This window comes from Oerskovia sp. NPDC060338 (assembly GCF_042726295.1).
GTDB lineage: Bacteria > Actinomycetota > Actinomycetes > Actinomycetales > Cellulomonadaceae > Oerskovia > Oerskovia merdavium.
On sequence record NZ_JBHXCQ010000013.1, the window covers coordinates 112,445 to 155,910 of the forward strand.

32 protein-coding genes and 1 pseudogene (1 of these 33 cut by a window edge) are annotated in these 43,466 nt (G+C 73.3%); 25 read left to right on the plus strand and 8 right to left on the minus strand.

Features of this window, described 5'->3' with window-relative positions:
* On the plus strand, window positions 1-39 hold the end of the coding sequence (locus ACFWGN_RS16660; RefSeq protein WP_377618348.1) for an MFS transporter. It extends 1,479 nt beyond the left edge of the window; 39 of the gene's 1,518 nt are visible here — the last part of the coding sequence; its start codon lies beyond the left edge, outside the window; it ends in the stop codon at window positions 37-39.
* Entirely contained in the window at window positions 36-1,574 is a 1,539-nt protein-coding gene (locus ACFWGN_RS16665; RefSeq protein WP_377618349.1) for a M20/M25/M40 family metallo-hydrolase, read from the plus strand. The genes ACFWGN_RS16660 and ACFWGN_RS16665 overlap by 4 nt, the downstream gene beginning before the upstream one ends.
* 49 nt (window positions 1,575-1,623) lie before the next feature.
* Here the strand turns inward: ACFWGN_RS16665 and ACFWGN_RS16670 are convergent, their stop codons facing one another.
* Window positions 1,624-2,328, minus strand: coding sequence for a TetR/AcrR family transcriptional regulator (locus ACFWGN_RS16670; RefSeq protein WP_377618351.1), 705 nt, complete (start codon window positions 2,326-2,328; stop codon window positions 1,624-1,626).
* Between the two features lie 169 nt (window positions 2,329-2,497).
* On the opposite strand from ACFWGN_RS16670, the gene ACFWGN_RS16675 reads away from it, so the two are divergent.
* The 6 genes from ACFWGN_RS16675 (at window position 2,498) to ACFWGN_RS16700 (ending at window position 7,783) form a co-directional block, all read left to right on the plus strand.
* Window positions 2,498-3,076 (plus strand): hypothetical protein, encoded by a 579-nt coding sequence (locus tag ACFWGN_RS16675; RefSeq protein ID WP_377618353.1) that lies wholly within the window; start codon window positions 2,498-2,500, stop codon window positions 3,074-3,076.
* Between the two features lie 73 nt (window positions 3,077-3,149).
* Window positions 3,150-3,578: a hypothetical protein gene (locus ACFWGN_RS16680; protein ID WP_377618355.1), complete on the plus strand. Its 429-nt coding sequence runs from the start codon at window positions 3,150-3,152 to the stop codon at window positions 3,576-3,578.
* A 111-nt stretch (window positions 3,579-3,689) separates the two neighbouring features.
* Window positions 3,690-5,279: a methyltransferase gene (locus tag ACFWGN_RS16685; protein WP_377618357.1), complete on the plus strand. Its 1,590-nt coding sequence runs from the start codon at window positions 3,690-3,692 to the stop codon at window positions 5,277-5,279.
* 397 nt (window positions 5,280-5,676) lie between these two features.
* Window positions 5,677-6,093, plus strand: a complete 417-nt coding sequence (locus ACFWGN_RS16690) for a VOC family protein (RefSeq protein ID WP_377618359.1) — start codon at window positions 5,677-5,679, stop codon at window positions 6,091-6,093.
* A 254-nt stretch (window positions 6,094-6,347) separates the two neighbouring features.
* Complete coding sequence (locus ACFWGN_RS16695; RefSeq protein WP_377618361.1) at window positions 6,348-6,917, plus strand: AAA family ATPase; 570 nt, start codon at window positions 6,348-6,350, stop codon at window positions 6,915-6,917.
* 281 nt (window positions 6,918-7,198) lie between these two features.
* Window positions 7,199-7,783, plus strand: coding sequence for a hypothetical protein (locus ACFWGN_RS16700; protein WP_377618363.1), 585 nt, complete (start codon window positions 7,199-7,201; stop codon window positions 7,781-7,783).
* A 105-nt stretch (window positions 7,784-7,888) separates the two neighbouring features.
* On the opposite strand, the gene ACFWGN_RS16705 is transcribed toward ACFWGN_RS16700, so the two are convergent.
* Complete coding sequence (locus tag ACFWGN_RS16705; RefSeq protein WP_377618365.1) at window positions 7,889-8,533, minus strand: hypothetical protein; 645 nt, start codon at window positions 8,531-8,533, stop codon at window positions 7,889-7,891.
* Window positions 8,534-8,901: 368 nt separating this feature from the next.
* Here ACFWGN_RS16705 and ACFWGN_RS16710 point away from each other — a divergent pair, with 368 nt between their 5' ends.
* Genes ACFWGN_RS16710 through ACFWGN_RS16720 form a run of 3 tightly spaced genes read left to right on the plus strand, consistent with a single transcriptional unit; the run spans window position 8,902 to window position 15,022 of the window.
* Window positions 8,902-10,731: a DUF3375 domain-containing protein gene (locus ACFWGN_RS16710; RefSeq protein WP_377618367.1), complete on the plus strand. Its 1,830-nt coding sequence runs from the start codon at window positions 8,902-8,904 to the stop codon at window positions 10,729-10,731.
* Window positions 10,728-11,534, plus strand: coding sequence for a DUF4194 domain-containing protein (locus ACFWGN_RS16715; RefSeq protein ID WP_191800773.1), 807 nt, complete (start codon window positions 10,728-10,730; stop codon window positions 11,532-11,534). The genes ACFWGN_RS16710 and ACFWGN_RS16715 overlap by 4 nt, the downstream gene beginning before the upstream one ends.
* Window positions 11,534-15,022 (plus strand): ATP-binding protein, encoded by a 3,489-nt coding sequence (locus tag ACFWGN_RS16720; protein WP_377618369.1) that lies wholly within the window; start codon window positions 11,534-11,536, stop codon window positions 15,020-15,022. Before ACFWGN_RS16715 ends, ACFWGN_RS16720 begins: the two co-directional genes overlap by 1 nt.
* Window positions 15,023-15,187: 165 nt before the next feature.
* On the opposite strand, the gene ACFWGN_RS16725 is transcribed toward ACFWGN_RS16720, so the two are convergent.
* The 3 genes and pseudogenes from ACFWGN_RS16725 to ACFWGN_RS16735 all read right to left on the minus strand — a co-directional run bounded on the left by ACFWGN_RS16725 (window position 15,188) and on the right by ACFWGN_RS16735 (window position 18,743).
* Window positions 15,188-17,005 carry a sensor histidine kinase gene (locus ACFWGN_RS16725; RefSeq protein ID WP_377618491.1) on the minus strand — a complete coding sequence of 606 codons (1,818 nt, stop codon included), beginning with the start codon at window positions 17,003-17,005 and terminating at the stop codon, window positions 15,188-15,190.
* A gap of 144 nt (window positions 17,006-17,149) precedes the next feature.
* Window positions 17,150-17,908 (minus strand): annotated as a pseudogene (locus tag ACFWGN_RS16730) (response regulator transcription factor); the annotation flags it as partial.
* Window positions 17,909-18,062: 154 nt separating this feature from the next.
* Window positions 18,063-18,743 carry a TetR/AcrR family transcriptional regulator gene (locus tag ACFWGN_RS16735; protein ID WP_139107917.1) on the minus strand — a complete coding sequence of 227 codons (681 nt, stop codon included), beginning with the start codon at window positions 18,741-18,743 and terminating at the stop codon, window positions 18,063-18,065.
* A gap of 98 nt (window positions 18,744-18,841) precedes the next feature.
* Here ACFWGN_RS16735 and ACFWGN_RS16740 point away from each other — a divergent pair, with 98 nt between their 5' ends.
* The 8 genes from ACFWGN_RS16740 (at window position 18,842) to topA (ending at window position 32,136) form a co-directional block, all read left to right on the plus strand.
* Complete coding sequence (locus ACFWGN_RS16740; RefSeq protein WP_377618371.1) at window positions 18,842-21,583, plus strand: beta-glucosidase; 2,742 nt, start codon at window positions 18,842-18,844, stop codon at window positions 21,581-21,583.
* A 164-nt stretch (window positions 21,584-21,747) separates the two neighbouring features.
* Window positions 21,748-23,415, plus strand: coding sequence for an ABC transporter substrate-binding protein (locus tag ACFWGN_RS16745; RefSeq protein ID WP_377618373.1), 1,668 nt, complete (start codon window positions 21,748-21,750; stop codon window positions 23,413-23,415).
* Window positions 23,416-23,585: 170 nt separating this feature from the next.
* A complete protein-coding gene (locus ACFWGN_RS16750) occupies window positions 23,586-24,656 on the plus strand; it encodes an ABC transporter ATP-binding protein (protein ID WP_377618375.1) in 1,071 nt (356 codons plus the stop codon).
* Complete coding sequence (locus tag ACFWGN_RS16755) at window positions 24,653-25,633, plus strand: ABC transporter permease (protein ID WP_377618377.1); 981 nt, start codon at window positions 24,653-24,655, stop codon at window positions 25,631-25,633. Before ACFWGN_RS16750 ends, ACFWGN_RS16755 begins: the two co-directional genes overlap by 4 nt.
* Window positions 25,634-25,637: 4 nt before the next feature.
* Complete coding sequence (locus tag ACFWGN_RS16760) at window positions 25,638-26,846, plus strand: ABC transporter permease subunit (protein ID WP_377618378.1); 1,209 nt, start codon at window positions 25,638-25,640, stop codon at window positions 26,844-26,846.
* Complete coding sequence (locus ACFWGN_RS16765; RefSeq protein ID WP_377618380.1) at window positions 26,843-27,931, plus strand: ABC transporter ATP-binding protein; 1,089 nt, start codon at window positions 26,843-26,845, stop codon at window positions 27,929-27,931. Before ACFWGN_RS16760 ends, ACFWGN_RS16765 begins: the two co-directional genes overlap by 4 nt.
* A 206-nt stretch (window positions 27,932-28,137) precedes the next feature.
* Window positions 28,138-29,115, plus strand: a complete 978-nt coding sequence (locus ACFWGN_RS16770) for a phosphatase PAP2 family protein (protein ID WP_377618382.1) — start codon at window positions 28,138-28,140, stop codon at window positions 29,113-29,115.
* 216 nt (window positions 29,116-29,331) lie between these two features.
* Window positions 29,332-32,136: a type I DNA topoisomerase gene (topA, locus tag ACFWGN_RS16775; protein WP_377618384.1), complete on the plus strand. Its 2,805-nt coding sequence runs from the start codon at window positions 29,332-29,334 to the stop codon at window positions 32,134-32,136.
* 256 nt (window positions 32,137-32,392) lie between these two features.
* On the opposite strand, the gene ACFWGN_RS16780 is transcribed toward topA, so the two are convergent.
* On the minus strand, window positions 32,393-33,538 hold the full coding sequence (locus ACFWGN_RS16780) for a glycerol dehydrogenase (protein ID WP_377618385.1): 1,146 nt from the start codon (window positions 33,536-33,538) through the stop codon (window positions 32,393-32,395).
* Between the two features lie 156 nt (window positions 33,539-33,694).
* On the opposite strand from ACFWGN_RS16780, the gene ACFWGN_RS16785 reads away from it, so the two are divergent.
* Window positions 33,695-34,222 carry a MarR family winged helix-turn-helix transcriptional regulator gene (locus ACFWGN_RS16785; protein ID WP_377618387.1) on the plus strand — a complete coding sequence of 176 codons (528 nt, stop codon included), beginning with the start codon at window positions 33,695-33,697 and terminating at the stop codon, window positions 34,220-34,222.
* 1 nt (window position 34,223) lies between these two features.
* Window positions 34,224-35,570 (plus strand): MFS transporter, encoded by a 1,347-nt coding sequence (locus ACFWGN_RS16790; RefSeq protein WP_377618389.1) that lies wholly within the window; start codon window positions 34,224-34,226, stop codon window positions 35,568-35,570.
* Window positions 35,571-35,670: 100 nt separating this feature from the next.
* Here ACFWGN_RS16790 and ACFWGN_RS16795 read toward each other — a convergent pair whose 3' ends face one another.
* Together ACFWGN_RS16795 and ACFWGN_RS16800 are read right to left on the minus strand one after the other, a co-directional pair.
* The gene (locus tag ACFWGN_RS16795; protein WP_377618391.1) at window positions 35,671-38,253 is read right to left on the minus strand and encodes an ABC transporter permease; all 2,583 of its coding nucleotides are present in this window, start codon (window positions 38,251-38,253) and stop codon (window positions 35,671-35,673) included.
* Complete coding sequence (locus ACFWGN_RS16800) at window positions 38,253-39,083, minus strand: ABC transporter ATP-binding protein (RefSeq protein ID WP_377618393.1); 831 nt, start codon at window positions 39,081-39,083, stop codon at window positions 38,253-38,255. Before ACFWGN_RS16800 ends, ACFWGN_RS16795 begins: the two co-directional genes overlap by 1 nt.
* A gap of 178 nt (window positions 39,084-39,261) precedes the next feature.
* Between ACFWGN_RS16800 and ACFWGN_RS16805 the strand changes: the two genes are divergently transcribed.
* The 4 genes from ACFWGN_RS16805 to ACFWGN_RS16820 all read left to right on the plus strand — a co-directional run bounded on the left by ACFWGN_RS16805 (window position 39,262) and on the right by ACFWGN_RS16820 (window position 43,270).
* The gene (locus ACFWGN_RS16805) at window positions 39,262-40,482 is read left to right on the plus strand and encodes an Ig-like domain-containing protein (RefSeq protein ID WP_377618395.1); all 1,221 of its coding nucleotides are present in this window, start codon (window positions 39,262-39,264) and stop codon (window positions 40,480-40,482) included.
* The gene (locus tag ACFWGN_RS16810) at window positions 40,470-40,856 is read left to right on the plus strand and encodes a hypothetical protein (protein WP_377618397.1); all 387 of its coding nucleotides are present in this window, start codon (window positions 40,470-40,472) and stop codon (window positions 40,854-40,856) included. The genes ACFWGN_RS16805 and ACFWGN_RS16810 overlap by 13 nt, the downstream gene beginning before the upstream one ends.
* A 78-nt stretch (window positions 40,857-40,934) precedes the next feature.
* Window positions 40,935-41,969, plus strand: coding sequence for a Gfo/Idh/MocA family protein (locus ACFWGN_RS16815; RefSeq protein WP_377618399.1), 1,035 nt, complete (start codon window positions 40,935-40,937; stop codon window positions 41,967-41,969).
* A gap of 203 nt (window positions 41,970-42,172) precedes the next feature.
* Complete coding sequence (locus tag ACFWGN_RS16820) at window positions 42,173-43,270, plus strand: Gfo/Idh/MocA family protein (RefSeq protein WP_377618401.1); 1,098 nt, start codon at window positions 42,173-42,175, stop codon at window positions 43,268-43,270.
* The last annotated feature ends 196 nt before the right edge of the window (window positions 43,271-43,466 follow it).

A 43,466-nucleotide genomic window follows, 5' to 3' on the forward strand; every position in this document is an offset into this window, starting at 1 on the left:
CAGCAAGCACCCGTCGTCGTCAAGGAGGCGCAGCAGTGAGCAGCAGGAGCACAGGACAGGGCCCGACGGCGGCACGCGCCGTCGCGGGCGCCCTCACCGCCGGGGTCCTCGCCCTGGTCGGCGCCGGGGTCGCCCGGGCCGCGCGGTTCACGCCCCAGGGTGCGGACGTGCGGACGGGCCGGTTCGCGGGCAGCGGGACGCGCGCGACCCGACCCCAGGACGAGGCGGTGCGCGACGACCCGGCGAGCTACGCCGTCGGGACGGCCGAGCGGCTCAGCGCGCTGGTGCGCATCCCGACCGTGTCCTCGCGCGTGCCCGGCGAGGAGGACCCCGCGGTCTTCGAGGCGTTCGTCGAACGGCTCGCCGAGCTGTACCCGCGCGTGCACGAGCGGCTCACGCTCGAGCGCGTCGCGGGCCACGGCCTGCTCTTCCGGTGGCGCGGCCGGCAGGGCGCGGCACCGGCGGCGCCCGCGGTGCTCATGGCGCACTACGACGTCGTGCCCGTCGAGGCCGAGGACTGGTCGGGCGACCCGTTCTCCGGCGCGATCCGGGACGGCGCGGTGTGGGGGCGCGGCACGCTCGACGACAAGGGGTCGCTCGTGGTGCTCCTGGAGGCGGTCGAGTCGCTGCTCGCCCAGCGCTTCACGCCCGACCGTGACGTCTACCTGTCGTTCGGGCACAACGAGGAGACCGCGGGGGACGCCGCACGCTCGGCCGTGGCCGTGCTGCGCGAGCGCAAGATCAGCCCGTGGCTCGTGGTCGACGAGGGCGGGGCGGTGGTCGAGGGGGCGTTCCCGGGCGTGACCGCGCCCACGGCCGTCGTGGGCGTCGCGGAGAAGGGCATCCTCGACCTCGAGATCAGCACGCAGTCGCTCGGTGGGCACGCCTCGACGCCCGTGCGCGGAGGGGCCACGGCTCGGCTGGCGCGCGCGATCACGCGCATCGACGACCACCCGTTCCCCCCGCACCTGCCCGAGCCGACGCTCGAGATGATCGACACGCTCGGGCGCCACTCGCCGTTCGGGCTGCGGCTGCTGTTCGCGAGCGCCCGCCAGCTCCGCCCCGCGCTCGCCCGGGTCCTGGGGACGGTGAGCCCCGAGACGAACGCCATGGTCCGCACGACCGTCGCGATCACCCAGCTCCAGGGCAGCCCCGGGGCCAACGTCCTCGCGGCGTCCGCGAAGGCCAACGCGAACGTCCGGATCGCGACGGGCGAGACGGTCGCGACGGTCGTCGAGCGGCTCCGCCGCGTCGTCGACGACCCCACGATCGAGCTGCACGTGGTCTCGGGCGAGGACCCCTCGCCCGTGTCGCCGACCGACGGAGACCAGTTCGCGCTGGTCCGCGAGTCGATCGGCGCGGCGTACCCCGACGCGGTCGTGACGCCCTACGTCATGCTCGGCGCGTCCGACTCGCGCCACTTCTGCGAGATCTCCGAGCACGTCTACCGGTTCAGCCCGTTCGCGATGACGCGCGAGCAGCGCGAGTCGATCCACGGCGTCGACGAGCACGTGACGATCGACGCGCTGGGGCGCGGGGTCGTGTTCTACCGGGCGCTGCTGCGGGGGCTGTGAGGCGTCGCGCGGGGGCGGGCCACGGCCGGCGCCGGGCCCGAGCGGCGCTTCAGCGCCAGTGCTCGAGCAGCCGTGCCGTGGTCTCGGTCGCCCGGTCGAGGACCTGCTCGGCGCCGTCGGAGGCCGCGGACATGAGCGAGGCGTCGACGAAGTGGCCCAGGAGGTCGACGTCGGTCACGTGCTGGTACCCGCTCGCGTCCAGGACGGTCCGCAGCGCGGCCAGGAGGCGCGGGCGGGAGGCCCGCATGATGGGGCGGAGAGCGGGGTCGCGCATCGCGGTCAGCATGGGGTCGAGGCGCACGTCGACGACCGAGTCGTCGACCGACGGCGCGTAGAACGTCTCGATGAGCAGGCGGGCCGTGCGGGTCGTCGAGCGCTCGCGGCGCGCGAGGGCCGCAGCACGCTCGGTCGCTGCCGAGCCCCGCAGCTCCTCGGCGGCCTCGACCGCAGCGGTGACGAGCGACGAGCTCGACGGGAAGTAGTACGAGGCCGAACCTTGCGGCACCCCGGCGGCCTTCGCGACGCGGCGGTGGGTCACGGCGGGGAACCCCTCGGCGATGAGCAGGCGGGCCGCGGCCTCGACCATGGCGCGCTGGCGGAGGTTGCTCCGGTCCTGCACGGGCGTGCGGGCCTCGGTGTGCCGTCGGAGCGGCGGCTGGGAGGCGGCCGGGGTCGTCGGGGAACCCGAGGGGTGGCCTGCGCTGCCGGGGTCGTCGTCGGGCCGGTCGACCGGTCCCCGCTGTGTCGCACTCACCGGCCCATCCTAGGGAGAAAAGGCGCATTCCGGCGCGAGATGTCGCGCGGGCACCGCCCGGACGCGGGCTCGGACGTGCGGGCCCCGTCGAACCGGTGCGCCGCCGGGCTCCGCCGCTGCTGTGACCAGCGAGTTTCGGAGGAGGGCGCCGAGCAAGGATGATGGACGTATGAGTACCTCGTTCCTGCGCCCGACGACGGCGCTCGCCGTCGTCGCGCTCCTCGCCCTGGGGGCGTGCTCGGGAGGCGGCGACGCCGACTCGGCCGAGTCCTCGCCGAAGACCGCTGCGACCGAGTCCTCGACCGCCGAGGACAGCGCGGCCGTCGACGCGGCGACCGACGCCGCCTCGGCAGCCGACGCCGACGCAGAGGCCGCCGCCGCCGCGGGCGGAGAAGCGGACCCGGCGGTCGACACGTCGTTCTGCGCCGAGACGGAGGCGGCCTGGGCCGCGGCCAACACCGCCCAGGTGTCGATGAGCGTCGAGCACCCCCGCACCCTGGTGACCGGCTTCGAGAACGCGCGTGTCGCGCTCACGAGCGTCGAGCCGCCCGCGGAGGTCGCGGCCGACTGGAAGACCGTCACGTCCTACGTCACGACCGCGGCCGAAGCCCTGTCCAAGGCCGACATCGACTCCGCGAAGTCGATCGTCGGCGCGCTCGACGACGCGGGCAAGGACCTCGACACCGACGCCATGACGGCGGCCTCGGGACGCGTGACTGCCTACCTGGACGCGACCTGCACCGGGTGAATCCGATGGGGAGAAGTCCCCAGGGCGCGAATTCTCGCCGTGATCCTCACAGGAATGCTTCAGGATGGTGTGCATGACCAACCGAAAGAACCTGACCAAGACCGTCGGCGGCCTCGCGACTGCCGTCCTGCTGACCTTCTCCCTCGCCGCCTGCAGCGGCGACGCCGACGTCAAGGCGTTCTGCGAGACGGGTGAGGGCTTCGAGGACTCGATGAACGACGTCGACGCGAGCGACCCCGCGGCCGCGGGCGAGGCGTTCGACAAGCTCGTGACCGAGCTCAAGGCCGCCAAGGCCCCCGAGGCCATCGCGGCCGACTGGACCACGCTGACCGAGGGCTTCGAGAACATGGGGGAGACGCTCACAGCACTCTCCGAGCTCGACCCCACGGCCGACGACTACATGGAGAAGGCCACCGAGCTCTCCGACTCGCTCCAGTCGACCGACTTCCAGACGGCCGCGGACAACGTCGAGAAGTGGACGACCGAGAACTGCGCGGCCTGACGTCCAGCCGTCCCGGAGGGGCGGGCCCGCAGCACGTGCTGCGGGCCCGCCCCTCTGTCGTCCTCGCGTGCGGTCGCGCGCGGCACCGGGTCACCGGGGGAGGATAGGCGCATGCCCCTCGGTGAACCCGCGATCGACCCACGCCTCCTGCCGCTCCTGCGGACCGACCTCGAAGGAGCCGGCTACACGGTCGACGGCGTCGAGGACTTCCTCGGTCCGCTCGCCGCAGCGGCCCTGCACCGCGAGCAGGCGGTGCCCGCGCTGCGTGTCGCCCGGGCCGCGCTCGACGACGCGACGGGCGCGACGTCGTCGGGCCGGAAGAAGGACCCCCGCGCCGTGCTCGCCGCGCTCTTCCTGCTGGGCCTCGAGGTCCGCCGCGCGGACCTCGACGCCGCCCTGCCCGGGGTCGGGACGGACGGCGCGGCGCGCCTCGGCCTCGTGGCCGCGGCAGGCAACGGGCCCGACGACGGCGTGCGCGCATTGGCCGACCTGCGCCCCTACGCCGCGGCCGACGCGGCGGGTCCGGTCACGTGGTGGCTGGCCTCCGACCTGGGCGAGCTCGCGACCGGGCGACGCCTCGCGGGAGACCACGTGCTGGGGGCGGGCGGGGCCTCGATCACGCTCGCACAGGTGACCATGCGGACTCCCGTGGGGCGGGTGCTCGACCTCGGGACCGGGTGCGGCATCCAGGCGCTGCACGCGTCGCGGCACGCGCAGTCCGTCGTCGCGACCGACATCTCCCGGCGCGCGCTGCGGTTCGCCGAGTTCAACGCGGCCCTCGACGGCGTGCGCCTCGACCTGCGCGAGGGCTCGATGCTCGACCCCGTCGCGGGCGAGCAGTTCGACCTCGTGGTCTCCAACCCGCCGTTCGTCATCACCCCCCGCGGTGCGTCGACCGCCGACGGCGCCATTCCCGAGTACGAGTACCGCGACGGCGGCCGCGCGGGCGACGACCTGGTGCGTGACCTGGTCCTGGGCGTCGGCGACGTGCTCGCGCCGGGCGGTGTCGCGCAGATGCTCGGCAACTGGGAGCACCGGCGGGGCGAGCCGTGGACCGAGCGCGTCGGGGCCTGGCTCGAGGAGGCCGGGCTCGACGGCTGGATCATCCAGCGCGAGGTCCTCGACCCGGCCGAGTACGCCGAGACGTGGATCCGTGACGGTGGCACCACGCCCGAGCGCGAGCCCGGGGCGTGGGCAGCGTCGTACGAGGCGTGGCTCGACGACTTCGCGACGCGCGACGTCGAGGCCGTGGGGTTCGGGATCGTGACGCTCCGCAAGCCCGCTGCGGGCCACGGCGTGAGCCTGCGCCGCCTCGAGGAGCACACGGGGTCGGTGCGCCAGCCGCTCGGCGGTCACCTCGCGGCCTCGCTCGCGGCCCACGACTGGCTCGAGGCCCGCGACGACGCCGCCCTCGCGTCGTCCCGGCTGTCCGTGGCGCCCGACGTGACCGAGGAGCGCTACCTGACGCCCGGCGCCGAGGACCCGAACGTCGTGATCGTCCGGCAGGGCGACGGGCTGGGCCGCGGGATCCAGGCGTCGACCGGGCTCGCGGCGCTCGTGGGAGCGAGCGACGGCGAGCTCACCGTGGGTCAGCTGATCGGGGCGATCGCGTCGCTGTTCGAGGTGCCGGCCGGAGAGCTCGCGGGCGAGCTGCTGCCCGCGGTGCGGGGACTCGTGCGGGACGGCTTCCTGGTGCCGTGAGGGCGGGGGCCCTGGGGCTCTGGGGTGCGGTGGCCGGGTGCCGGCGCCTGGGGTGCCTGGGTGCCTGGGCGCCGAGCACGAGGTTGCGGTCGTTCTCCGGGCCTTTTCGACCGCAACTTCGTGGTCGAGCGCGCGGAACCTCGTGCTCGGCGGAGTGCCGGTGGGCGCTCCGCCCGTCGGCCCGGGCCCGTTCCGTCCTGTCTCGGTGCTGTCTCGGTGCCGAGCATGCGGTTGGCGTCGTGAATCTGTCGATCTCGAACGGCCACCGCATGCTCGCCTGACGCCAACCGCATGCTCGTCGCGGGGGCCAGGGCCGGGACCCGAGCCCCTGACCCTGACGACGGTCGCGACCGGAATTCCTGCTGCGCCGCGGACCCGCCGTCCCTAGGTTGAGGCCATGACCTCTCGCATCCAGCACACGACGATCGACGCCCGCGACGCCTACGCCCAGTCGGTCTGGTGGAGCGGGGTCCTCGGCTACGTCGAGGACCCCGACGACCCCAACCTGCCCGGCCACGAGGAGTGCATGATCTTCCCGCCGGCCGGCGGCGACGCACCCGCGGAGAGCCGTGGGCGCCTGCTGTTCATCGAGGTGCCCGAGGGCAAGGAGCTCAAGAACCGGCTCCACCTCGACCTGCGCCCCGTCGACGGGACCCGTGAGCAGGAGACCGAGAGGCTCCTCGGCCTGGGGGCCACGCAGCTCGCCGACCACCGCCGTCCCGACGGCTCGGGATGGTTCACGCTCGCGGACCCCGAGGGCAACGAGTTCTGCATCCTGCGCAGCGACGCCGAGGTCGCGGCCCAGGGAGGCTGAGCCCCGCGGTCTGTCGGGTGTGCAACCGGGTGCAGCTGGCGCCCCTAGGTGCCGGTGCCCGCCACCGGGTGCGCCGAGCACGAGGTTGCGGTCGTTCTCCCGGGGAATACGACCGTAACCTCGTGCTCGACCCCGGCGCGGTGTCGAGCGTGCGGTCGTCGTCATCCAGGCTCGCGGCGGACGGGAGCCGCCTCGCCGGCAGTGGACGTCGCCACCCGGACCGCCGTGGACATCGCCACCTGGACGACAACCACATGTTCGACTCCGTTCCGACGTTCGACCCCGTCCCGAAACATGACGGGCCTATCCTCGCGATCGTGCTGATCGCCATGGCTGGACTGCCCGGAACCGGTAAGAGCCGACTCGCGCGTCTGCTCGCGCGTGACCTGGGCGCGGTGATGCTCAGCGTCGACCCCGTCGAGGACGCGTTCCTGCGCGCCGGCGCGGTGCACGACGACGTCACGGGCCTGGGCGCGTACCTCGCCGTCGAGTCGGTCGCCCAGGAGAACCTGCTGCTGGGCAACGCGGTCATCGTCGACGCAGTCAACGACCACCCTGCGGCCCGGCAGCAGTGGATCGACCTCGCCGCGCGGACCGGCACCCGCCTCTGGTTCGTCGAGGTCTACCTCGCCGACGAGCGGCTGCACCGCGAGCGCCTCGTGACCAGGGGCTCGCGCTACCCCGCGCTGCCCGAGCCTGGCTGGGACTCGCTCGCTGCGCGGGCCCGAGCGCTCGCGGACTGGGCAGACCCACGGCTGAGGCTCGACGCCTCGCTCGACGACGCAGAGCTGCTGGCAGCAGCCAAGGACTGGCTGGACGGCTGACGGCAGGGTCGCGTGCCTCGGGCTCGGGGACCTGCTGTTCGGGGCGCGGGTGCGCGCGACGGGCGGCTCGCCGCCCTCTGTTCGGTGGCTCGCGGCCCTCTGTCGGTGGCTCGCGGTCCGCTGCCGAGCATGCGGTTGCCGTCGGGATCCGGGCCAGACCGGACGCCCACCGCATGCTCGACCAGCGTCTCCTCGACCCCACATCGCGCCGCCGTCCCACCCGCACCGACAGGACGAAAATCCGGTCCTGAAGCAGTGACCTGGGGCGCTACGCTCCGGCCATGTCCCGCACCCTCTCGCTCGACGAGGCCCGCACGATGGGCGCCGTCGTCACGATCCACCGCCGCACCCTGGGCTCCGACACCGACCTGCTCGACGGTGTGGTGCTCGAGACCGGGATCTGGACGCTCGTCGGGTCGCTGGCGGACTGGGCCCACGCCGACGGCTACGAGGCGATCCGGACCGCGGACGTCACGAAGGTCCGCCGGGTGCGTCGGGCGAACCAGCGACTCGTCGAGCGCGCTGCCGCGGGGCTCGGGACCTGGCCCCTCGCGCGCCCAGAGCATGCCGTCGACCTCGCGTCCGTCGAGGGCGTCGTGCGGTCGGTCGCCCGCACGGGCCGCCTGCTCGCGGTGCACGCCGAGGTCGAGTCTCCCGGCGAGTACTTCGCCGGATCGGTCGAGGACCTGACGGACGAGGACCTGGGCCTGCGGTTCATCGACACGGCCGGGCGCTGGGAAGCGGCTCCGAGGCGGTTCGGGCTCGACGAGGTCACCCGTGTCTCGTGGGGGTCGCGCTACCTCGGGACGTTCGACCGGTTCGGCGACCGACCACCGTTCGAGCCACGCGAGCCCTCCGGCCGGTAGCCGTCCTGCGGAGCTCCCGGGATCGCCGGGATCGCAGAGACCACCGGCTCGCTCGGCTCGCCCGGCTCGCTCGGCTTGACCGGCTCGCTCGGCTCGCCTGACTGACTAGCCCGGAGCGCCGGGTTCCATCGGCACCATCCGGTCGTCGCGCCCGTGCCGCGCACCCTGCGTCTCCCGCGACCCGCCTCCGAACCCGAGGAGCACCCAGACGGGGCCGAACACGACCCACGCACCGAGCACGATCGCGACGCGCAGCGCCCACCCCCACAGCGGGTCTCCCGGCCACTGGGCCGGAGCCACGAGCCCCGTCCCGGCGACGGTCGACAGGGTCGCGATCACTCCGAGCGCGATCACCGCGGCGACCACCGCCCTGCCGAGCTCCTTGGTCTCGTGGAGCAGGCCCGCGAGGCCGTCCTTCGGCGGCTTGACGGGCTTCGGCCCACCACCGAAGCGGTGCGCGGCGTGCGCGTCGGCCCAGCGGACGATCGAGTGCCCGAACGCCACCGTGAACCCCAGGTACACGGCCGCGAGCCCGTGCACGGCCTCGGGCGGTGACCCGCCCGCGACGCTCGCGATCGACACGCTTACGAGCACCAGGTCGATCAGGGGCACGCTGACCAGCAGGATCGTGCTCAGCCGGCGGCGGTGCAGCAGGTACCGAGCGATCAGTCCGGCGGCGAGCACGACCCAGAAGCCGATCTCGCACGCGAGGACCAGCAGGACCAGCGGGTTCTCCAGGAGGGTGCGCATGGTGTCCATGCTGGTCGGGAAGGTGCCCGACGGCGTCGCCCACCTCGCCGATCTTCGCTCGCCGCGCGTACATCGTTCGAGGGAGGCACGGGTCGGCGAGCACGGGGAGCGTCGGGTGGCCGCGCCGATCCCGGGATCGTGGGACCCGGCGCCTAGGATGCTCGGTGCGGCAGGTGGGGTGCATGGCACGTGCCGAGTGGGCGGCGGGCCGCGGGGCGACCCGTTCGGTCGAGGCTGGCCGGACCGGCAGACGGTCGGGCGGGAACCCTCAGGACGACCCGCGTCCGGCGTCGATCCATCGCACAGCACGAACGACCAGCACCACCGAGCACGCAGCACGAACCACAGACACACGCGAGAGGGCCTGAGTGCAGCACGACGACATCGACGCCCTGCGGCGCACCCCGGCCTGGCGCCTCCTGCGCTCGGACAACGCACCGCTCGCCCTGAGCTTCCTCGGCACGGTCTTCGTCGAGCAGAACGTCCGATCGATCGGCGAGGCCGAGCTGGTCTCGCTCCTCGACGACGCGCTCTACGCGGTCGACGGACCGGACCGGCCCGCCCGCGCGCAGCCCCGACCCGTCGCGGAGGGGCAGACCACCGGTGACGAGCCCGCGGTGGTGAGCGACGCCGTCGGGCCGGACGATGCCCACGCACGCGATGCCCACGCACCTGGGGTACCCGCGGACCACCCGACCGAGGCCCGTCGCTACCCCCGCTCGCCCAAGGCCTACCTCGACCACTGGTCCGCGCCCGAGCAGGGCTGGCTGCGCAAGTTCTACCCGACGGGCTCGGACGAGGCGCACTACGACGCGACCCCGGCCGTCGAGAAGGCCGTCGCGTGGGTAACGGCGCTGCGCGAGCGCAGCTTCGTGGGCACCGAGTCGCGCCTGAACACGGTCTTCGAGCTGCTGCGCCAGCTCACGGTCGGCACCGAGTCCGACGCCGACGCGCGCCTGCGCGAGCTCGAGGCGCGGCGGGCGCGGATCGACGAGGAGATCGAGCGTGTGCGCGCGGGCCAGCTCTCGCTGCTCGACGCGGCCGCCCAGCGCGACCGCTACCAGCAGCTCACGGGCACGGCCGCGGACCTGCTCGCGGACTTCCGCGAGGTCGAGGCGAACTTCCGGAACCTCGACCGCGACATGCGCGAGCGCATCACGGGCTGGGACGGGGCCAAGGGGGACCTGCTGGACGCGGTCGTCGGGAGCCGTTCGGCGATCGCGGACTCGGACCAGGGGCGCAGCTTCCACGCGTTCTACGACTTCCTCCTGGACCGCCAGCGTCAGGAGGAGTTCGCCGAGCTCGTCGAGAAGGTCCAGGCCCTGCCCGCGCTCGAGGAGCAGGTCGGGCCCGACGACGAGGCGGCCCCCGGGATCACGGGCCGTGCGGCCGGGCGACGCCTGCGCCGCATCCACTACGACTGGCTCGACGCGGGCGAGCGCACGCAGTCGACCGTGCGCGTCCTGTCCGAGCAGCTGCGCCGGTTCCTGGACGACCAGGTGTGGCTCGAGAACCGTCGCGTGATCGACATCCTGCGCAGCATCGAGGGCCATGCGCTCGCGCTGCGCGACGCTCCCGACCGCCTGCGCCTGGGCGCCGCGGACACCGGTCCGCTCGCGACGACCATGGACTCGACCTCGGTCGACGTGCACCTGCCGACCGAGCGCCCCCTCTACCGGCCCCAGCACCAGGAACCGCTCGCGAGCGAGGGGGTGACCGCGGGGGTCGCGGACTTCGACGCGTCGGCACTGTTCACGCAGGTCCACGTGGACCCCGAGCGCCTGAGCCGCACCGTCCGCGACGCTCTGCGCCGCCGCGGTCAGGTCTCGCTCGCGGAGCTCGTCGAGGAGAGCCCGCTCGAGCAGGGCCTCGCGGAGCTCGTGACGTACCTGTCGCTCGACGACCCGCGCTTCGACGTCGTGCACGACCCCGCGCACACCGACGAGGTGCGGTGGGTCGTCGACGACCACGTGCCGGACCTGCCGGTGGCGGCCGCCGTCGAGGTCGCCGCGGTCGACGAGCGGCCCACCGGACCGCGCGTCCGGGTCGCGCGCGTGCCGCGCGTGACGTTCGCCCGCACGGGAGCCAGGGACCTCGCGGGGGCCGTGGCGCGGTCGCTCGCGCAGGCCCCGCCCGCTCCGCCCGGACCGTCCGCCCAGCAGTCTCCCCAGCCGTCTCCTCAGGAGGGAACCCCGTGAGCCAGCAGCCCGTCCGGACCGAACGCCCGGGGCAGACCGGCGGCCCGAGCCCCGAGCTGTCCCTCGTCGTGACCTCGCTCGTCAAGGGCGTCGTCTACCGCGAGGCCGGGACGCGCACGTGGCGTGACCTGCTCGCGCTCGAGGCGCAGGCGCGGGACTTCGTCGCGACGCTCGGCCTCGAGGTCGTGATCGACGAGTCCGAGGGGTACGCGTACCTGCGCGCGCAGCCCGAGGACGAGGGCGACGGCACGTTCATCCCGCGCCTCGTCGCGCGGCGCGAGCTGTCGTTCGACGTCAGCCTGCTGCTCGCGCTGCTGCGCAAGCGGCTCGCGCAGTTCGACTCCGAGGGCGGCGACACGCGCCTGGTCCTGACGCGCGACGAGATCGTGGACCTGGTCCGCGTGTTCCTGCCCGGGTCCAGCAACGAGGCCCGCGCACGCGACCGCGTCGAGGCCAACGTGCGCCGCGTGGTCGAGCTGGGCTTCCTGCGCCCCGTGCCGGACACCCCGGACACGTACGAGGTGCGTCGCATCCTCAAGGCGTTCGTCGACGGGCAGTGGCTCGCGGACTTCGACGCGCGCCTCGCGGAGTACGCGGCCGAGCTCGCGTCGCGCGACGGGGGAGCGCTCCTGCCCGACGGCGGAGCGCCCGCGGGCGTGCCTGCTGCGGCGGGTGCGGGTACGGGGGCCGCGCCGACCATGCGGTTGACGTCCGACGAGCATGCGGTCGGCGTCGAGAACGGGCCTGAATCGGACGACAACCGCATGCTCGGCACCGAGCGCCCGACCCACGAGGAGGCCTGATGGCCGAGGCACTGTTCAGCGCGGTCGAGCTGCACGACGCGGCAGCGGACCTGGACCAGCGGTCGGGCTACCGCCTCGACCGGCTCGAGGTCCTCAACTGGGGGACGTTCGACAAGTACGCGTGGAGCTTCGAGCTCGAGGGGCGCAACGCGCTGCTGACGGGGGACATCGGCTCGGGCAAGTCGACCATCGTCGACGCCATCACGACGCTCCTGCTCCCCGCGAACCGCATCAGCTACAACAAGGCGGCCGGCGCCGACACGCGCGAGCGCACGCTGCGCTCCTACGTGGCCGGGCACTACAAGTCCGAGCGCAACGAGGTCACGGGCGCCTCGCGGCACGTGGGCCTGCGGCGCGGCCACACCTACTCGGTCATCCTGGGCGAGTTCGCCAACCGCGGGTTCGACTCGCGCGCGGTGCTGGCGCAGGTGTTCTGGCTCAAGGACGGAGCGCAGGGGCAGCCCGAGCGCTTCTACGTCACGAGCACCTCGCCCATGACGATCGCCGACGACTTCGCGGGGTTCGACGGCGACATCAACGTCCTGCGCCGCCGCCTGCGCGAGTCGGGCGCCCAGATCCGCGACCACTTCCCGGAGTACGGGCGCGACTTCCGGCGCCTGCTCGGCATCGAGTCCGAGCAGGCCATGGAGCTGTTCCACCAGACGGTGTCCATGAAGTCGGTGGGTGACCTCAACGAGTTCGTGCGCGAGCACATGCTCGAGCCGTTCGACGCGGCCCGCTGGACCGAGAAGCTCGTCGCGCACTTCGACGACCTCACGAGCGCGCACGACGCCGTGGTCAAGGCCCGCGCGCAGATCGACCAGCTCGCGCCGCTGCTGGCCGACGCCGACGCGTACGACGCGGTGGGGGAACGGGCCCGCGGGCTGGTCGCCCAGCGCGAGGCGTTGCGCGGGTTCACCGCGGGGCGGCGCGTCGAGGCGCTCGACGCGCGCATCGGCGAGCTCGAGGCGTCGATCACGGCGCGCGCCGACGGCCTGGACCGCCTCAAGGAGGAGCTCGCGCTGCTCGACGCCGAGCGCCAGCGCCTCGAGGTCGAGCGGGCCGGGCACGGCGGTGACCGCCTCGCGCAGATCGAGGGCGAGGTCGCGCGCCGCGAGGTCGAGCGCGCCGAGCGTCGGGCCAAGGCCGACGAGTACGCGCGCTACCTGGCCGCGGCGGGCCTCGAGCCGGTCGCGTCGCGCGACGAGTTCGCGGCGCTGCGCGAGCGCACGGCCGCGCTGCAGTCGGACGCGCAGGACGCCCTCGGCGAGATCGAGGGGCGTGCCGGGGAGGTCGCGGCCGAGCTGCGCGCGGTCGAGGCCGAGGCCCGCGAGATCAACGCCGAGCTCCGGTCGCTCGCCGACCGCGAGTCCAACCTGCCCCGCACGAGCCTGGACTTGCGCACCCGCCTGTGCTCCGACGTCGGGCTCACCGACGCCGACCTGCCCTTCGCGGGCGAGCTCATCGGCGTGCGCGCCGAGCACGCCGAGTGGGAGGGCGCGGCCGAGCGCGTGCTGCGCGGGTTCGCGCTCTCGCTGCTCGTGCCGGCCCAGCACTACGACGCCGTCGCGACGTGGATCAACTCGCAGGACCTGGGCACGCGGCTCGTCTACCACCGGGTCCCCGCGCCCGCCGCGGGCCGCTCGGGGAAGGCGCGCGGCGGCGGCGGGACCCCTCCGGCGAGCCGTGAGGACGGACCGCTGCTCGCGGACCTCCTCGAGGTCAAGGACGGCGACCTCGCCGCGTGGCTGAGCGACGAGCTCGAGCGCCGCGCGGACTACGTGTGCGGCGCGACGCTCGCCGACTTCCAGCGCGTGCCCCGCGCCGTGACGCGCGAGGGACAGGTCAAGCACTCGGCCAGCCACCACGAGAAGGACGACCGGCGCTCGGTCCGCGACCGCAGCGGCTACGTCCTCGGCTGGAGCAACCAGGCCAAGATCGACGCGCTGCTCGAGCAGGCGAGCGACGTCGCCGGCCGTCGCACGGCGCTCGAGGAGAGGCGTGACGAGGTCGGTCGCGAGAAGAGCGCCGCGATCTCGCGCTCGGGCGCGCTCAACCGGCTCGACGTGTTCCGCGAGTGGCGCGAGCTCGACTGGGAGGAGCCCGTCCGGGCCGTCGCCGAGCTCCACGAGGAGAAGCGGCGCATCGAGGGCGCGTCGACCGAGCTGAGCCGCATCGCCGACCAGCTCCGCGACCTGTCCCGGAGGGCCGCAGGCCTCGCGAGCGACCGCGACGCGCTGCTCTCGGCCGCCGGGGCGGACCAGCACGCGCTGCAGACGGCACGCGACCAGCGTGGACGCTCGGCCCGCGTGCTGGCCGAGCAGGGGCCGGCCGACGCGGCGCTGGCCGAGGAGCTCGCCGGGCTCTTCGACGCCGAGACCGCGGCCCAGGCTGCCGCCCAGGCGGGCTCGCACCCCGGCTCGCGCGGCGACGTTGACCCCGACGCGGTCGAGAGCGCCCTGCGGACCCGGCTCACGAGCCAGGTCGAGGAGGCCCAGACCCGGCAGGGGCAGCTCGGTACGCGCATCGCCGCCCAGATGACGGCGTTCCGGGCCGCGTACCCGGTCGAGACCACGGAGCTCGACAACGACGTGCGCTCGGCCCCCGAGTACCGGGCGCTGCACGAGCGGCTCACGCGAGACGACCTGCCGCGCTTCGAGGGCGACTTCAAGACGTACCTCAACACCAACACGATCCGCGACATCGCGGGCTTCCACGCCGAGCTGTCCAAGCAGGCCGACCTCATCCGCGAGCGCGTCGAGATCATCAACGACTCGCTGCGCGCGATCGACTACAACCCCGGTCGGTACATCCGCCTCGAGATGGCGCCCACGCCCAACACCGAGGTGCGCGAGTTCCGGGCGGACCTGCGGGCGTGCACCGACGGCGTCCTGGGCCTCGACCTCGAGGGGAGACGCGACGAGGACACCGGTGAGGAGACCGTCGCGTACTACTCGGAGGAGCGGTTCCTGCGGGTCAAGGCGATCGTCGAGCGGTTCCGGGGGCGCGAGGGCCAGACCGAGGCCGACGAGGCGTGGAAGCGTCGCGTGACCGACGTGCGGAGCTGGTTCGTGCTCTCGGCCTCCGAGCGCTCGCGCGAGGACGACGTCGAGCACGAGCACTACTCGGACTCGGGCGGGAAGTCCGGTGGCCAGAAGGAGAAGCTCGCCTACACGATCCTCGCGGCCTCGCTCGCGTACCAGTTCAAGCTGGACTGGGGCGCGGTGCGGTCCAAGGCGTTCCGGTTCGTCGTGATCGACGAGGCGTTCGGCCGCGGGTCGGACGAGTCGACGCGGTTCGCGCTTGAGCTGTTCAAGAGCCTGGGGCTCCAGCTGCTCATCGTGACGCCGCTGCAGAAGATCCACGTGATCGAGCCGTACATCTCGGCCGTGGGGTACGTCGACAACCCGACGGGCCGCAACTCGCGGCTGCGGACGCTGACGATCGAGGAGTACCAGGCCGAGAAGGAGGCGCACGCGGCGCTCTGAGGCACGCGTCGCACCGGGGGCGGGTGCGCGTCGCTCCGGTGTGCCGAGCACGAGGTTGCGGTCGCTATCGGGCCGACAGCGACCGCAACCTCGTGCTCGACCGGTCGCAACCTCGTGCTCGGCACCCGCGACGCGACCGCCCAGCAGGCCGGGCCGCCTACCGGTTCAACCTCGCGGCAGCCGGACCTCGAACGTCGTGCCCGACGACGGAGCCCGCCCCGCGTCGTCGGCTCCCGGTCCGTCGTCGGAAAGCCCCTCGTCGTCGCGCCGCGGTCCCGCGGCTCCCGGCCGCGCGAGGTCGCTCGCGGTCGCGGCTCGCACCGAGATCTCCCCGCCGTGGGCCTGGACCACGGCCTGCGCGATCGCGAGGCCCAGCCCGGTCGACCCACCGACCCGGTTGCGCGCCGAGTCGCCGCGGCTGAACCGCTGGAACAGCGACGGCAGCAGGGCGGGCGGGATGCCGGGGCCGTCGTCGGTCACGGACAGGACCACGTGGTCCTCGCCGTCGGGCCGGATGCTCACCACGACGCGCGTGCCGGGCGGCGTGTGGACGCGGGCGTTGCCGAGCAGGTTGGTGAAGACCTGCCGCAGGCGCGCCTCGTCGCCCACGACCGTGACGTCGGGGATGTCGAACGTGTCGTCGCCGTCGGCCCAGAGGGCGTCGCCCTCGGCGAGGATCCCGTCGCCGTCGAGCGTCAGCGTGTCGCCCTCGCCGGTGTCGCGGTCGCCCGTGGTCGAGCCCTCGTCCCCCTCGACGGCCGGCCCCTCGCTCCCTGCGAGCGGCAGGTCGAGCTCCCACACGTGGTCGCGGCTCGCGGCGTGCGCGTCGGCCACCGCGTCGATCGCGAGGGCCGCGAGGTCGACGGGATCGCGGTCGAGCGGCCGCCCCGCGTCGAGCCGGGCGAGGAGCAGGAGGTCCTCGACCAGGTCGCCCATGCGCAGGGCCTCGGACTCGATACGGTCGAGGGCGCGCAGCGTGTCGGGCGGGACCTGGTCGGGGGAGCGGCGGACGAGCTCGGAGTACCCGCGGATCGAGGCGAGCGGCGTGCGCAGCTCGTGGCTCGCGTCGGCGACGAACTGTCGGACCTGGGTCTCGGACTCGTGCCGCGCGGTCAGGGAGGCCTCGACGTGGTCGAGCATGCGGTTGAGCGCCGCGCCCACCTGCCCGACCTCGGTCCGTTCGTCGGTGAACTGCTCGTCGACGCGGGGGATCTCCTCGACCTCACCGCGGTCGAGCGGTAGCTCGGACACGTGCACGGCCGCGTCGGCGAGCGAGTCCAGGGGTCGCAGCGAGCGGCGGACGAGCCACGTCCCGAGCACCGACGCGAGCACGATCCCGGCGGCGACGAGCCCCGCCTCGACGAGCAGGTAGCCCTCGAGCGTCTCGGTCACGGCGGCCGTGCTCATCGCGGTGATGCTGGGCTCGCCCCGCTCGGTCGTGGTCGAGACGGCCCGGAACGAGCCGAGGCCGCTGACCTCGACCGTGTGGGGCCGGTCGTCGGAGGGCACGGTCTCGAGCTCGGCGACCTGCTCGTCCGTGAGCTGCTGGAGGTTGCCCGACGCGTCGATGTACCCCGCGAACCGCACCGACCCGTTCTCGTAGACCACGTTGATGGTCCCGGCGCCCTGCCCGGGGGGCAGGGGGCTCTGGTTCTCCGTGCCCGACGACGGAGCCTCGCCCGGGAGCGCCCCGGCACCCGGGTCCTGGGCCGAACCGTCCGACGTCGTGCCGGGGTCCGTGGGTGCGGTCGAACCGTCGGCGCCGCCCGTCGTGGTGTCCTCCGGAGTGCTCCCGGTCGTGCCGGTCGTGCCCTCGGTGGGAGGCGCGTCAGCGCCGAACCGGTCGAACGGGCCGCGCTCGGCGCGCTGGCTCGCCTGGACCAGCTCCAGGTCGAGGCGGTCGACCAGGCTCGCGCGGAGCGCGAGCGTCGAGCTGGTGGCGAGCGCGACGCTCAGGACGAGCAGGATCGCGACGAGGACCATGACGAGCTGTCGGCGCAGGGTGCGCGGTCGGGCGGTGAGCGACGCCCGGGGTGAGGTCACGCGTCAGGCCTTCGTGGCGCCGTCGGGCGCGGTGCTCGCGGTGGCCGCTGCGGCGCCCGCGGCGCCCGCTGTGCTCGACGTGCCCTCGGCGGGCTTGATGACGTACCCGACCCCGCGCAGCGTGTGGATCATGGGCTCGCGGCCCTTGTCGATCTTGCGGCGCAGGTAGGAGATGTAGAGCTCGACGATGTTGGCCTGCCCACGGAAGTCGTAGTTCCACACGCGGTCGAGGATCTGGGGCTTGGACATGACGCGGCGCGCGTTGCGCATGAGGTAGCGCAGGAGCTCGAACTCGGTCGCCGACAGGTGGATGGGGTCGCCGCCACGGAACACCTCGTGCGAGTCCTCGTCGAGGACCAGGTCGCCCACGACGACGGTCGAGTCCTCGCGGGCGGCGGTCGCCCCGCCGCGGCGCATGAGGCCGCGCAGCCGGGCCACGACCTCTTCGAGGCTGAAGGGCTTGGTCACGTAGTCGTCGCCGCCCGCGGTCAGTCCCGCGACACGGTCCTCGACCGTGTCGCGCGCCGTGAGGAACAGGACCGGGACGTCGGGCTAGGTCGCACGGATGCGGCGCAGCACCGAGAGCCCGTCGAGGTCGGGGAGCATGACGTCGAGCACGATCACGTCGGGACCCACGTCGCGGGCCGTGCGGATCGCGGACTGCCCGTCGAGGGCGGTCGAGACCTCCCAGCCCTCGTAGCGCAGCGCCGACGTGAGGAGCTCGGCGAGGTTGGGCTCGTCGTCGACCACGAGGACGCGCACGGGTGAGCCGTCGGCCCGGGTCAGGCGCTCGGGGGAGCGAGGCGAGACGAGGGGTTCCGTGGGAGCGGGCGTCGTGGTCATGCGTCCATGGTGCGCGCGGTGTCTCGGCGGCGCCTGTGGTGTTCCTATGAATCGACTGTGAGGCTCCGGGCGTCCCGGGTGCGGGCCGCCCGCCTCCCCGGGTGCCGGCCGCCCGCCTCCCCGGCGAGTCGCTCCCGCGCGGCCCGGGCGCGGGTCAGTCGAGCGGCCGCTCCCTGCGTGACGCGGCGAGCGTCGAGGACAGGATCGCCTCGATCGCGAAGGCCGTGGCGCCGGCGAGGTCGACCGCCTCGGGGTCGAGCAGCCACTGGGTCTGGAGGCCGTCCATGACGGCGATGATCGTGCTGGCGGCGCGGTCGAGCGCGACGGGGTCGAGCTCGACGTCGTCCTCGGGGGTCAGGAGCCCGGCCTCGCGGCGCTCGGCGATCACGGTGTCGAGCGCGCTCGTGATGTCGCCGCGCAGGCCCGCGAAGCGGCGTGCGGCCCAGTCGCGCGCGGGGTGCTGGTCGGTCACGGACTCGCCGGTCAGGACGGTGTACGCCTGGACGATGCCGGGGCGCTCGGCGTTCATGCGGGCGGTCGTGACGAGGTGGCGGAACAGGTCGAGCCCGCCGGGGATGTGCTTGCCCTCGAGGTGCTCGACGTCGACGACGTCTCGGAACTCGAGGACCTCGATGAGGAGCTGGTTCTTGGAGCCGAAGTGGTGGAGCACCCCGGCGTGGGTGATCCCGACCTGCTCGGCGACCTCGGCGAGCGAGCCCTGGTGGTACCCCTTGGACCCGAAGACGCGCATGGCTGCGCGCAGGATCTCTTCGCGCCGGGCGGCGGTGCCCTTGCGCGGTCGGCGCGTGCGCGCCGGTGTGGTGGCCTCTGTCATGACCGCAACCATACTGTGATCTTCGTTGACTTACTGACTAGTCAGTAAGTGTGGTTGTATATCGGCCAGCAGACAACGCCGTCCGAACGGAGCACCTGGTGTCACTGAAGACCCACGACGTCACGACCGACGTCACCCCCGACGTCGTCGACGTCGGTGCCGACGCCGACGTCGACGGGACCGAGGAACGCCTCGCGCGCCTCATCGCAGACCTCACGGTCGAGGAGAAGGTCTCCCTGCTCGTCGGCGCAGGCATGTGGACCACGACCCCGATCGAGCGCATCGGCCTGCGGGCCGTCGCGATGTCGGACGGCCCGGTGGGCGTCCGTGGCACGGGCGGCGAGTCCACCCTGGCCGACGGCTCCCCGGTGACCGCGCAGACCTCCGCGATGTTCCCCGCGCCCAGCGCGCTCTCGGCGACCTGGGACCGCGGCCTCGCGGCCCGCGCCGGCGCGCTCTTCGCGACCGAGGCCCGCCGGCACGGCGTCGACGTGGTCCTCGCCCCGCAGATCAACCTCCAGCGCACGCCCGTGGGCGGTCGCCACTTCGAGTGCTACTCCGAGGACCCGCACCTGACCGCGGAGATCGCGGTCCGGCTCGTGCGCGCATCCCAGGAGAACGGCGTCGGCATGAGCGTCAAGCACTACGTCGCGAACGACTCCGAGACCGAGCGCACGCGCTACCTCGCACGCCTCGACGAGCGCACGTTGCGCGAGGTCTACCTCCCGCCGTTCGAGCGCGTCGTGCGCGAGGCCCGGGCCTGGAGCGTCATGGGCGCCTACTCGGGCGTCGACGACGGCGAGACCGCGGCCCCCGTGCTCGAGCACCGACCGCTGCTCACCGGTGTCCTCAAGGACGAGTGGGGCTTCGACGGCGTCGTCGTGAGCGACTGGGTCGCGACCAAGAGCATCGGCGGCGCCGTGCGCGGCGGTCTCGACCTGCAGATGCCGGGCCCCGACGGCCCCTGGGGCGACGGCCTGCTGGACGCGGTCCGCTCGGGCGAGGTCGCCGAGGGCGAGCTCGACGACAAGGTCCTGCGCCTCCTGCGCCTGGCCCACCGGGTCGGCGCGCTCGACCTCGGGGGACCCCTCGCTCCCGGCACCGCACCGGTGACCGGTCCCCAGCCCGACGGCGCACCCTCCTCCGCGCCGTCGGCCCGCGACGGGCTCACGGGTCGGGAGGCGTCGGCCGCCTTCCTCCGTGAGCTCGTCGCACGCTCGGTCGTCGTGCTCAGGAACGAGCCCGTGGCCGCTCCCGCGGGCGAGGGAGGGCGCGGCGCGACCGCCGGGCTCGTGCCCCTCGACCCCGCAGCCCTCGCGGCTCCCGGCCGCCCGCTGACCGTGGCCCTCCTCGGCCCCGCCGCGACCACCCCGTTCCTCCAGGGCGGCGGCTCGTCGTTCGTGGTCCCGGACCGCGTCTCGACCCCCGCGGAGGAGATCCGCGCGGGCCTGCCCGAGGGCACGCGCCTGCTCGTCCACGACGGCGCCCGCTCGCGCTCCAACCCGCCCGCCCTGGACGTCCCCGGCCGGTGCAGCGACCCGGTCACGGGTGCCCCCGGACTGCGCGTCGAGCTGCTCGACGCCGACGGCACCGTCGTCGAGTCCCGCACAGCGCCCGCGTGGGACGGCTGGATCCAGGACGTCCGCGCCGACGCCGCGGCCGTGCGGGTCCGCGCCGTCGTCGACCTCGACGAGCCCGGCACGCACGAGCTCGGCATCGGCACGGTGGGCGTCCACACCGTGACCGTCGACGGGACGGTCGTCTCGACCGGCGACGTCGTGGTCGACGAGGACGTCGTGCTGAGCTCGGGGCACAACCACCCCGTGGCGCGCACCGTGACCGTCGAGGTCGTCGAGGCCCGCGCCGCGCACCTCGACGCGACCCTCCAGGTGGTCCACGCCGTCGGGTACGCGTCGTTCGTCCGCGGAGAGCTGGTCCACCGGCTGCCCGGCGCGACCACCCAGGAGCTGCTCGACGAGGCCGTCGCCGCGGCCCGCGAGGCTGACGTCGTGATCGTCGTGGTCGGGACCACGGAGGAGGTCGAGTCCGAGGGCTACGACCGTCCCGACCTCGACCTGCCGGGCAACCAGGACAGGCTGGTCGAGCTCGTCCTGCAGGCCAACCCCCGCACGGTCGTGGTCGTCAACGCGGGCGCCCCGGTCCTGCTGCCCTGGCTCGACGACGCCCCGGCCGTCCTGTGGGCGTGGCTCGGCGGTCAGGAGGCCGGGACCGGCCTCGCCGACGCGCTGCTCGGGGTGACCGAACCGTCCGGTCGCCTCCCGTGGACCCTGCCCGCGCGCGTCGAGGACGTCCCCGTCCCGCACGCGATCCCGCTCGACGGCGTCGTCGAGTACGCCGAGGGGCTCGACGTCGGCTACCGCGCCTGGGAGCGCACGGGGGCGACCCCCGCGGCCCCGTTCGGTCACGGCCTCGGCTGGTCCACGTGGGAGTACGTGGGCGCGACCGTCGCCGGGGCACCGGGCCTGCCCGACGGGCAGGGGGGTGCCGGGCCCGGCGGCAGCCCGGACGTCCTGCTCGACGTGACCGTCCGCAACACGGGTACCCGGACGAGCCGTGAGGTGGTCCAGGTCTACGTCGAGCCCGACCTCTCGTCCGGCGCGCCCGACGCTCCCCGGCGCCCCGTGCGCTGGCTCGGCGGCTTCGCGGTCGTCGACGCCGCCCCGGGGGAGACCACCACGGCGCGCGTGCGCATCCCCGTGCGCGCCCTCCAGACCTGGGACGTCCCGTCGCAGCAGTGGGTCACCGCTGCCGGCGGGCATGTCCTGCGGGCCGGGAGGTCGATCCGCGACCTCCGGCTCCGGGCGCCCCTGCCCGCCTGACCCCGGGGGACGTCGGCGTCCACGCGCCGCCGTCCCCCGACCGCACAGTCGGCACGACCAGCACCACCGCACCGCCCGCTCGACCCAGCTCTACCCGCAAGATGACCGGTTCGTCGCGAACCGCACGTACGGTTCGTCCAGATTTTCAGTGCAAGGAGGCACTCATGAACAAGCGCAGGATCAGCACGGCGATCATCGGGCTCACGACGCTCGCCCTGGTCGCCACCGCGTGCAGCGGCAGCAGCGGAGACGGGGGCACCTCGTCGGCAGGCGGCTCGGACGTCCTGACCATCGGGATGCCCAACGGCCCGCAGACCGACAACTCGAACCCCTTCGCCAACACGTCCTCGGCCATGTCGCTGGGCTACGCGTTCGCGATCTACGAGCCCCTCGCCCAGGTCAACACCGTGCGGCCCTCGGAGGACCCCACGCCGTGGCTCGCGAGCGAGTGGGAGTGGAACGCCGACTACACGCAGCTCACCCTCACGGCCCGTGACGGCGTCACGTGGTCCGACGGCGAGGACTTCACGGCCGAGGACATCGCCTACTCGTTCCAGATCCGCAAGGACAACGAGGGCCTCAACACGTTCGCGCTGCCCTTCGGCGACATCGCGGTCGACGGCAACAAGGTCACGGTCTCGTTCACCTCGGGACAGTTCGTCAAGCAGGCCCAGATCCTCCAGCTCTTCGTGGTCCCCGAGCACGTCTGGAAGGACGTGGAGGACCCCACGACCTGGACCAACGAGGAGCCCGTCGGCACGGGCCCGTACACCCTCGCGTCCTGGACCGCGCAGGCCGCGACCCTGACGGCCCGCGACGACTACTGGGGCGGCGAGCTCGGCGTCAAGGAGCTGCGCTACAGCTCGTACAACGACAACAACGCGCTCACCAACGCCCTGGTCTCGGGTGAGGCGCAGTGGGGGTGGACGTTCATCCCCGACTACGAGAAGGTCTACATCGAGGCCGACCCCGACGTGAACAACCAGTGGGCGCCCACGGGCCTGGGCGTCGACGCGCTGTTCCTCAACACCGAGACCGCGCCGTTCGACGACGTCGCCGTCCGCAAGGCCGTCCAGATGGTCCTCGACCGTCAGCAGATCTCCGACCTCGCGTCGTCGGGCGTCTTCCCGCCCCTGACCAACGTCACCGGCATGCCCGAGCCCGCAGGCACCGACTTCATCACCGCGCCCTTCCAGGGCAAGAAGTACACGGTCGACGTCGACGGCGCCAAGAAGGTCCTCGCCGACGCGGGCTACACCCTCGACGGCAGCACCCTCAAGGACCCCGAGGGCAACGCCGTGACCTTCACGCTGACGAACCCGACGGGCTGGTCGGACTACCTGACCGAGCTCCAGATGGTCGCCGACGCGGTCAAGCCCCTGGGCATCACGGCCACGGTCGAGGGCCAGAACGCCGACGCCTGGTTCACCGCGATCGCCGAGGGCGACTTCCAGGCCTCGATGCACTGGACCGACGGCGGGGCCACCCCCTGGGACACGTACTCCAACCAGATGGACGGTGCCCAGTACATGCCGCTCGGCGAGCGTGCCAACTGGAACTTCGGCCGCTTCACGAGCGACGAGGCGACCGCGGCCCTGGCCACCTACGCCAACGCGACGGACGAGGCCGAGCGCACGGCCGCTCTCGAGACCGTGCAGCAGGTCTTCGTCGACGAGGTCCCGACCATCGCGCTCCTCGGGCGCCCGGCCGCGGCCCAGTACTCGACCAAGAACTTCGTGGGCTGGCCCTCGGACGAGGACCCGTACGCGAACCCGCAGCCGACGACGGCCAACGCGTCGCTCATCCTCACGAAGCTGAAGCCGGCTTCCTGATCGCGTGACTGCTCGTGAGTGAGGGGGCGGGGCCGTCGCCGGGCCTACCATCCGGCCTCGTTCCTCGGCCTCCCGCCAGGCCCGACCACGGCCCGGCGGCGGCCCCGCCCCCTCACGAGCAGCTGGTCAGCGCTGACTCCACCCCGTTCCCCCCAGCAGTCAGGTTCACCATGAGTTCCGACACGCACGACGCCCTCGCGCCCCCGCCCGACGCGCTCGTCCTCGAGGCCCGCGGGCTCACCAAGCACTTCCCCGTCCGGGGCCTGCGCTCGAACGCCGTGGTGCACGCGGTCGACGGCGTGGACGTCTCTCTGCGCAGCGGCCAGGTCGTGGCGCTCGTGGGGGAGTCCGGGTCCGGCAAGTCCACCATCGCCCGCCTCCTGGCCCGCCTGTACACGCAGACGTCGGGCGAGATCCTGCTGCACGGCGAGCCCGTGACCGCGCACCGCGGCCGGGCTTTCCGCCGGTACTGCCGGCGCGTGCAGATGATCTTCCAGGACCCGTTCGGGTCGCTCAACCCGGTCCACACGATCCGCTACACGCTCACGCGCTCGCTGCGGATCCACCAGCCGAGGCTGCGCGGGCAGGCCCTCGAGGACGCCCTGGGGGCCTTGCTCGACCGGGTCCAGCTCCAGCCCGAGCGGTACGTCGACAAGTACCCGCACGAGCTCTCGGGCGGCCAGCGCCAGCGTGTCGCGATCGCCCGCGCCCTGGCCGCGGACCCCGAGGTCCTGCTCGCCGACGAGCCCATCTCGATGCTCGACGTGTCGATCCGCATCGGCATCCTCAACCTCCTCAAGGACCTGCGCGACCGGCTCGGCATCGCGATCCTCTACATCACGCACGACATCGCCTCGGCCCGGTACTTCGCCGACGAGACCCGGGTCATGTACGCGGGCCGCATCGTCGAGCACGGCGGGAGCGAGCTCGTGACGCAGGAGCCCGCGCACCCGTACACCCAGCTCCTGGTGCGCTCGGCACCCGACCCGGAGAACCTCGCGGCGCAGGACCGCACGGGTCTGAACGGCGAGCCGCCGTCGATGGTCCGCCCGCCCGCGGGCTGCCGGTTCAGCCCGCGCTGCCCGTTCGCGACGGACCTGTGCCGGAGCACCGTCCCCGGACTGGTGCCCGTGGGAGACGGTCGTCAGGTGGCCTGCTGGGGCTACGTGGAGGCGTCCGCGGTCGACGATCCCGACCTGCTCCCCGAGCTCGGCTCCGCACGCGTGGGGGTGTCGGCATGAAGTACTTCCTGCGACGCATCGTCTTCTACGTGGTCACCGCGTGGGCGGCCATCACGATCAACTTCTTCATCCCGCGCATGATGGACGGCGACCCGGTGTCGTCCTTCATCAACAAGAACCAGGGGCGCATCAGCTCCGAGGCCCGCGAGTCGCTCTACGTCCTGTTCGGTCTCGACTCCGGCGCCTCGCTCTGGGAGCAGTACGTCGACTACTGGAAGATGCTCTTCTCGGGCGACCTGGGGCTGTCGATCATGCTCTTCCCGAGCACCGTGAGCGAGGTCATCGCGCAGGCCCTGCCGTGGACCATCGGTCTGGTCGGCATCGCGACGGTCATCAGCTTCCTGCTCGGCTCGTTCCTGGGCGTCGTCATCGGCTGGCGTCGCGGGTCGTGGGCCGACGGCCTCCTGCCGGTCACGACGTTCTTCTCGTCGGTGCCGTACTTCTGGCTGGGCCTGGTCGCGATCATGCTCTTCTCGGTGACGTGGCCGATCTTCCCGTCGTCGGGCGCCTACCAGCCGGGGCTGGTGCCGGGCTGGAGCTGGGAGTTCGTCGGCTCCGTGATCCGGCACGGCACGCTGCCGGCGATCACGATCGTGCTGTCCTCGGTCGCGGGCTGGATCCTCGGCATGCGGAACATGACCGTCACGGTCACCTCGGAGGACTACGTCACGGTCGCGCAGGCCAAGGGCCTCTCGGAGCGCCGCGTGATGTTCGGCTACGCGGCCCGCAACGCGATCCTGCCGCAGGTCTCGGGCTTCGCGCTGTCCCTGGGGTTCATCGTGTCCGGGACGCTCGTCATGGAGAAGGTCTTCTCCTACCAGGGCGTGGGCTTCACGCTCCTGCAGGCGATCGGTGCGCACGACTACCCCCTCATGCAGGGCATCTTCCTCATGATCACGCTGTCCGTTCTCGTGGCGAACATCCTCGCCGACCTCGCGTACGTGGTCCTCGACCCGCGCACCCGACAGGAGGGCTGAGAAGATGACCGGCATCCCCGTCCAGATGGACCACGCCCAGCTCGACAGCGGGGCCGAGCCCCTCGCTCCCGAGGCGCCCGTGCGCCGCAAGGGCTCGCGCAAGAAGCAGAAGCTCCTGTTCCTGCGCAACGGCAAGTCCTTCACGGGGCTCGCGATCCTGGGCTTCTTCGCGGTCCTCGCGGTGATCGGCCCGTGGATCGCGCCCTACGACCCGAGCGCGATGTCCTCGGACATCCTCCAGCCCCCGAGCGGTGCGCACTGGCTCGGCACCACGCACGTGGGCCAGGACGTGTTCTCCCAGATCCTCGTGGGCACGCGCGGCGTCATGATCGTCGGCTTCGTCGCGGGCATCGGGGCGACGCTCCTGTCGATCCTCGTCGGCGTGAGCGCGGGCTTCCTGGGCGGTGTGAGCGACGAGCTGCTCTCGTCGCTGTCCAACATCTTCCTGGTCATCCCGGCGCTGCCTCTCATCATCATCGTCGCGGGCCAGCTCCCCGACGCGGGCGGTCTGACGGTCGCGCTCATCCTGGCGGCGACGAGCTGGGCGTGGGGAGCGCGCATCCTGCGTGCCCAGACCCTGTCCCTGCGTCGCCGCGACTTCGTGGAGGCCGCGCGCGCCAACGGCGAGTCGACGTGGCGCATCGTGTGGTTCGAGACGCTGCCGAACCTGACGGCCATCATGGCGTCGAGCTTCGTGGGCACCGTGACGTTCGCGATCCTCATGCAGACGACGCTGGCCTTCATCGGCGTGACGTCCATCTCGGACTGGAACTGGGGCACGATCCTCTTCTGGGCCGAGCAGCAGCAGGCCCTCTCGCGCGGCGCGTGGTGGTGGTTCGTCCCGGCGGGCCTGTGCATCGCGCTGCTCGGCATGGCGCTGACCCTCATCAACTTCGGGATCGACGAGTTCGTCAACCCGCGCCTGCGCTCGACGGGCGCGAGCCCGCGCGCCCTGCGCAAGCGCCGCATCTCGCCGCGCATCGGCTTCACGGCCGTGGTCCGCGAGGGAGCGCCGGCAGCGGGAGGCACGACCACCAGCAGGCCCGACGGCGCCACGCGCCCGGGTGCGTCTCCCGCCCCGACCGGTGCGACGGCGTCGGGCACGGGGACGAGTGCGCCCACCACGGGCGGGCCGGGAACTCCCCGGCCCGGCACCTCGCGCGACGACCGCGACAACGACGGCACGACCACACGCAAGGAGAGCGTCCGATGACGGTCACCGACCTTCAACCCGCCGGGGCCCCCACCGGGACCGGCAAGCCCGTGCTCGAGATCCGCGACCTGCACGTCGCCTACGGCTACGGACCCGAGCCCGTGCGCGCCCTGCGCGGCGTGAACCTCACGCTGCACGAGGGCGAGGTCCTCGGGATCGCGGGCGAGTCGGGCTGCGGCAAGTCGACGCTCGTCTACGCCGCGACCCGCCTCCTGCCCCCGCCCGGGCTCATCACGGGCGGCGAGGTCCTGTTCCACGGGGGAACGGGGGCCACGGGCGACGAGCCCGTCGACATCCTGCGCATGAGCGACAAGGAGCTGCGGCGCTCGCGCTGGCAGGACACGGCCATCGTGTTCCAGGGCGCCATGAACTCGCTCAACCCGGTCTACCGGGTCGGCAAGCAGCTCACCGACGCGATCGCGGCCCACCGCCCCGGGATGTCGCGCTTCGACCGCAACGAGCGGGCCGGCGAGCTGCTGTCCATGGTCGGGATCGCGAAGGACCGCATCTCGGCGTACCCGCACCAGCTCTCGGGCGGCATGCGCCAGCGCGTCATGATCGCGATGGCGCTCGCGCTCGAGCCCAAGGTGCTCATCATGGACGAGCCCACGACCGCGCTCGACGTCGTGATGCAGCGCCAGATCGTCGAGCAGATCATCGAGCTGCGCGACCGCCTGGGCTTCTCGGTCGTGTTCATCACGCACGACGTCTCGTTGCTCATCGAGGTCGCCGACCGCATCGCGATCATGTACGCGGGCGAGATCGTCGAGCAGGCCTCGGTGAGCGACGTCTACCGGCGCCCGCGCCACCCGTACACGCACGGGCTGCTCAACTCGTTCCCGCCCCTGCACGGTCCCAAGCGCCCGCTCGTCGGGATCCCCGGGTCCCCGCCCGACCTCCAGTCGCTCCCGAGCGGGTGCCCTTTCCGGCCGCGTTGCGCGCACGTCATGGACGCGTGCGCCGAGGTCCGTCCCGCGCTGGGCCCCACGTCGTTGGGGCTGCCCGGCGTCGGGGAGCCGGGCCGGTCGGTCGCCTGCCTGCTGCACGAGGGGCAGGGCGAGCTGCCCGCCGAGCTGCGGGTCTGAGGCTGCCAGGGTCGGTGATCCCCTGGCTGCGGGGCGCCCAGCCGTCCCCGTGAGCAGAGCCGGCCGGTACCCCGCGTCGGGTGCCGGCCGGCTCTCGGTCGTCGCCCGTGGACCGCGGAGGATTCTGCTCGTCCTCCGGTCCGACCTGCCGTGACCTGCCCTTTCTCTTCGCCAGATCCCCACACGCGGTGACCTACCGTTGACGGGTGACCTCCCCGCTCCCGACGCCGCCCAGGCCGTACCCCGCCCAGGGGTACGCCCCGCCGCCCGCTCCCACGCGGGTCGTCGCGCCGAACCCCGCTCGCGCGCCGCGGTCGGTCGCGACCAACGTCGGGGCGCGGGCCGTGGCCGGCCTGGTCGCGGTCGCGGCGGTCGTCGGCTACGCGGTGGTCTGGCGCTACTTCGTCCTGTCGGCCGCGGGCCAGCACCTGGACCAGGCGGCGCTGCGGGGCTCGGACTACGGGCGGGGGCGGCTCTGGGAGCTCGGCGAACCCGTGCTCGACGTGGTCTCCGTGAGCTTCGTCGTGCTGGGGTTGGGCACGGCCATGGGCATCGCGCTGCTGCGCCGCCGGTGGGGGCTGGCCGTCCAGGTCGCGTTCGTCGTGGTCGGCGCCAACATCTCGACCCAGCTCCTCAAGAAGGTGCTGCTCGAACGGCCCAACCTGATCGGCGGCTGGGGCGTGGGCAACACGCTGCCCAGCGGGCACACCACGGTCGCGGCCTCGGTCGCCGTCGCACTGCTCCTGGTCGTGCCTCGGGCGGCGCGTCCCCTGGTCGCGATCCTCGGTGCGACCTACACGGCAGCGACCGGGGTCTCGACCCTCATCGGCCAGTGGCACCGCCCGAGCGACGTCGTGGCCGCGGTGCTCGTCGTGACGGCCTGGACCGCGCTCGCGCTCGCTTTCACGCCGACGAGCGCGCTCGACCGTGTGCCGCCGGGACGCAGCAGCTCCTACCCCGGATCGGTCGTCGTCGCGGTGCTCATGCTGGCCGGTGCCGCGTTCGCGGCCGTCGCTGCGGCCTGGTGCCTGCGTGAGGTCGCCCCGGCGAGCTGGGACATGACGGACCTCGCGGAGACCACGGCCTACGTCGGGGGTGCGTTCGGGGTGGTCGCGGCCACGGCGGGCGCCTTCGCGGTGCTCCTCCTGCTCCGGCAGGCGACGTCGCGCCCGGCCCGGCCTTGAGGGCACGTCCGCAGGACGTGGCCCCGACGGTGGTCCACAGTCGATAAGGTGCCGCCTGGCGTCGGTGGCGTAACGTCATAGGCTGCCGGTGGGAGCCGCGCAGCGGTTCGGGCACACGAGACGTGCCCGACGCCGGAGCTCACCCCAGCACGTCGGCCCACCTGGAGATCGCTCCAGGCGCGGGCCTCGATCAGCAGCTACGGAAAGCAGGAACGGATGTCCTCAGGTCGCAAGCTCGTCATCGTGGAGTCCCCCACGAAGGCACGCAAGATCCAGGGCTACCTCGGTGACGACTTCGAGGTGGAGTCGAGCGTCGGGCACATCCGCGACCTCCCGCAGCCCTCCGAGCTGCCCGCCGACATGAAGAAGGGGCCCTTCGGCAAGTTCGCGGTCAACGTCGACGACGGGTTCGAGCCGTACTACGAGGTCTACGCGGACAAGAAGAAGAAGGTCGCGGAGCTCAAGCGCGCGCTCAAGAACGCCGACGAGCTCTACCTCGCGACCGACGAGGACCGCGAGGGCGAGGCCATCGCGTGGCACCTGCTCGAAGAGCTCAAGCCCAAGGTGCCCGTGCACCGCATGGTGTTCCACGAGATCACCCGCGAGGCGATCGAGCGCGCGCTGGAGAACACGCGCGACCTCGACGTGCACCTCGTCGACGCGCAGGAGACGCGCCGCATCCTCGACCGTCTCTACGGCTACGAGGTCTCGCCGGTCCTGTGGCGCAAGGTCCGCCAGGGGCTGTCCGCGGGGCGTGTGCAGTCCGTGGCCACGCGTCTGGTCGTCGAGCGCGAGCGTGAGCGCATGGCGTTCGTCGCGGCCGAGTACTGGGACGTGTCGGGCACCTTCTCGCTCGCGGACAAGGGGGCAGCGGACGCCGACAAGAGCTTCGACGCGCGCCTGGTCCAGCTCGGCGGGGCGCGCGTCGCGTCGGGCAGGGACTTCGACGACCGCGGGCAGCTCAAGCCCGCCTCGGCGCGTGACGGCGTGGTCCAGCTCGGCGAGCAGACCGCCTCGCTCGTCGTCGGTGGGCTCGCGGACGCAGACTTCGCGGTCCGCAGCCTCGAGACCAAGCCCTACACGCGTCGTCCGGCGGCGCCGTTCACGACCTCTACCCTCCAGCAGGAGGCGAGCCGCAAGCTCCGCTTCAACTCGCGACAGACCATGCGCACCGCGCAGGCGCTGTACGAGAACGGCTACATCACCTACATGCGTACGGACTCGCCGTCGCTGTCGGCCGAGGCCACCGACGCCGCGCGCCGTCAGGCCGCCGAGCTGTACGGTCCCGAGTTCGTGCCCGGTTCGCCGCGCGTCTACGCGTCGAAGGCCAAGGGGGCCCAGGAGGCCCACGAGGCCATCCGCCCCGCCGGTGACTCGTTCCGCACCCCGGCCCAGGTGGCCCGGGAGATCAGCGGCGACCAGTTCAAGCTGTACGAGCTCATCTGGAAGCGCACGGTCGCCTCGCAGATGGCGGACGCCAAGGGATCGACCGCCTCGGTGCGGCTCGCCGCACCCGTCACGGGTACGGACGCCCAGGTCGCCGGCAAGGAGGCCGTGTTCGCGGCCTCCGGCACCGTCATCAGCTTCCGGGGCTTCCTCGCGGCGTACGAGGAGGGCACGGACGACTCCGCGGAGACGGCCGACGGCGCCGCCGCGAAGTCCGGCCGCCGGGGCGACGAGGACGCACGCCTGCCGCAGATGAGCGAGGGTGACCTGCTGGACGGGCGGGACCTCACGGCCGACGGGCACTCGACGTCCGCGCCCCCGCGCTACACCGAGGCGAGCCTCATCAAGGCCCTCGAGGAGCGCGGCATCGGCCGCCCGTCCACGTACGCGTCGACCATCTCCACGGTCCAGGACCGCGGCTACGTGCTGCCGCGCGGCCAGGCCCTGGTCCCCAGCTGGCTCGCGTTCGCCGTGATCCGTCTGCTCGAGGAGCACTTCGAGTGGCTCATCGACTACGACTTCACCGCGGAGATGGAGGCCGACCTCGACGCGATCGCCGCCGGAGACAAGGACCGCGTGGCGTGGCTGACCCGGTTCTACTTCGGCGACGGCACGGGTCGTGAGGAGGGCGAGGGGCTGCGCCAGCTCGTCGACGACCTGGGCGAGATCGACGCCCGCGACATCAACTCGGTCCCGATCGGCGAGGGCATCCAGCTGCGCGTCGGTCGGTACGGGCCGTACATCGAGGACCTCAGCCAGCCCGTCGCCGAGGGCGCGACCCCGCCGCGCGCCTCGGTACCGGACGACCTGGCCCCCGACGAGCTCACGGTCGAGAAGGCGCGCGAGCTCCTCGCCGCCGGTGCAGACGACGGCCGGATCCTCGGCACCGACCCGGTGTCGGGGAACCCGATCGTGGCGCGCGCAGGACGCTACGGCCCCTACGTGACCGAGCAGCTCCCCGAGCCCAAGTTCGACGAGGGGCTGTCCGCGGCCGCGCTCAAGAAGGCCAAGGCCGCGCTGCCCAAGCCGCGCACGGCGTCTCTCCTCAAGGACATGAGCCTCGACACGGTGACGCTCGAGGACGCCCTCCGGCTGCTCTCGCTGCCGCGCGTCGTGGGCACGGACCCGGAGACGGGCGTCGAGATCACCGCGCAGAACGGCCGCTACGGCCCGTACCTCAAGAAGGGCACGGACTCGCGCACCCTCCCCTCGGAGGAGGCCATGTTCACGGTCACGCTCGAGGAGGCGCTCGAGCTCTACAAGCTGCCCAAGCGCGGTCGTGGGGCCACGGCCACACCGCCGTTGCGCGAGCTCGGTGACGACCCGACGTCGGGCAAGCCGATCGTGGTCAAGGACGGCCGCTTCGGTGCCTACGTGACCGACGGCGAGACCAACCGGACGCTGCCGCGCGACGTGACGCCCGAGTCGATCACGCCCGAGCGGGCCATCGAGCTCCTGGCCGAGAAGCGCGCGGCGGGCCCGGCCAAGAAGAAGGCGCCTGCCAAGAAGGCTCCCGCCAAGAAGCCGGCCGCGAAGAAGGCCCCGGCCAAGAAGGCGCCCGCCGAGAAGAAGTAGGTGTCCCGGACTCGGCGGTCGTGTCCGACGGCCGCCGAGCGGGCGCCAGGTACGACGAAGGCCCCGGACCTGCCCCGTGAGGGAGCGGGCCGGGGCCTTCGTCATGCCGGCCGGACCCTCGAGGTAGAACGTGCTGCGCGAGGTAGAACGCGGCGCGCACTACCTCGCGCACCACGTTCTACCTCGGCGGCTACCTCGTTGGTGGGAGGGCCGGGTGGGAGGGCCGGCCGGAAGGCCGCGGTTGGCCGACAGCACCTCAGTGCCCCGTGTACCTCACGGGATCGGGCAGGCCCGCGTCCGCACGGATCGCGCGCGACAGCCCCTCGATCGAGCGCAGCGCGTCGACCAGCTCGGGGACCCGGACCTCGAACGGCATCGCGTGGATGGTCTCGCCCGGTGCCGTCGCGGCCTCGGCGACGCGGCGCAGGTCGCCCACGTCGGCCGTCGTGAGCCCGATCTCCGTCAGCGTGTTGGGCAGCCCGACGCGCGTCGTGAACTCGACGAAGTCCCGGATCTCCTGGGACGGGGCCCCTTCGAGCACGAGCTGGGTGAGCGAGCCGATGTTGACCTTCTGGCCGTGCGTGAGCCCGTGGGTCTGGGGAGCGGCCGTGAGCCCGTTGTGGATCGCGTGGGCCGCGGCGAGGCCGCCCGACTCGAAGCCGAGCCCGGAGAGCAGGGTGTTGGCCTCGACCACGGCGTCGACCGCGGGCGTGACGAGGTGCTCCTTGACGGCCTCGATCGCCGCGAGCGAGTTCTCCCACAGGATCTTCCACGAGAGCTCGGCGAGCGCCGTCCCGGTGATGAGAGGCAGCCCGCCCGCCATGGTCGTCGCGTTGGCCTTGGCCACGGCGCGGGCCTCGATCCACGTCGCGAGGGCGTCGCCGATGCCCGCGACGAGGAACTTCACCGGGGCGTTGGCCACGAGCTGGGTGTCGACCAGGACCAGGTCCGGGTTGTGCGGGAAGAACCGGTACTCCTCGAACGCCCCGTCCTCGGTGTAGATGACGGACAGCGCGGAGCACGGTGCGTCGGTCGAGGCGACGGTCGGGACCGAGACCCACCGGATTCCTTCGAGGTGCCCGGCGGCCTTGACCGCGTCGATCGTGCTGCCGCCGCCGATCCCGACGATCACGTCCGACCCGGTCTCCCGGATGCGGCGTGCCAGCCGGTCGACCTCCGCGGCGGTCGCGTACGTGCCGAAGCCCTCACGCGCTCGCGGCAGGTTCGCGGCCTGGAACGACTCGGCGACGGTGTCCTGGACGATCTCCCAGACGACGTCGTCGGCGACCAGCAGCGGCTTGGTGCCGATCGGTGCGACGAACTCGCCGAGCCGCGACAGCGCGCCGCGCGACTGAACGTAGCGCAGCGGGCTGATGAGGGTGCGGATCGGGACCTCGGACATGTGGACCTCCTCGGGTGGGGACAGGGAATCGCGCGGCCGTGCACGGGAGGGTCTCTCCCGCGGGACGCGGCACCTCGACGCTACGTCGGGGCGGGGTCGACCGCCCGTCGAAGCACCGGCTCGACACGCTTGTATGAGTGCTGTTATAACAGTGCTGTGACATCCTCTGACCCGACCGCCGTCCCCGGACGCTGGGACTCCCTGCACGCCCTGCTGCGCCGGCTCGACGACGAGATCGGCACCGTCTACACCGACCGCGGGGTCGACGGCGTGCGTCCACGCTTCGTCTACCCGCTCATCCGTCTCGCCCACACCGGGCCGCTGACGATCCGCGAGCTCGCCGCGTCGCTCGGCCGCACGCACTCGGCGATGAGCCAGACGGTCACCGCGATGCGCAGCGAGGGCCTCGTCCGGACGGAGTCGGGCGAGGACGCCCGCACGCGCCGCGTGGCGCTCACCGACAAGGCCCGCGCGCTCGTCCCTCTCCTCGAGGCCGAGTGGCGTGCGACCGAGGAGTCGATCGCCGAGATCGACGACGAGCTGCCGTACGCGCTGAGCGCCGTGGTCACCGACCTCGAGCGTGTCCTCGCGAGCAGGTCCCTGCGCGAGCGCCTCGTCGAGCGGCTCGACGCCGCCGGCCACCCCGCGCAGGCGCCCGGCGCCCGGGCACCCGAGAGGTCCTGACGTGCGGGGCACCGTCCTCGACCTGCGCCCGCTGCGCACCAGCGCTGCCTACCGCGACCTGTGGGCGGGGTCGGCGGTCGGCGGTCTCGGGTACCAGGTCGCCACCGTCGCGGTCCTGCTCCAGGTATGGGAGCTCACGCACAGCCCGGTGTGGACCGGCGCGATCGGCCTCGCGACCGCGGTGCCTCTCCTCACGCTCGGCCTCGTCGGCGGACACCTGGCCGACGTGCACGACCGCCGCACGATCATGCGCCTCGCGTCGACCGGCCAGGCGCTCGCCGCGGTGGGCCTCGCCGCCCAGGCGGTCGTGGGCAACCGATCCGTGTGGGTGCTGCTCGCCCTCGTGAGCCTCGGCGCCGCGTGCAACGCGCTGGGCGCACCCGCGCGGCGGACCGTGCCGCCTCGTCTCCTGCCCGCCGACCAGGTCGCGGCAGGGCTCGCGCTGCAGAACCTCGCGTTCCAGGTCGCGATGCTCGTCGGTCCGGCACTGGCCGGGCTCGTCGTCGCGCGCTGGGACCTCCCGGCCGCCTACGGGCTGCAGGTGGCGGCGGCCGTGGTCGCCCTGCTCGGGCTGGTGCGGCTGCCGCCCCTCCCACCCGTGCCCCAGCCTGCCCGGGTGCCCGGGCCGCACGGCGGCCCCGTACCTGCGCTGCCGCCCCTCCCACCCGTGCCGGACGGCGGACCGGCGGCCGACCGCGGACGCCCCGTGCGCCGTCGGGCCGCGGCGGGCGGGTGGTCGATCGTCTGGAAGCGGCCGACGCTGCGGGGGTCGTTCGCGACGGACGTCGCGGCGACCGTGCTCGCGATGCCCGTCTCGCTGTTCCCGCTCGTCAACGAGATCCGGTTCGACGGCGACCCGCGCACCCTCGGGCTGTTCCTCTCGGCGGTCGCTGTGGGTGGGATCGGTGCCGGGCTGCTGTCCGGGGCGGTCACGCGCGCGCCGAGGTCGGGCGCGCTGCAGCTCGCCGCCGCCGCGACGTGGGGGATCGCGCTCGCGGGCTTCGGGCTGGCCGGGCCGCTGTGGCTCGCGCTCGCGTGCCTCGCGGTCGCGGGGGCGGCCGACACGGTGTCGGTCGTGACGCGCGGGGCGCTCGTCCAGCTCGAGACGCCCGACGAGTTCCGGGGCCGCGTGTCGTCGGTCGAGCACGTGGTGGGGGTCGCGGGCCCCGAGGTGGGCAACTTCCGCGGTGGGGTCCTCGCGTCGTTGACCTCGGCGCCCGTCGCCCTGGTGGCGGGCGGGCTCGCGGCGAGCGCCGTCGTCGGGCTGGTCGCCTGGCGCAACGCACCCTTGCGTCGCTACCGGACCCCGGCCGCGGCGGCCAGGTTGGTGTCCGCCGAGACGACGTAATCGCGTCGCCCCGGCGCGAGGTAGTACGTTCTGCGCGAGGTAGGACGCGCCGCGCACTACCTCGCGCAGAACGTACTATCTCGACGGCAGGCACGACGTGTCAGTCGACCGTGACCGCCTCCAGGACCGGCAGGCGCGAGGCCCGGATGCCCGGCCACACGCTCGCGACCAGGCCGATCACGACTGCCAGGCCCAGGACCGCGAGCACCTGCCCCCAGGGGACCGCGAGGCTCGTGAGCCCCTGCTCGGCGAGCACCCCCGGCAGCGCCGCGGCGATCGCGATGCCCGTGATCACGCCCAGCACGGTGCCGTAGACCGCGGTCAGGACGGACTCGATCGTGATGATGCCCGCGAGCTGGAGGCGTCCGAGGCCCACGGCGCGCAGCAGCCCGATCTCGCGCGTGCGCTCGATGATCGACAGCGCGAGCGTGTTGACGATGCCCAGCAGCGCGATGACGATCGACAGACCGAGCAGCGCGTAGAGGATCACGAGGACCTGGTCCACCTGGGCGGCTGCCGCGTTGGCGAGCTCCTCGCGGTCCAGGACCGAGACCACGAGGAAGGGCTTGACCGCCTCGGTGAGCGCGTCACGCAGCTCCGCCCCGGACGTCCCGGAGGCGGCGGTGACGTAGATCGCGTACGTGGGGATCTCGGGCACACCCACGCTCGCGTACGTCGCGTCGGCGAGGACCACGTCGGACGAGATCACCTGGGTGTCGACGATCGCCCCGACGCGCACGTCCTGCGTGCGGGCGCCGTCGTCGCTCGTGAGGGTCAGGGTGTCGCCGACCTCCCACGCCTCGTCCCGCGCCGCGGTCCGGCTGACCACGGCCTCGCCGTCGGCGAGCGCCCCGTCGGGGTCGCCCTCGACCACGGGGGCGTCGAGCGCCTCGGCGAAGAACCCGGGCGGCACGACCGTGGCACCGCTGGGCTCGCCGTCGACGTCGAGGGTCCCGAGCCGTAGCGCGAGCGCCTGCCCGACGGCGGGGAGGCCGGTCACGGCATCGGTGACACCCGGGGGGAGCGCGCCCGTGGCGGCGGCGGCCTGGACCACGTAGTCGGCCCGCACCTGCTCGTCGACGATCGACCGTACCGAGGCCTGCGTCGAGGCTGCGATGACTCCGGTCGCGCTCACGAGGGCCATCCCGATCAGGAGCGCGCCGGCCGTGTTCGACGTGCGGCGCGGGCTGCGCGTGACGTTGCCGCGGGCCAGGCGGCCGAGCGGCCGGATCGTGGCGACCGCCGGGGCGGCGAGGACCGTGATGACGGGCCCGGCGATCGCGGGCGACAGGACCAGGACGCCCACGAGAGCCGCGCTCGCGCCCACCGCGAGCAGGACCCGCGGGTTGAGGTCGTCGACCAGGGCCCACCCGGTCGGGTCGGCCGAGGCCGAGTTCCCGAGGCGCGAGGCCAGCACCAGCAGCCCGGCACCGACCACGGTGAGCACCAGCCCGACCACCGCCCGGGTGCCCGTGCCGCGGTCCGGAGCGACGTCGTCGTGCATGGCCTGGACCGGAGGCGTGAGGGCCGCGTGGCGGCCCGGGACCGCAGCCGCGACCACGCTCACCAGGACCCCCAGCGAGATCGCGACCACGACCGACGTGACGCTCAGCGGAACACGTCCCGAGAGCTCCATGCCCGTCGAGCCGAACGCCGCCCGCAACCCGCTGACCAGGACCCTGCCCAGGACCACGCCCGCGGCCGCCCCCAGCAGCCCCACCGCGACGGCCTGCGCGAGGATCGACGCGAAGACCTGCGCGGGCGAGGCCCCGAGCGCGCGCAGCAGCGCGAACTCGCGCTGGCGCTCGCGGACCGACATCGCGAACGTGTTGGCGATGATGAACGCCCCCACGAACAGCGCGATGGCCGCGAAGACCAGCAGGAACGTCTCGATGAAGCCGAGGATCTGCTCGACGCCCTCGCGGGCCTCGTCGCGCATGGCCTCGCCCGTGAGGGACTCGGCTCCCGCCGGCAGGACCTCTGCGACCCGGTCGGCGAGCACCTGCTCGGACACGTCCCCCGCGGCGTAGACGGAGATCGTGGGGACCGTGCCGTCGGGCGCGTAGGTCGCGAGCGCGGTCGAGGGGTCGAGCCCCACCAGGATGGTGCCCGCCGCAGCGGCCTCGATCGCGAAGATCCCCGTGACGGTGACGGGCTGCGGCGCGCCCGCGAGGACCACGGTCGTCGTGTCGCCCGTGGTCAGTCCCGCAGCCGCGGCCGCGCTCTCCTCGAGCGCGATCTGCGTGCCGCCCACGGGCCACGCCCCGTTCGCGAGCGTCACGGTCGGCTCGTCGGGGCCCACCGCGATCCCGATGCTCGGGGGACCGGACGTCGTGACGGCCGTGCCGTCGGCCGCGACCAGGACGATCGGGCCCGAGGCGTCGGGCACCGCGCGCGCGACGCCGTCGACCCCCGCGACCGTGTCCGCGAGCGAGACCGGGACCGGGGCGTGAGGTGTCCCGAACGAGCTGCCCGCGCTCGTGGTGGCGTCGATCTCCTCGGCGCCACGCACGTACACGTCGGCGACGAGGGTCGTCGCGATGATCTCGTCGAACGTCGACGACAGCATCGCGCGGAACGTGAAGGTCCCCACGACGAACGCGACGCCGAGCATCACGGCGAGCGTCGACAGCAGGAAGCGGACCAGGTGGGCCCGGACCCCGCGCAGCGCGACCCGCAGCATCAGTCCTCCTCCGCCTGGCCGAGCGCGTCGAGGATGTCGCGCCTGGTCGGGGCCGCGAGGTCGGCCGTGATCCGCCCGTCGGTCAGGAACAGGACCCGGTGCGCGTACGAGGCCGCGCGTGGGTCGTGCGTGACCATGACGACCGTCTGCCCCAGCTCGTTGACCGAGCGCCGCAGGAAGCCCAGGACCTCCGCGGACGAGCGCGAGTCCAGGTTTCCCGTGGGCTCGTCGGCGAACACGACCGACGGCCGCGACACCAGGGCGCGTGCGCACGCGACCCGCTGCTGCTGGCCGCCCGAGAGCTCGGACGGACGGTGGTGCAGGCGGTCGCCCAGGCCCACCGCGGCCACGACCTCGTCGAACCAGGCCCGGTCGACGGGCGCGCGCGCGATGTCGAGCGGGAGCGTGATGTTCTCTGCGGCGGTGAGGGTCGGGACCAGGTTGTACGACTGGAACACGAACCCGATCCGGGTCCGCCGCAGCGCCGTGAGGCGCCGTTGCGAGAGGCGGCTCACCTCGGTCCCGTCGATCACGACGCTGCCCGACGTCGGTGTGTCCAGGCCGGCCATGCAGTGCATGAGCGTCGACTTGCCCGAGCCCGACGGTCCCATGATGGCCGTGAGCTCGGCCGCCCGGAAGTCGACGTCGACCCCGTCGAGGGCGCGGACCGTCGTCTCGCCCTGGCCGTACGTCTTGACGAGGCCGCGCGCCCAGGCGGCGCTGCCGGGGGCGCCTGCGCCGGCGGTCGCGCCGGCTCGGTCGGCCGGGGCGCTGGGCCGCGCTCCAGGCGGCGGGCTCGCCGAGGGCCGTGGGGAAGTTGGGTGCGCCATCGGGGTTCCGTTCGTTCGGGTGGATCCATCGTGTCCCGGCACGGGGTGACGTGCGACACATCGGCAGTTCTCGCGTCAAGCGGCACGGCGCCCGGCGTCTTGCCAGTTACCACGGATCACCCGTCCGTGCGACCCGACGGTCCTCCCCGACCCGCCGGGCACCACCCGAGGAGCCATCATGACGAACAACCGACCGGCCGGCTCGCCCCGGCACGCGGCGACGGTCGCCGCACCCCCCTCCACCGCAGCCCTGCCGTGGCGCATGCTGACGGCCGCGCTCGCGGCTCTGCTCGCCCTCGTCGGCGTGCTCGCGATGCCACGCACGGCGGCCGCGGCCGAGCTCGACGCCATCAAGACGGTCACGATCACCGAGCCGGTCGACGAGGTCCACCTGTGGCAGTCCCTGCGGATCGAGGCCACGTGGGCCGTGCCCGACGGGTCGCGCGCCGGCGACACCTTCACCCTGGCCTTCCCGCAGTCGCCCCGCGTGACCGGCTTCGCGACGACGTTCGACCTCAAGACTCCCGAGGGAGCGGTCGTCGGGACCTGCGACGTCACGCAGGACGGGTTCGCGTGCACGCTCAGCCCCTATGTCGAGACCGCGACCAACGTGCACGGCACGCTGTACTTCTGGGCGCAGGTGGACGACGTGGGCGAGGGGGGCACGTTCTCGTTCGTGACGGGCAACGACATGGTGATCCAGGTACCGGTGCCGGGTGGCGAGGTGATCCCGGGGGCGGGGTGGTCGGCCCCCGAGCAGCCTCTCAAGAACGGCTGGGTCAGCACCGACGGCAGGACCGCGGTCTGGGACGTCTACGTGCCGAGCGAGTTCCTGGCAGCATCGGCAGGTGGCCCGGTCGTCGTGACCGACACGTACGACTCACGGCTGACCATGAGGGACGACTCGCTCGTGGTCGGCTACGTCCCGCTGGCCGACTGGAACGACGGCGACTTCTCCGGCGACGCCGTGTGGCTCGAACGTGGCACGGGGTACGTCTACACCCCGGACGTCGCAGGGTCCTCGTTCGACCTCACGTTCGTCGATCCCGTCACCGACGGCTCGCGCATGTACATGGTCCGCTACGAGATGACGCTCCCCGCAGGCGTGCGGGACGGGGACACGTTCGGCAACCAGATCGCGGGCAGCACAGGCTGGGACGACCAGCGGGTCCTCGAGTACGCGGGTGCAGGCGGTGACGGCGACGGGGACGGCAACGGCGAGCTCCGGCTGACCAAGCGTGTCACGGGCGAAGGTGCCGCCGGGGTCCCGGCGGGGACCGAGTTCACCGTGGAGTACACGACCGAGCGGGACGGGCGGACCGCGTCGGGGAGCCTGACCGTGACCGACGGTGCCACGGTGTCGCTGAGGGTCTCGCGGCCGGGACGGTGGTCACGCTGAGCGAGCTCTCGCCCGCCGCCGTCGACGGCGTGACCTGGGGGGCGCCGGTGTTCTCGGGCGAGGGCGTCACGCCGGTCGACGGCGGTGCGCAGGTGACGGTCGGAGAGGAGGGTCTGGTCGAGGTGGCGCTCGACAACCCGGCGACCCCGGTCGTCCCGCCTGCGACGGTGCCACCCGTGACCGAGCCCCCCGGCGAGACGCCGCCGGCCGCCGCCGTGCCGCCGACCGAGCCGCCTGCCGCCCGCCCGACGGCGACGGGCGGGGCCCTCGCCACGACGGGCGCGACGGCCGGCGTGCTCGCCGGCGTGGCTGCCCTGCTGCTCGGGACGGGGCTGACGCTCGTGGCGCTCCGACGTCGCGGAGCCGTGTCCTGAACCTGTCCTGAGGGCTGCGGCCCCGGGGGAGACCGGTCCGTCGACCGGTCTCCCCCGGGGCCGCAGTAGCGTGGAGGCATGGTCTCCCACGCCGTGGTCAACGTGCTCGACGCCGTCCCCGACCCGGGCACGGCCCCGCCCGTGCGCTGGGGGATCCTCGGCGCGGGGAACATCGCCGGCTCGTTCGCCGACGAGGTGCGGACGTTCACGCAGGGCCACGTGGCGGCCGTGGGCTCGCGCGACGAGCACCGGGCGCGGGACTTCGCGCAGCGGCACGCGCCCTCGGCGACCGTGCACGGCTCGTACGAGGCGCTCGTCGCGGACCCGGACGTGGACGTCGTGTACGTCGCGACCCCGCACTCGCACCACCGCGACCACGGGCTGCTCGCGATCGCGGCGGGCAAGCCCGTGCTCATGGAGAAGGCGTTCACGCGCAACGAGGCCGAGGCTCGCGAGGTGCTCGACGCCGCGCACGCCGCGGGCGTGTTCGTCATGGAGGCCATGCTCACGCGGCACCTGCCGCACGTCGCCGCGATCCGCGCGCTGATCGCGCAGGGCGAGATCGGGGACGTCCGGTCGGTCACGGCGAGCTACGGGTCGAACGCCGCGTACGACCCGGCGAGCCGGCTCTTCGCGCCCGAGCTCGCGGGCGGCGCCCTGCTGGACATCGGGATCTACCCGCTCGCGTTCGCGACGGACCTCCTGGGTATGCCCGACGACGTCACGGCCGTGGGTCTCCCGGCTCCCACCGGGGTGGACGCCCAGTCGACCGTGGTGCTGCGGTACGGCGACCGGGCGACCGCGACGCTCGCGTCGTCGGTCCTGGCGCAGTCGGCGACGTCGCTCGTGGTCGCGGGCTCGGGCGGGCGGATCGAGGTCGTCGACCGCTTCATGGTGCCCACGGCGTTCAGCGTGGTCTGGGCCGACGGTGCCCGCCGCGACTACGACGGGTACACGCCGGGCGCCAAGCAGTACGAGGCGGCCGAGGTCGCGCGCTGCCTCGCGGCGGGACTCACGGAGAGCCCGCGCATGACGTGGCAGGACACGCTCGACCTGATGCGGGTCATGGACGCGGCGCGTTCTCAGCTGGGGGTCGTGTACCCGGGCGAGTGAGTGGGGGCGCCGGGGGCCGGTGCCGGGTGTTGGGTGCCGAGTGCCGAGAACGGGGTTGCGGTCGTCCTGACGGCCGGGACGGACGAGATCGCGGGGTTCGACCGCGCGCAACCCCGTGCTCGTCGCGGACAGGCCTGGGCGCTGCACGACCACACCTCGGGCAATGACCCGTGGCCGCGCTCCCACGGGGTTAGCGTGAACCCATGAGCAACGACGCCCGCACCGCGGCACCGACCGACCCGAAGCCCACCTCCCTGCCTCACCTCGCCGCGACCGCTGCCGACCTCCCCGAGGTGATCTCCGGCGTCGTGCCCGATCCCCGGACCGCGCCGACCGTCCGCTGGGGGATCCTGGGCGCCGGGAACATCGCCGGGTCGTTCGCCGAGGCCGTGCGCGACCACACGCGAGCCCGTGTCGTGGCGGTGGGGTCGCGCGACCGCGTCCGCGCCGAGCGCTTCGCGACCGAGCACGGCATCCACACGACCCACGCCGACTACACCGAGCTCGTCGAGGACCCGCAGGTCGACGTCGTGTACGTCGCCACGCCCCACTCGCACCACCGTGACCACGCGCTGCTGGCCATCGCCGCGGGCAAGCACGTCCTGGTCGAGAAGGCGTTCACGCGCAACGAGGCCGAGGCGCGCGAGATCCTCGACGCCGCCCGTGCCGCGGGCGTGTTCGTCATGGAGGCGATGTGGACGCGGTTCCTGCCGCACGTCGCGGCGCTGCGCGGAGTGATCGCGCGCGGTGAGATCGGTGAGATCGTCAACGTGACGGCCGACCACGGCCAGTTCTTCCCGTTCGACCCCGCGCACCGGCTCTACGCGCCCGAGCTCGCGGGCGGCGCGCTGCTGGACCTCGGCGTCTACCCCGTGTCGTTCGCGCACGACGTGCTGGGCGCGCCGTCGTCGGTCACGGCGGTCGGTGCGCTGACCGAGACGGGCGTCGACGGCCAGCTCGGCATCACGCTGGGCTACGGCCGTGCGATGGCCACGCTCTCGACGACGCTGTGGTCGCAGACGCCCAACGTGGCGTCGATCTCCGGCACCGCGGGGCGCATCGAGGTCGAGGGCACGTTCTACGCCCCGACGTCGTTCCGCGTGGTCCGCCACGACGGCGCCGAGTGGCGCTACGAGGGCTTCCGCGGCGAGGGCAAGCAGTACCAGGCGGCCGAGGTCGCGCGCTGCCTCGAGGCCGGGCTGACCGAGAGCCCCCGGATGACGTGGCAGGACACGCTCGACGTCATGCGGACCATGGACGAGGTCCGCCGTCAGACGGGCGTGGTCTACCCGGGCGAGTGAGCCGGGTGGCCTGACCGGGCTGCCGAGGTTGCCCGGGGGCCGCCTCGGACCGGGCTGCCGACTCCGACCGGTGCCGTGCCGAGAACGGGGTTGGGGGGGGGGTGTTGGGGGGGAACAACCCACAACCCCAGTACGGGGGGGGGGGGCGGGAGCCCCCCCGCGGGGGGGCCCGGGGGGCGCCCGCGCAGAGGCGGCC

Excerpts from the sequence above, each read along its gene's own strand:
- ACFWGN_RS16700 (WP_377618363.1), top strand. The coding sequence starts at position 7,199 with ATGTCCCGCACCCTCTCGCTCGACGAGGCCCGCACGATGGGCGCCGTC.
- ACFWGN_RS16800 (WP_377618393.1), bottom strand. The coding sequence starts at position 39,083 with ATGGCGCACCCAACTTCCCCACGGCCCTCGGCGAGCCCGCCGCCTGGA.
- ACFWGN_RS16680 (WP_377618355.1), top strand. The coding sequence starts at position 3,150 with ATGACCAACCGAAAGAACCTGACCAAGACCGTCGGCGGCCTCGCGACT.
- ACFWGN_RS16755 (WP_377618377.1), top strand. The coding sequence starts at position 24,653 with ATGAAGTACTTCCTGCGACGCATCGTCTTCTACGTGGTCACCGCGTGG.
- ACFWGN_RS16795 (WP_377618391.1), bottom strand. The coding sequence starts at position 38,253 with ATGCTGCGGGTCGCGCTGCGCGGGGTCCGGGCCCACCTGGTCCGCTTC.
- ACFWGN_RS16820 (WP_377618401.1), top strand. The coding sequence starts at position 42,173 with ATGAGCAACGACGCCCGCACCGCGGCACCGACCGACCCGAAGCCCACC.
- ACFWGN_RS16750 (WP_377618375.1), top strand. The coding sequence starts at position 23,586 with ATGAGTTCCGACACGCACGACGCCCTCGCGCCCCCGCCCGACGCGCTC.
- ACFWGN_RS16805 (WP_377618395.1), top strand. The coding sequence starts at position 39,262 with ATGACGAACAACCGACCGGCCGGCTCGCCCCGGCACGCGGCGACGGTC.
- ACFWGN_RS16725 (WP_377618491.1), bottom strand. The coding sequence starts at position 17,005 with ATGGTCCTCGTCGCGATCCTGCTCGTCCTGAGCGTCGCGCTCGCCACC.
- ACFWGN_RS16745 (WP_377618373.1), top strand. The coding sequence starts at position 21,748 with ATGAACAAGCGCAGGATCAGCACGGCGATCATCGGGCTCACGACGCTC.
- topA (WP_377618384.1), top strand. The coding sequence starts at position 29,332 with ATGTCCTCAGGTCGCAAGCTCGTCATCGTGGAGTCCCCCACGAAGGCA.
- ACFWGN_RS16690 (WP_377618359.1), top strand. The coding sequence starts at position 5,677 with ATGACCTCTCGCATCCAGCACACGACGATCGACGCCCGCGACGCCTAC.
- ACFWGN_RS16760 (WP_377618378.1), top strand. The coding sequence starts at position 25,638 with ATGACCGGCATCCCCGTCCAGATGGACCACGCCCAGCTCGACAGCGGG.
- ACFWGN_RS16765 (WP_377618380.1), top strand. The coding sequence starts at position 26,843 with ATGACGGTCACCGACCTTCAACCCGCCGGGGCCCCCACCGGGACCGGC.
- ACFWGN_RS16735 (WP_139107917.1), bottom strand. The coding sequence starts at position 18,743 with ATGACAGAGGCCACCACACCGGCGCGCACGCGCCGACCGCGCAAGGGC.
- ACFWGN_RS16705 (WP_377618365.1), bottom strand. The coding sequence starts at position 8,533 with ATGCGCACCCTCCTGGAGAACCCGCTGGTCCTGCTGGTCCTCGCGTGC.
- ACFWGN_RS16675 (WP_377618353.1), top strand. The coding sequence starts at position 2,498 with ATGAGTACCTCGTTCCTGCGCCCGACGACGGCGCTCGCCGTCGTCGCG.
- ACFWGN_RS16720 (WP_377618369.1), top strand. The coding sequence starts at position 11,534 with ATGGCCGAGGCACTGTTCAGCGCGGTCGAGCTGCACGACGCGGCAGCG.
- ACFWGN_RS16815 (WP_377618399.1), top strand. The coding sequence starts at position 40,935 with ATGGTCTCCCACGCCGTGGTCAACGTGCTCGACGCCGTCCCCGACCCG.
- ACFWGN_RS16780 (WP_377618385.1), bottom strand. The coding sequence starts at position 33,538 with ATGTCCGAGGTCCCGATCCGCACCCTCATCAGCCCGCTGCGCTACGTT.
- ACFWGN_RS16695 (WP_377618361.1), top strand. The coding sequence starts at position 6,348 with ATGTTCGACTCCGTTCCGACGTTCGACCCCGTCCCGAAACATGACGGG.
- ACFWGN_RS16685 (WP_377618357.1), top strand. The coding sequence starts at position 3,690 with ATGCCCCTCGGTGAACCCGCGATCGACCCACGCCTCCTGCCGCTCCTG.